The organism is Halomonas sp. ABH4_019, from assembly GCF_056159885.1.
In genome coordinates this window covers 115,344-170,011 of sequence record NZ_JBSWWC010000004.1, presented here as the reverse complement: position 1 = coordinate 170,011, position 54,668 = coordinate 115,344, and the positions used below count along the sequence as shown (strand labels likewise).

Genomic DNA, 54,668 nt, shown 5'->3' with positions numbered 1-54,668 from the left:
CTCGGAGGCCGTCAACTCGCGCCACTCGCCGGGCGCCAGGTCGGCGTCGAGGCACAGCGGCCCCACCGACTCGCGGTGCAGGGCCTCGACATGGTTGCCCAGCGCCGCAAACATGCGCCGCACCTGGTGATAGCGCCCCTCGAAGACGGTCAAGCGCGCATGATGAGCATCGAGCAACGACAGCTCCGCCGGCCGGGTCGGCGATTCGTCGCCCTCCAGCTGCAGGCCCTCGGCGACCGCCGCCACCGCCCGCTCGGCCTCGTCGCCCGCCAGCGGCCGCGCCAGCGTCGCGTGATAGACCTTGGCACAGCCCCGCCGCGGCGAGCTGACCCGATGGGACCACTGGCCATCGTCGCTGAGCAGCAGCAACCCGGTGGTCTCGACGTCGAGGCGTCCCACCGGCTGCAGCCGCTCGGCCTTGGGCAGCTCGACCAGGTCCACGGCGCGCGGATAGAGCCCGCGCCGCGCCGTGCACTCGACCCCGGTCGGCTTGTGCAGCATCACGTAGCGTAGCCCCACCAGCGACAGCGACTGGCCGAGCCAGGCGACTCGATCGTCGTCGCCGATGTGGCGGGCGCCCTTCTTCTCGGGCTCGCCGTTGACCTCGACCTCGCCGCGGGACAGCGCCCGCTTGGCCAGGCTGCGCGTCAGCTCGGTGCTCTCGGCAAGGAAACGATCCAACCGCATCAGGCACCCACCCCATCGGAGAGCGAGAAGTGGTCGGCATCGCGCCAGGCCGGAAACTTCTCGCGGAAGGCCTCGAGCTCGTCCAGCGACAGCGTGCCGGTCTTGACGAAGGGTGTATCCCGGGGCTCGTCGATCAAGGGCTCGCCCTTGGCGTCCACCAGCATCGAGTCGCCGGCATAGGCCAGGCCCTTGGCGTCCTCGCCGACCCGGTTGACGCCGATCACCGGGCACAGGTTCTCCACCGCCCGGGCCTGGAGCAGCACCCGCCACGGATGGCGACGCGGGGCCGGCCAGTTGGCCACGCACAGCAGGGCGTCATACTCGAAGTGCTCGCCCGTGGCGGGCTGCTGGCGCAGCCAGACCGGGAAGCGCAGGTCGTAGCAGACGCTGAGCAGCACCCGGAAGCCCTTGAGCTCGACGATCACTCGCTCGTGGCCCATGGCATAGCGCTCGTGCTCGCCGGCCATGCGAAACAGGTGGCGCTTGTCGTAGTGCACCAGGCTGCCGTCGGGGCGGGCCCAGATCAGGCGATTGACGTACTCGCCGTCCTCCACCACGGCCACGCTGCCGGTCACCACGCAGCCGCGAGTCGCCGCCTGGTCGCGCAGCCAGGCCACGGTGGCGCTCTCGGCCATGGGTTCGGCCATCTCGCGGGAATTCATGGTGAAGCCGGTGGCAAACATCTCGGGCAGCACGATCAGGTCGGTGTCGGCGCCATCGAGCCCGCCGAGGGCCGACTCCAGCATCCGGCAATTGGCCTCGGGATCTTCCCAGCGCAGGTCGGCCTGCACCAGGGTGGTTATCAGTTCGCTCATCGGAGACTCCATCGGGATCGGGCGACCCCTCAAGCCTAACCGACACGGCGACGACACGCAGCCATGGCGGCACCGGGCGATCGCCATCGGCGCTGCCATTCGGCGGGTTCCGGCGACGGCTCCCACGGCACCGGGCCGGCATCGCAGCCTCTCGACCCGGGCCATGGGCCTCGCGTCATGCTAGGCTGTGGCTTTCTTCGTTAGGACGTTAAGCATGAACCCGACGACCACCGATCCCCGGGCCACCCAGGGGGTAGGCTTCGGCCTCGCCGCCTACCTGATGTGGGGCTGTTTTCCGCTGTTCTTCGCCCTCTTCGAGGTGGTGCCGGCCTACGAGATCCTGGTGCATCGGGTGCTGTGGTCCTGCGTCTTCCTGGCCGGCGTGGTGACCCTGCTGCGCCGCTGGCGCCCGGTGACGGAGGCGCTTGCCCGGCCGCGCCGCTTGGGGCGCGTGCTCGCCTGCGCGGTGCTGATCGCCGCCAACTGGGGGCTCTACATCTATGCCGTCGAGTCCCACCGGGTGCTCCAGGCGAGCCTGGGCTATTTCCTGACGCCGCTGGTCAACGTCGCGCTCGGCATGCTGGTGCTGCGCGAGCGCATGAGCCGGCTGCAGGGGGTGGCGGTGGCGCTCGCCGGGGCCGCCATCGCCCTGCAGGTGGCGCTGCTCGGTGCCCTGCCGTGGATCAGCCTGGTACTGGCCCTGAGCTTCGGCACCTATGGGCTGCTGCGCAAGCAGGTGCCGCTGGACGGGCTCTCGGGGCTGTTCGTCGAGACGCTGCTGCTGATGCCGCTGGGGCTGCTGGCGCTGGCCGGCCTCCACCAGGCGGGCCTGTCGCATTTCCTGGGCGAGGCGCGCACCACCCTGCTGCTGGTGGCCAGCGGCGTGATCACCGCCCTGCCCCTGCTGGCCTTCGCCGGGGCCGCCCGGCGCCTGCGCCTGGCCACCCTGGGCTTTCTGATGTACTTGAACCCGAGCCTGCAGTTCCTGCTCGCCCTGTGGGTCTTCGACGAACCCCTGGCCCCCATACAACTGGCCACCTTCCTGCTGATCTGGGCGGGCCTGGCGCTCTACAGCTGGACATTGTGGCCACGGCGGGCGGCTTCACCGGTGCGCGACTGATGCCGGCCGGCCACGCCACTCGCCCTTCGCGGCACGGTGTCGCTTCGGTTAGGCTCCCGACATGAGCGTCGACTCCCCCTCATCGGACGCCCCGCTGCTGCTCGTGGGCGCCGGCCATGCGCACCTGCACCTGGTCGGCCAACGTCAACGGCTGCCCGCCGAGCGGGTGATCCTGCTCGACCCCGGCGGCTTCTGGTACTCCGGCATGGCCAGCGGCGTGCTGGGAGGCCAGCACCCGCCGCGGGCCGACCGCCTGGACCCCATGGCCCTGGCCCGGCGGCACGGCGTCGAGGGCATCCGCGGCCGGCTGGCGGGGCTGGACCTCGAGCGACGCGAGGCCCGGCTGGCGGACGGCCGTCGCCTGGTCGCCGCCGCCGTCTCACTGAACCTCGGCTCGTCGGTACACCTCCCCCCGCCCCATCCCGAGGGGCCCGCGCTGTGGCCGGTCAAGCCGATTCCTCGCCTGGTGGCGCTGCGCCGGCGCCTGGTACGCGAGTTCGCCGCCGGCCTGCGCCCACGGCTGCTGGTGGTCGGCGGCGGCGCCAGCGCCGTGGAGGCGGCCTGCCAGCTGCGCGAGCTGGCGGAGCGCCACGGCGCCGATCCCGAGATTCGCCTGCTGACCCGGTCGTCGGATATCCTGCCCGGCGCCCCGCGCGGCGCCGTGGCCTGGCTGCGGCGCCGGCTCGCCCGACGCCGCATCGCCATCGACACCGGGCTCGAACTGCGCGGCCACACCCGCGGCGGCGTGCTGCTGGCCTCGCCGACCCCGCCCTGGGGCGAGGACGGCTACCGCTTCCTGGCCGCGGAACATGTCGTCCATGCGACGGGATTGACGACGCCCGACATCATCGAGGAGCTCGGGCTGCCGACCCTGCCCGGGCGCGGCCTGGCGGTGACCGCGACCCTGCAGAGCCCCGCCGCGCCCTGGGTCTTCGCCGCCGGCGACTGCGCCGCCATGATCGACCATGAGCTGCCGCGTCTCGGCGTCTACGGCGTGCGCCAGGGGCCGGTGCTGCTCGACAACCTCGCCGCCTGGCTGCACGGGGGCGAGCCGCGCCCCTATCGTCCCCAGCCTCGGGCCCTGTCGATACTGGATCTCGGTGACGGCCAGGCGCTGGCCCTGCGCGGGCGCCACTGGTGGGGCGGGCGCCTGGCCTGGTGGTGGAAGCGCCGTCTGGACGAACGCTTCCTGGCAAGCTACCGCTAACGGCCGCGGCCGACGGGGCGGCTCCACCGGCCGCGGGGCTGTGTCGCGCCCGCCGATCGGTTAGGCTGGAGGCCCAGACCGACAGTCGCATGACCACCACGGGCACCGGATGCTCAAACGTTACCTACCGATCCTCGCCTGGCTTCCCCACTACAATCGCCGCCTGTGCGGCGCCGACCTGCTGGCCGGGGTGATCGTCACCATCATGGTCATTCCCCAGTCGCTGGCCTATGCCCTGCTGGCCGGGCTGCCTGCCGTGGTCGGCCTCTATGCCAGCATCCTGCCGCTCGCCGCCTATGCCCTGCTCGGCACCAGCCGCACCCTGGCGGTCGGCCCGGTGGCCATCGTCGCGCTGATGACCGGCGCCGCCTTGTCCGGCGTGGCGCCCCCCGGCAGCGCGGCCTACCTGGAGGCCGCGCTGGTGCTGTCGCTGCTCTCCGGCGCCATGCTCGCGCTGATGGGCCTGCTGCGCATGGGCTTCTTCGCCAACTTCCTGAGCCATCCGGTGATCGGCGGCTTCCTCTCCGCCTCGGGGCTGCTGATCGCTACCAGCCAGCTCTCGCACCTGCTGGGCGTCGAGGCCGGGGGCTACACGGCCCTTGCGCTGCTGGGCAGCCTCTCCCGTGAGCTGGCCTCCCTCCACTGGCCGACCCTGGCGGTGGGCGCCGGCAGCCTGGCCTTCCTGGTCGCGGTGCGCCTGCGGGGGCAGGCGGCGTTGCGGGCGCTGGGCGTGCCCCGCGGGCTGGCCGCCCTGATCGCCCGCGCCGGTCCGGTGTTCGCGGTCGTCGTCACCACCGCCTTGAGCGCCTGGCTCGGCCTGGCCGAGCGCGGCGTGGCGGTGGTCGGCGCCATTCCCGGAGGGCTGCCGCCGTTGACCCTGCCCGGTTTCGACGGCCCGCTGTGGCGCCAGCTGCTGGTGCCGGCGCTGCTGATCAGCGTGGTGGGCTTCGTGGAGTCGATCTCCATGGCCCAGATGCTCGCCGCCAAGCGTCGCGAGCGCCTCTCGCCCAACCAGGAACTGATCGGGCTGGGCGGGGCCAACCTGCTGGCGGCCGTCTCCGGCGGCATGCCGGTCACCGGCGGGCTGTCGCGCACCGTGATCAACTTCGAGGCCGGGGCCCGCACGCCCATGGCCGGGCTGTTCGCGGCGCTGGGCATCGCCCTGGTGACCGTGGCGCTGACGCCGCTGCTGGCCCACCTGCCGGTGGCGACCCTCGCGGCCACCATCACCGTGGCCATCCTGACCCTGGTCGACGTGCCGCTGATCCGCCGGACCTGGCGCTACTCGCGCAGCGACTTCTCGGCCATGGCACTGACCATGGCGCTGACCCTGGTCGAGGGCGTCGAGGCGGGCATCATCGGCGGCGTGCTGCTGTCGATCGTGCTGTTCCTGTACCGCACCAGCCGCCCCCACAGCGCGGTGGTCGGGCGCATTCCCGGCACCGAGCACTTCCGCAGCGTGACCCGCCACGACACCGAGACGGTCAGCCACCTGGCGCTGCTGCGCATCGACGAGAGCCTCTACTTCGCCAACGCCCGCTATCTGGAGGACACCCTCTATGCCCTGGTGGCGAGCCGCCCGGAGCTCGAGCACGTGGTGCTGATCTGCTCGGCGGTCAACCTCATCGATGCCTCGGCACTCGAGAGCCTGGACGCCATCAACGCCCGGCTCAAGGACTCCCGGGTCACCCTGCACCTGGCCGAGGTCAAGGGGCCGGTGATGGACCAGCTCAAGAAGAGCGCCCTGCTCGACGACCTGGCCGGGCGGGTCTTCCTCAGCACCTACGCGGCCTGGAGCGAGCTCAGCCGGCCGTCGGCATGAGCCGGATACGCCGAAGGCCGGCACGCGGCCGGCCTTCGGGTGTCGTCGCTACCGTCGATCGTCTCAGGGCATCATCACCCGGTCGATGACGTGGATCACGCCGTTGGCCTGGGCCACATCGACGAGGGTGATGTCGGCACTGTTGCCCTGGGCGTCCACCAGCATCAGGTTGTTGCCGTTGGGCATCACCGTCAGCCGCTCGCCCTGGACGGTCTCGAAGCTCGCCGCCTCGCCGCGCGCCATGACCGCCTCGTGCAGGTCCTCGCGGGTCAGGCGGCCGGGCACCACGTGATAGGTGAGCAGTGCCTGCAGCTGGTCGCGATTCTGCGGCTCGAGCAGCGTCTGGACGGTGCCGTCGGGCAGGCGGTCGAAGGCGGCATCCACCGGGGCGAAGACGGTGAAGGGCCCTTCCCCCTTCAGGGTGTCGACCAGCCCCGCGGCCTGGACGGCGGCCACCAGGGTCTCATGGTCCGCGGAGTTGACCGCGTTCTCGACGATGTTGCGCTCGGGCAGCATCGAGGCGCCGCCGACGGTGGTCGGACCATGGTCGGCCTGGGCCTGGCCGGCGGCCAGGGCGGCGCTGCACAGGATGCCGGCGAAGATGCGATTGAGGGTCTGCATGGCGATCTCTCCTTGTTTGGGTGGTGGCCTTCGTCGGGAAGGCTCACGCAGAGATACGTCGCCATGCGGGAAACGGATGCAGCCAGGGTGCGTTGATAACCGAGGCTTGTGTCGAGGCGCCGCGCACCAGACCATCGACGGGTCTACGAACCCGCCCAAGGATGCGGCATGAGTGATCCGTCACAATCCCTGGTCGACGACCTCGCCGGCTGCGCACGCGGCGAGCATCGCGCCCTGTCCCGCCTCTACCGCGCCACCAGTGCGCGTCTGTATGCGCAGCTGCTGCGTATCGTCAGGGAGGAGGCGGCCGCCCAGGACTGCCTGCAGCAGGTCTACCTGCGGGCCTGGCAGTCGGCCGACCGCTATGATCCCGCGCGCGCCCGGCCGATGACCTGGCTGTCCACCCTGGCCCGCAACGTCGGCATCGACTGGCTGCGCCGCCGTCGCCCCGAGGGGGACCAGACCGAGCTGGACGGCCTGGACGGCGGCCGGCGTCCCGAGGAGGCCAGCCAGGCCCTGCAGGACGCCCGGGCGCTGCACGATTGCCTGGCGATCCTCGGCCAGGATCAGCGCCATGCCATGGAGCTGGCCTACTTCCAGGGGCTGACCCACGGCGAGCTGGCCGAACGGGTCGCTCAGCCGCTGGGCACGGTGAAGAGCTGGATTCGACGCGGACTCGAGAGGTTGAAGTCATGCCTGACCAATGGGACCTGAGCCGCCCCGACGAACGCCATCTGGCGGCCGGGGAGTACGCCCTGGGCGTGATGTCCGCGAGCGAACGGGCGCGCTTCGAGGCGCTGCTGGCCGTCAGCCACGAGCTGCAACACGACCTCGCCGAGTGGCAGGAGCGCCTGCAGCTCTTCAACGAGCAGCTGGACCCGGTGACGCCCCCGGTCGCGGTGTGGCGAGCGATCGCCGAACGCACCGGCGCCACCCGCCGGCACTCGCTGGCGCTCTGGCGCGCCCTGGCCGGCGGCTTCGCCGTGCTGACGCTGGCGTTCGCCCTGCTGTGGGTCGTGCCCGCGGGCGCCCCCCCCGACGAGGCCGCGGTCTATGTGGTGCTCGACGAATCGCGCAACCCGGACTGGATCATCAGCGCCACCGAGGACGGCGCGCTGCGAGTCCGCGCCGTGCAGCCCCAGCGCGTGGGCGCCGACCAGACCGGGGAACTGTGGCTGATCGCCGACGGCACGCCGGTCTCGCTGGGCCTGCTCCCCGGACGCGGCACGCGACTGCTGAGCCCGGACCCCGCCCTGCGCGAACGCCTGATGACCGCCGAACTGGCGGTGAGCGTCGAGCCGGAGGGCGGGGCCCCGGAGGGCAAGCCCACCGGACCGATCATCGACCATGGCCGGCTGACCCCGGTGCGCGGAGCCACGCTGCGGTTCTGAGCGGGACCCGGGATAAAATATCCACGTTCGGCCGGGATGGCGAACACCACAGCAAGTGGCTACGATTCTCGAGACTGGCGATGATCGGGTATCATGATCGCCCATTCACGGGAACGGCTACACCATGGACAGCACGCCCAAGCAGAACCTCGGCATCAGCGCCTACAGCTGGCTCAAGCACGACATCATCCGCGGCGTCTTCCAGCCCGGCGAGAAGCTGCTGATGAGCCGCCTGAAGGAGCGCTATGACCTCGGCATCGGGCCGCTGCGCGAGGCACTGTCCCAGCTGGTCGCCGAACGCCTGGTGGTGGCCATCAGCCAGCGCGGCTATCGGGTCGCGCCGATGTCCCGGGAAGAGCTGGCCGACCTCTACGATGCCCGGGCCCAGCTGGAGGGGCTGGTGCTGGAGCTGGCCATCCAGCGCGGCGACGATGCCTGGGAGGCCGATATCCTGGCCAAGGCCCACACCCTGGCCAAGGTCATGGAGGTCCACTCCGCCGAGGAGATGCTCGACGTCTGGGACGCCCGTCACAAGGCCTTCCACACCGCCATCGCCACCGGCTGCAACTCGCCCCACCTGATGCAGCTGCGCCAACATCTGTTCGACCAGGTCGAGCGCTATCGCCACCTGTGGCTATGCGAGACGGTGTTCTCCGAACAGGCCCTGGAGAGCAAGCGCCGGGAACACGCCGCCCTGGTCGAGGCCATCCTGGCCCGTGATACCGAGCGCGCGCGCTCCATGATGCGCGACCACCTGATGACGCCGGTGCCGATCATCCTCGAGGTCATGCAGCGGCGCGGGCTGGCCTGACCGGCATCAGCGCGCCGACGCCCCCGAGCCAGCCTGGGCGGTCGAATCCGACACGCCGATGTCGCTCACCGTCATGGTCCTGTCACGCCCCGATGCGACACTCGAAGGCGTCATAGAGAGCCCAGAGAGGAGTGCTCGCCATGCCCATGCCCCATCTGCTGCGCCTGACCCGCGACCAGGAGCTCCGCCTCGACCGCCTGGCCGAGCGCTGCGGCCTGTCGCGCGCCGAACTGCTCGAGCGCCTGGTGGCCGAGGGCCTCGCCGGCCTCGAGACCGAACTGATGATCGAGGGCGCCGGCCTGCGCCGGGCCGAGCGCAGCATCGACCAGCTGCTGCGCGAGAGCGGGCTGGGGGCCTGAGATTCGAGGTTCGAGGTTCAGGAAAAGAGCTCGCGAAAGCGACGGTACTCGTCCAGGGCCCGCTCGGCCGACACCGCCGCCAGGCGCACCTCCCGGCCGGGAAGGCACTGAGCCAGCCGCGCGCAGGCCAGCGGCGTCAGGGCTCCCAGGCGGGGATAGCCGCCGATGGTCTGACGATCGTTGAGCAGCGCGATGGGCTGGCCGTCCGGCGGCACCTGCACCGCCCCCAGCCCCAGGCCCTCCGAGACCATGCTCGTCAGCCGGCAGTGTAGCCGAGGCCCCTCGAGCCGCACCCCCATGCGGTCGGCCCGATCGTCGACCGTCCAGGCCGCGTTGAAGGCCGCGAACAGGCTGGCGCCTTCGAAGTCGGCGATCTGGGCGCCGGGGATCAGCCCCAGCCGCGGTACCGCCTCGTAGTCCGGTTGCCGATCGACGGGCACTTCCGGCTCGCCGCCTCCCTGCCCCGCCCCCGGGGCGACCGCCAGGCGATCGTCCGCGGCCAGCGGCCGCCCGTGGCCGTCGTGACCGCCCAGGCCCTCGCGCGCCACGGCGCTGACGCTGCCCAGCACCGGCGCGGCGCGAAAGCCGCCGGCCACGGCCAGGTAGGCGCGCAGGCCACTCACCGGCTGGGCGAAGGCCAGGCGCTGGCCGGCGCGCATGGGGAAGCGCCGCCAGGGCACCAGGGGGGCATCGTCCAGGGTCGCGCCCAGGTCGGCACCGCACACCGCCAGGGTCAGGTCACGCTCGGCCTCGAGCGTCAGCCCGCCAAGGGTCACCTCAAGCGCCGCCGCGCCCCAGGCGTTGCCCGCCAGGCGATTGGCCCAGGCCCAGGCATGCAGGTCGGCAGGCCCGCCCTGGGTCACGCCCAGGCGTCGCACGCCGAAGCGGCCGGCATCCTGCAGCAGCGCCAGGGGGCCGGCGTGCACCACCCGCAGCCCGGTTATCGCGTCGCTCATGGGACCGCCTCCATGGGGCTGGTGTCACCGCCCAGCCGCGCGAACTCGTCCCGGCTAACCGCCACGAAACGCACCCGGTCGCCCAGCGCCAGCAGGCCAAACCCCTCGCGGTCTCGGTCGAAGAGTCGCGCCGAGGTGCGCCCGATCAGGTTCCAGCCGCCCGGCGAGACGGCCGGATAGGCCGCCGTCTGGCGCCCGGCGATGCCCACGCTGCCGGCCGGCACCTTCTTGCGCGGCGTCTCCAGACGCGGCGTCTCCAGACGCTCGTCGACGCTGCCCATAAAGGCGAACCCCGGCGCGAAGCCCAGCGCATAGACCCGGTAGGTGGTCTCGGCGTGACAGGCAACGGTATCGGCCACGTTCATCCCTGCCCGCTCGGCCAGGCGCTCCAGTTCCGGCCCTACCCGTGGGTCATACCAGGTCGGCAGCTCGCGCAACGGCGCCTCGCGGTCCGCGTCAGCGTCGGGCGTCAGGCTCGCCAATACGGCGGACAGGCGCTGCCGCGCCTCGGCGGGCGTCAGCGCGAGCGGATCGAAGACCACCAGCAGGGTGGTGTAGGACGGCACCAGATCGACCAGTGCCTCGCCGAAGGCCGCCTCGCAGTCGCGCACCAGGGCGGTCAACCAGGGCAGGTTGGCCTCGTCGATGGCCGCGAACACTCGCACCAGCCAGCCGTCCAGGCCGGCGGCCTCCAGGCGCGGCAGGGCCGGCTCCGCCATCAGGTAGCCTCCGGATCGTGCAGCGCCGCCCGGATCGCCTTGATGGCGGCGATCGACTCGGCATTGTCGCCGTGCACGCAGAGCGTATCGGCGCGCAGCACCAGCTCGCTGCCGTCCCGGGCGATCAGCGGCCGGCCGTGGGCGATACGCCGCGCCTGGTCGACGATCGTCTCGGGATCGTGATGCACCGCCCCCGGCTCGCGCCGCGAGACCAGCCGCCCCTCGGCGTCGTAGGCGCGATCGGCGAAGGCCTCGAACCACAGGGTGACGCCGTGCTCGGCGGCCAGCGCCTCGGCCTGCGAGGTGTCGCGGGTGGCCATGACCATCAGCGGAAGCGCGGGGTCGAAGGCGACCAGCGCCCGCATCACGCCGGCCAGAATCTCGGGGTCGCGCATCATGTCGTTGTAGAGGGCGCCGTGGGGCTTGATATAGCCGAGCGCCAGGCCCTCGGCGCGACACACCCCCGCCAGTGCCCCGACCTGGTAGAGCACCAGGTTCTCGATCTCTTCCGGGGTACAGGCCATGGAACGCCGGCCGAAGCCCGCCATGTCGGGATAGGCCGGATGCGCCCCCACGGTGACGCCGTGCTTGCGCGCCAGGCGCACCGTCTTGCGGATCACGTCCGGGTCGGAGGCATGGAACCCGCAGGCCACGTTGGCCAGGTCCACGTGCGGCATCACCTCGTGATCGAGGCCCATCACCCAGGGCCCGAAGCTTTCGCCCATATCGGCGTTGAGCAGCAGGGTCTTCATCGCCACCTCGACGGAAAAGGGTTCATCGGCCATAACCTATCAGGGTACCGGCGCCGAGGCATCTCCCACGGCACCGGCACAGCGTTGACTCATCCTCCCACCACCGACGCCGTATCCATGCCCTTACCCGCTATGCTCATGGCATCGGCATGTCATTCGACAATGCTTGCGGCCGGAACGTCGAGGGATCGTCGCCCCGGCCCTCCCACGCTGGCTCACCCAGGAGAGGATTCGCCCATGCCCCTGCGCCATGCCCTGCCCCGCCTGGCGACCGCCGTCGCCCTCGGCGTCGGCCTCGCTACCCAGGCCGCCACCGTCCAGGCCGCCACCGAGTGGGACATGCCCACCCCCTACGGCGACCGCACCTTCCATACCGTCAACATCCGCGAGTTCACCGATGACGTGCGCGAGGCCACCGACGGCGAACTGGATATCACCGTGCACGCCAATGGCTCGCTGATCGGTCACGCCGAGATCAAGAACTCCGTGCGCCGCGGCATCGTGCCGATCGGCGAGCTGATCATGTCGCGGTTGGCCAACGAGAATCCGATCTTCGAGGTCGACTCCGTGCCCTATCTGGCGGCCAGCTACGACGACGCCCGGCGCCTGTGGGACGCCTCGCGAGAGGTCATCGCCGAGGAGCTGTCCGCCCAGGGCCTGCGCCTGCTGTTCGCCGTGCCCTGGCCGCCCCAGGGCATCTATACCCAGCAGGCGATCGAGGCACCGGAGGACCTGCAGAACCTCAGCATGCGCGCCTACAACGCCGCCAGCGAACGGCTCGCCCAGCTGGCCGGGGCGGTGCCCACCCAGGTCGAGGTGCCGGACATCCCCACCGCCTTCAGCACCGGACGGGTGGACGCCATGATCACCTCGCCGGCCACCGGCGCCGATACCAAGGCCTGGGACTATCTGAGCCACTTCAACCACGCCCAGCTGTGGCTGCCCAAGAACATGGTGATCGTCAGCGAACGTGCCCTCTCGCGGCTCGACGACGCCACCCGGGAGGCGGTGATCGAAGCCGCCGACGCCGCCGAACAGCGCGGCTGGGAGATGAGCCGCCAGGAGACCGACGATGCGCTGGCGGTCCTGAAGGACAACGGCATCGAGGTGTCCACCCCGACGCCGGCGCTGGCCGCCAAGCTCGAGGAGATCGGCGCCACCATGACGGATGAATGGGCCGAGCGCGCCGGCGAACAGGGGGCGACCATCCTCGAGGCCTATCGCGCCGGCGAGGAATGACACATCGACCGTGGCGGCCCGCGAGCGCGTCGGGCCGCACCGCCCCTCCCGCGGGGCCCGGGCGTCGCGCCCGGGCCCACAAGGCAAGCGACAGGGAGCCGCCGCCATGACCTATCGCCTCAGGCCCCTCTATACGCTGGGCGGCTACCTGTCCGCCGCCTGCCTGGTGCTGATCTGCGCCCTGATCAGCGCCCAGATCGTCGGGCGTCTCATCGATGTCCTGGCCACCGCCCTGGGCGGCGAGCGGATCGGCCTGGCCATTCCGGGGCTGGCCGAGATCTCCGGCTTCCTGCTGGTCGGCGCCACCTTCCTGGGGCTGTCCTACACCTTCATCCATGGCGCCCACATCCGCGTCACCCTGCTGATCGGGCGCTTGCCGGGGCGATCCCGGGTCGTCGTCGAGGCGGCCTGCCTGAGCGTTGCCCTGGCGCTGTGCCTCTACCTGGCGTACTACCTCTTCCGGCTGCTGGCCGACAGCATCGCCTTCGGCGAGACCTCCTACGGCCTGCTGAGCATCCCGCTGTGGCTGCCGCAATCGGCCATGCTGGCCGGCATCGTGCTGTTCTGCCTGGCGCTGGGCGAGGCCTGGTGGCAGGCCCTGGTGGCCGCGGTACGCCATCCGGAGACCTTCACCCTCGACGACGACAGCCCGGACTGAGGCCTCGCCATGCTGATGCTGACCACCACTCTGTTCGTGACCCTGCTGGTGCTGCTGGGCAGCGGCGTCTGGGTCGCCTTCTCGCTGCTCGGCCTGGGCTGGTTGGCGCTCAGCCAGTTCACCACGATTCCCACCGGCGACGTCATGGCCTCCGACATCTGGGGCGCCAGCTACAGCTGGGAGCTGACCGCCCTGCCGATGTTCATCTGGATGGGCGAGATCCTGTTCCGCTCGCGGCTGGCCGACGACATGTTCACCGGGCTCTCGCCGTGGATGCAGCGTATCCCCGGCCGGCTGCTGCACACCAACGTGGTGGGCTGCGGGCTGTTCGCCGCGGTGTCGGGCTCCTCGGCGGCCACCTGCGCCACCATGGGCCGCATGACCATCCCCGAACTCACTCGCCGCGGCTATGACGAGCAGCTGGTGATCGGCACCCTGGCCGGCTCGGCCACCCTGGGCCTGCTGATCCCGCCCTCGATCATCCTGATCGTCTACGGCGTGGCCACCGATCAGTCGATCGCCCGACTGTTCATCGCCGGCATCTTTCCCGGGCTGCTGCTGATCGGCCTGTTCGCCGGCTACCTGATGCTGTGGGCCTGGCGGCATCCCGACCGCGTGCCGGCGGCCGATGCCCGGCTGTCCTGGGGCGAGCGCCTGCGCCGCTCGCGGCGGCTGATCCCGCTGCTGGCGCTGATCGTGGGCGTGATCGGCTCGATCTACGCCGGCCTGGCCTCGCCCACCGAGGCCGCGGCGGTGGGCGTGGTGCTGTCGCTGCTGCTGGCCAAGGTGCAAGGCAGCATGGACCGCGGGGTCTTTCGCGACGCCCTGCTCGGCGCGGTGCGCACCTCCTGCATGATCGCCTTCATCCTCGCCGGCGCCTCCTTTCTCACCGCCGCCATGGGCTTCACCGGGCTGCCCAGCGACCTGGCGGCCTGGATCGGCACCCTGGGGCTGTCGCCGGTGATGCTGCTGGGGGCGCTGACGCTGCTGTTCATCCTGCTGGGCTGCTTCCTGGACGGCATCTCGGTGGTGGTGCTCACCACCTCCATCCTACTGCCCATGGTGGAGGCCGCAGGCATCGACCTGATCTGGTTCGGCATCTTCCTGGTGATCGTGGTGGAGATGTCGCAGATCACCCCGCCGATCGGCTTCAACCTGTTCGTGCTGCAGGGCATGACCGGCCGCAACATCCTCAGCATCGCCTGGGCGGCGCTGCCGTTCTTCTTCCTGATGATGCTCGGGGTGCTGCTGATCGGCCTCTTCCCGGAGATCGTCACCTACCTGCCCGGCCTGATGGGCAATCGCTGACGGCGTGGCTCAAGCTTGCCGCCCCGCCTCGGCCTCCCGCCGGGCGGTGGCCAGGGCGGCCCGCGGGTCCCGGGGATAGAAGCGCTCCGGCTGGCGGGCCACATGGGCGAAGACCCGGGTATCCTTGTAGGGCATCTTCATGAACCCCGACACCCCGAGCCCCTCGATCAGCGCCACGGCGTCGAGGATGTCGTCGAGGCGGCGGCGGAATTCCTCCTCCCGTGACGGGTCGAGCAGCCGGTAGTGGCTGTGGATCTTGAGGTGCTCGGGCAGCGCCTCGAAGATGATCATGCCGGTGTGATGGATGTCGTTGAGCGCCTCGAGGGAGGTGATGATGGCCTCGGGCAGCACCAGGAACTCCTCGGGGTCCGGGCCGTCCTCGAAGTAGCTGTGCAGTCGCGAGCGGTCCTCCAGTTCCGGCACCGCGCTGACCTCGTACTCGAGCCGCATGTCCGGGGTGATCACGAAGGGGCGCTCCGGCCCCTCGCGCTCCAGGTGCAGGGTGTCGCGGGCGTTGAACAGGCAGCTCTTGAAGATGCCCCGGCGATGGATGGCCCGGGCCAGGGTCACCATGTTGTTGACCGCGGCGACGAAGGCCGGCTTGAGGCTCGGGTCGTGCAGGTTGAGCGAGGAGTCGAGATAGACACCGTCGGCCTCCCAGCGCACCGCCAGCCCGCCGACCACCGGATACTTGCCAAGCCGGCTCACCGCCGCCAGGAAGGCCTTCTCGGTCTCGCCCATGCCCTGCATGAAGTTCTTGTAGTAGCGATCGAGCTGGACATCGTTGACGTCGTTGAGGGTCTCGCGCACGCCCTCCTCGCGCAGGAAGGACTTGCGCGAGCTGTAGACCACGGTGTCGATCTCGCGATCGGCGGGCCGGGTCCACACCGGCACCAGCGGGGATTCCGGCGGGCTCGGCAGGTCGAGCATCACCAGCTTGCCGAGCCGCGGCATCTCGCGAATGAAATGATCGCCGGCCCTGAGGCGCACCCGAGGATCGGGATCGAGCATGCCGTCGAGCATGCGCGCGAACTCCCTGGGCAGGCCGAGCGAGGTGGCCGGCATGGCGCGGTGCCCGAAGCGGCACGACTGCGCCGAGGCCAGGGCGTAGAGGGTGCCCGCGGCGCCCTGCTCGTCGAAGCGCGGCGACGACAGGGCGCCATTGAGCTGGTCCTCGCCGATGAAATAGACGTCGCCCAGGCGGGCGTTGGTCTGCTGCAGGTTGTCCGACATCAGTTCCATGACGTTGGCGGCCACGAACTGCTGGTTGGCGTCGAGCTGGGCGAACACCGATGAGCCCCAGTCGATCAGCGCGATGGTCTCGTCACGCTCGTCGAACACCAGGTTGGAGGGCTTGATGTCGCCGTGCACCACGGGCCTGCCGGCGGGCCCGGACTCGCGGCGCAGCGCGCCCAGGATATCGGCCAGCTGGGCGGCGATGCGCACGATCAACCGCGGCGACAGCCGCCCCTCGCGCAGCGAGACCTCCTCCAGGTTGTCGCCGGGAGCGCGCTGCATGACCAGGATCGACTGGTTGCGCACCCGCTGGAAGACCACCAGGCCCGGCACTCGGGGATGGGCGACCTGCTCCAGCATGAAGGCCTCCTCCTCGAGGCGGTCCTGCAGGTGCTGGGGCAGGTTCACCCGGGTGAACTTGAAGACGTACTCCTCGCCGCTGGCGGTCAGCCCGGCGAACACGAAGCCGTAGGCGCCCTTGCCGATCAGCTCGATGCGCCGATAGCCCAGCTGCTCGAGCTGGGCCCGGCACAGCGCCACCCACTCCTTGAGCTTGCGCGCGTCGTGGTGGCTCAGCAGGTAGACCGACTGGTCTTCCGGGATATAGAACTGCTGCAGCGGCGCCTGTGTCATGTCGTCGTTCTGCCTTCAGCGGACGCATCTCGGCCCGGGGCGATGCCGCCGCGTGACCCGAGCATCGTGGCCGCGGCGGCAGCGGCTCAGGAGAGTTCCAGAAGCATGGTTTCCGGCGCTTCGAGATACTCCTTCCAGGCATTGCAGAAACGGGCGATGGTGCCGCCGTCCAGCAGCCGGTGGTCGCCGGCCCAGGTGACGGTCATGATCGCCCGCCGGCTGACCTCGCCTTGCGCGTCGAAGCGCGGCAGCCACTGACTCTTGCCGATGGCCACGATCGCCACCTCCGGGGCGTTGATGATCGGCGCGGCATAGGTGCCGCCCAGAGCCCCGATGTTGGAGATGCTGATGGTGCCGCCCTGCAGGTCGGCCTGGGACACCCGCCCCTCCCGGGCCTCGCCGGTGAGGCGCTGGATCTCGGCCGCCACCTCGAGCAGGCTGCGCCGCTCCACGCCCTTGACGTTGGGCACCATCAGGCCCGCCTTGCCGTCCACCGCCATGCCGATGTTGCAGCTCGGCAGGTAGTGAATCTCGTCGGCGGCGTCGTTGAGCCGGCTGTTGAGCAGCGGGAAGTCCTGGATCGCCAGCGCCATGGCCTTCATGAAGAACGGCATCAGGGTGAGCCGGGTGTCCCGGGCCTCGGCCCGGGGCTTCAGGCGCTCGCGCAGCGCCAGCAGCTCGGTGACGTCGATCTCCTCGCCGTACTGGAAATGCGGAATGGTCGAGGCCGAGGCCACCATCTGGCGCGCCATGGCGGCACGCACGCCGCGCAGCGGCTCGACGCGCACCTCGCCCGGCGAGGTATCGGCAGACGCCGCCTCGGGGCCCGGCTTGGCCGCCGGGGCGGTGGCAGCTGCGCCGCCGCCCTCGACGAAGGCCATCACGTCGCCCTTGAGCACCCGGCCGTCCTTGCCGGAGCCGGGGATCTCCTCCAGGCGCAGCTCGTGCTCGCGCACCAGGCGGCGCACCGCCGGGCTCGCCGGAATGCGACCGTGGCGCCCCCGGCCCGTGGCGCCCGGCGCCGGCCGCGAGGCGGCCGATGTCACCGCCGGCTCGACCCTCGGCGCCTCGCCTCGATCCGGGTGATCGGCGTTGGACGACGCGGCCTCCTCGCCCGCCTCGGGCACATAGGCGAACAGCGGGGCATGCACCTTGGCGATCTCGCCCTTGGCCACGTGCAGCCGGGAGACCCGCCCAGCTTCAGGGGCGGTGATCTCGACCATGGCCTTGTCGGTCATGACGTCGACCACCGGCTGATCCTCGTCGATCGCCTCGCCCTCGGCCACGCGCCACTCGACCACCTCGCACTCGACGATGCCCTCGCCGATATCCGGCAGGATAAAGTCCTTGGCCTGGCCTGTCGGAGCAGACGCTCCGCCTGGGCTCGACGGCGCGGCCTGGGCCTCCGGGGCGGCCGTCGCCGACGGCGCTTCGGCCGCGGATTCATCGGTCCCGCCGTCGGCCTCGTAGGCGAACAGCGGCGCATGCACCTTGGCGATCTCGCCCTTGGCCACGTGCAGCCGGGTGACCCGGCCGGCCTCCGGCGCGGTGATCTCGACCAGCGCCTTGTCGGTCATCACCTCGACCACCGGCTGGTCTTCCTCGATGGCGTCGCCCTCGGCGACCCGCCATTCCACGACTTCGCACTCCACGATACCCTCGCCGATATCGGGCAGCTTGAACTCGGTCATTTTCCTTCTCCCGTCCTGATATCGGTCGTCAAAAGTTCACGCTTTCGCGAATGGCCTCGAAGACCTTGAGGTGATCCGGCAAGTACTCCTTCTCCAGGGTCAGCGGGAAGGGCGTGTCCAGGCCGGTCACGCGCAGGATCGGCGATTCCAGGTACAGGAAGCAGCGCTGCTGGACGGTGGCGGCGATCTCGCCGGCGAACCCGCCGGTGAGCGGCGCCTCGTGGGTCACCACCAGCCGGCCGGTCTTGAGCACGGATTCCGCCACGGTGTCGGCATCCCAGGGCAGGATCGAGCGCAGGTCGATGACCTCGCAGGAGATGCCCTCCTTCTCGGCCAGCTCCACCGCCTTGTCGATGATCTCCATCTGGGCGCCCCAGCCCACCAGGGTGACGTCGGCGCCTTCCTTGGTGACCTCGGCCTCGCCCAGCGGCAGCTGGTAGTCCTCCTCGGGGACCTCGCCGGTGGAGGCGCGATACAGCCGCTTGGGCTCGAAGAACAGCACCGGGTCCGGGTCGCGGATCGAGGCCAGCAGCAGCCCCTTGGCCTCGTAGGGATTGCGCGGCACCACGATCTTGAGCCCCGGGGTGTGTGCGAAATAGGCCTCCGGCGACTGGGAGTGATAGTGGCCGCCGGAGATGCCGCCGCCGTAGGGCGCGCGGATGGTCAACCCGCCGACGTTGAACAGGTCCCCGGAGCGATAGCGGAACTTGGCGGTCTCGTTGACGATCTGGTCGAAGGCCGGAAAGATATAGTCGGCGAACTGGATCTCCGCCACCGGCACCGAACCCTGGGCGGCCAGGCCGTTGGCGAAGCCGACGATGCCCTGCTCCACCAGCGGGGTATTGAAGCAGCGAGCCTTGCCGTAGCGCTCCTGGAGATGGCTGGTGGCGCGGAAGACGCCGCCGAAGCCACCCACGTCCTCGCCGAAGCACAGCACCTTCTCGTCCTCGACCATGGCGATGTCCAGGGCGTTGTTGATCGCCTGCAGCATGTTCATGGTCGGCATCTCAGGACTCTCCCTCGTCGTTGGCGTCGGTGCGGCTCACCTCGGGGTCCAGGGAGCGCGCGCCCCTGGGGTAGGCATCCGGGTGGAGGCGGATATGCGCCTTGAGGGCGTCGAGCTGCTGCTGCAGGGCCGGGGTGACCTCGGCGTAGACATCGCTGACCAGGGTGTGAAGGGCCGGCGGCGGGCGCTTCTCGGCGCGCTTCATGGTGTCCAGCACCTCCCGGCGCAGCCGCTCCTGAAGCTCCTTCTCCTCGTCGTCGTCCCACCAGCCCTGGGCAGACATCCAGCGCTGCATGCGCAGGATGGGGTCCTTCTCCCGCCAGGCCTCTTCCTCCTTGCGCGAGCGGTAGCCGGAGGGATCGTCCGAGGACGAGTGCGCGGCCAGCCGGTAGGTCATGGCCTCGATCAGCACCGGCTTGTTGTGCTCGACGGCGATGCGGCGCGCCTCCTCGGTGGCGCGATGCACCGCCAGGATGTCGTTGCCGTCGACGCGGATCACGTGCATGCGATAGCCGAAGGCCCGCGGCGCCACGCCGTCGGCGGCAAACTGCTCGATGGCCGGGGTGGAGATGGCATAGCCGTTGTTGCGGCAGAAGAAGATCACCGGCACCTCGTGCACCGCGGCCATGTTCAGCGCGGCGTGGAAGTCCCCCTCCGAGGCCGCCCCCTCGCCGAAGAACACCAGGGTGCACAACCCCTCGCCCGCCAGCTTCTGGCCGTAGGCGTAGCCGGTGGCCTGGGGAATCTGGGTGGCCAGCGGCGAGGAGATGGTCATGTAGTGGAGCTTGCGCGAGCCGTAGTGGATCGGCATCTGGCGGCCCTTGCCGTAATCGAGCTCGTTGCCGAACAGCTGATTCATGAACTCGTCGAAGCTGAAGCCGCGGTAGACCAGGGCGCCCTGCTCGCGGTACTGGGCCATGATCATGTCGGCGTCGTCCAGCGCCGCTGTGGCGCCGATCACGGCGGCCTCCTCGCCGGTGCACTGCATGTAGAACGACAGCCGGCCCTGGCGCTGGGCCGCCATCATGCGCTCGTCAAGCACCCGGGTGGCGATCATCGCCCGGTAGATGGCCCGGGCCTTGTCGCGATCCAGCGTCGGCGCCTCGGCGCCCTCGTGGAGGGTGCCCTCCTGGGTGAGGGCCCGATAGGTGGGAATGCTGAACTCGTCCCCGGCCATGAATTCCGGCGCGTGGATGTCTCGCGTTGTGGTCATCGTCATGATCCTTACCCCTTTTGGGGGCAGTGTTGTCTCTATTCTTTCGGACCGCCAGGGGATTGCCCCGACGCCGATCAACGCACGGATTTGACGTTAACGTAAACTGCGATTGTTGGATAGTCCTCGATTGGTCGCAGAGGCACCCGACCATCCCGCCGACACTGCCCAGTGCCGGCGACGACTCACCAAGCAGGCTCAGGCCTCCGGCGCGGCCGGCTGCAGACGGGCGAACACGCTGTCCACGGTCAGCGCCAGCAGGCCGATCAGCAGGGCTCCCTGGAGCACGTAGGCGGTGTTGCCGTTGACGATGCCCGAGATGATCGGATCGCCCAGGTTGCTCGCCCCCACCGTGGCGCCGATCGCCGCGGTGGCGATATTGATGGTCACCGAGGTGCGGATGCCGGCCAGGATCACCGGCGCGGCGAGCGGCAGCTCCACCTGGCGCAGCAGCTGCCCGCCGGTCATGCCCATGCCGCGGGCCGCCTCGCGCACGCCGGGGTCGATGCCCTCGAGCCCCGCCAGGGTGTTGCGCACGATCGGCAGCAGGCCGTAGAGCAGCAGCGCCACGATGATCGGCAGGGTGCCGAAGCCCAGCACCGGCACCGCCAGCGCCAGCACCGCCACCGGCGGGAAGGTCTGGCCGATGGAGGCCAGCTGGGCGACCAGCGGCAGGAAGTCGCGCCCGGCGCGGCGGGTCACCGCCACCGCCGCCCCGACCCCGATCGCCACCGCGGCCAGGGCCGCCACCCCCACCACCAGCAGATGGCGGCCGAGCAGGGTCAGGAAATCGGCCCGGGCGTAGACGACGCTGCGGCTGTCGGGCTCCACCAGGCGAAACAGCGCCTCCAGGTGCGCCATGCCCAGGCAGGCGCCGAGCAGCAGCCCGGCCCACACCAGCGGCACCCGCCAGCGATGCTGCGTGCGCGCGACGCGCCGACCGGCCGCCTCAATCATGGGCCCGGGCCCCCACCAGCTTCCGCAGCGACAGCTCGCCGATCGGCATGTCCTCGTCGTCGACCACGGCCAGGCGCTCGGCGTGGCGCCACAGCATGATCGACAGCGCCTCGCGCAGCGAGGCGTGCTGCGAGATCCGCTCCCGGGGCAGCAGCCGCGGGCTGAGCGGCAGCATTCGCTCGCTGACCGGCAGCAGCGCCGCCTCCTTGAGGCCGCGATCCTCGCCGCCCAGCAGCGACTCGACGAAATCGTCGGCGGGCTCGCGCAGCAGCGCGAGGGGATGGCCCTGCTGGCGGATGCGCCCCTGGTCCATGACCACCAGCCGGTCGGCCAGCCGCAGCGCCTCGTCCATGTCGTGGGTGACGAAGACGATGGTCTTGTGCAGTCGCGCCTGCAGCGCGCGCAGCTCCTCCTGGAGCGTCTCCCGGGTGATCGGGTCCAGCGCCCCGAAGGGCTCGTCCATCAGCAGGATATCCGGGTCCGCGGCCAGGGCCCGGGCCACGCCGACCCGCTGGGCCTGGCCGCCCGACAACTGGCGCGGATACTTGCCGGCGAACTCGTCCATGGCGAGCCCGAGCATGGCCATCAGTTCCTCCACCCGCTCGCGGATCCTCGCCTGGGGCCATTTCAGCAGCCGCGGCACGAGCCCGATGTTGCGCTCCACCGTCCAGTGCGGAAACAGGCCGGTGCTCTGGATGGCATAGCCCATGCGCCGGCGCAGCGTCTCCTCGCGGAAGTCGCGGATCTGCTGGCCGTCGATATGGATCTCGCCGTCGCTATGCTCGATCAGCCGGTTGATCATGCGCAGGGTGGTCGATTTGCCGCACCCTGAGGTGCCCACCAGCACGCAGAGCTCGCCGCGTTCCACGCGCAGCGAGATGTCGTCCACCGCGGTCGTCGCGCCGAAGCGCCTGGTCACGTGGATGAGTTCGATCATGTCGCCCCTCCCGGGCGCAGCAGGTCGGTCAGGGCACCCAGCAGGGCATCGGCGACGAGCGCCATGACCAGGATCGGCAGGGCACCGAGCAGCACCAGGTCCATGGCGGCCTGCCCGAGCCCCTGAAAGATGAAGGTGCCCAGTCCGCCGGCGCCGATCAGCGCGGCGACGGCGGTCAGGCCGATGGCCTGCACCGCGGTGATGCGGATGCCCTCGAGGATCACCGGCAGCGCCAGCGCCAGGCGGACCTGGCGGAACACCTGGCCACGGCTCATGCCCATCCCCCGGGCGGCATCGATCACCCCGGGGTCCACCTCGTCGAGCGCCACGTAGGTGTTGCGCACCATGGGCAGCAGGCTGTAGCCGACCAGCGCCAGCAGCGCCGGCGCGGCGCCGATGCCGCTCACTCCCAGCGCCGCCAGCCACTCGACGTGGGCGGCCAGCCAGGCCAGCGGCGCCAGCAGCAGGCCGAACAGCGCCAGGCTGGGGATGGTCTGCAGGAAGTTGAGGACCGCGAAGCCCAGGGTACGCACCCGCTCCCAGCGCCGCATGACCAGCGCCAGGGCCACGCCGAGCACCAGGCTGATGCCGACGGAGGCGCCGACCAGCATCAGATGCTCGCCGACGGCGGCCACGAAACCGGCGCTGCGCCCCTCGAATTCCTGACGCAGCGCCAGCGGCGCCAGGCCGAAGGCCAACCAGCCGGCCAGGCTCGCCAGGGGAAGCAGCAGCAGCGACCAGCCCAGGGGACGGGCCAACGCCAGGCGCGTGCGCAGCTCGATGGTCGCCAGCAGCAGCAGGAAGAGCGCGCCCCAGACGCCGGCGCCGACGCCCATGCGGGCCTGGGGCAGCTCGGCATCGATCAGCCTGGCCGCCGCCAGCGCCAGCCAGGCCGGCAGCGCCGCCAGCATCGCCACGACCAGCCCCAGGGCCCAGCGCAAGCGCCGACGATCGGGGCGCCAGGCCAAGGCCAGCACGGCGAGCATCGGCAGCAGAGTGATCACCAGGCCCGGCCATCCGGCGACCTCCCAGGCGGCCTGGCCCTGCCCCGGCACGATGCGGTTGGGGGCCACGCTGACCGCGTCGAGCCCGAGCCAGGCGACAAGCGTCGCCAGCAGCAGGCTCGCGAGCACGACATTGGGGCGAGGCACGTCCCTGCTGTCTTCCTCTTTGTGCACCCCGCCACTCCTCACCCCATCGATCATTCGTCGAGCGTATCGAGGAAGTCGCCGGCCACCTCGGCCGGATCGAGGCCGTTGACGGCCACATCGCCGTTGAGGCGTTGCAGGGTATCGCGGTCCAGGGCCTCGAAGACCGGGGCCAGCAGGGACTCGATCTCGGGATGGGCCTCGAGGACGCTGGCACGCACTACCGGCGCCGGCTGGTAGACCGGCTGGACGCCCAGGGTATCGTCCATCACCACCAGGTCCAGGGCCTTGAGGCCGCCGTCGGTGCCATAGGTCATGGCGGCGTTGACGCCGCTGGTCTGCTGGGCGGCGGCGCGCATGGTGGCCGCGGTGTTGCCGCCGGAGAGCACCAGCAGCTCGTCCTCGGCAAGCTCGAAGCCGTAGGCGTCCTGGAAGGCCGGCAGGGCCTGGGGCGATTCGACGAACTCGGCGCTTGCCGCCAGCTTGAAGTCACCACCCTCGCCGAGATAGCGGGCCAGGTCCTCCAGGCTCGCCAGGTCGTGCTCGCGGGCCAGCTCGCCGCGCACGCTGATCGCCCAGGTGTTGTTGGCATCGGCGGGGGTCAGCCACACCAGATCGTTCTGTTCACGGTCCTTCTGCCGGACGGTGGCGAAGGCCTGGTCGGCGTCCTTCCACACCGGACTGTCGGCCATGTCGAAGAAGAAGGCGCCGTTGCCGGTGTACTCGGGGTAGAGATCGATTTCACCGGCGGTCAGGGCGCCGCGCACGATGCTGGTGCCGCCCAGTTGCAGGCGATTCTCGACCTCGATGCCGCCGCCCTCCAGCCGCTGAAGGATCAGTTGCCCCAGCACCGAGCCCTCGGTGTCGATCTTGGAGGCGACCACCACCGGTTGCCCCGTTTCCTGGGCCTGTGCCGTGGCCAGGGTCATCAGGGTACCGGCCGCGACGGCGGCGAGACGCGACAGTGCTGGCTTCATGGTTACCACCCACTTCCTTTATGAATGTATGCTGAGTATAAGGCCCGTACAGCTCGGCTGTCAGAACGGCATCTCAACGCCCGGAACCCGACCGCATGCCGCCATCCCATGACGACATCCTCGCCTTGCATCACCCCGTGGTGCGAGATCTGGCGTGGCTCCTGCAGACGCCGGACCTGCTCGCCCTGGCCCGACCCGGCCGCCCCGCTCCCGCCCGCCTTGGCCTGGGCAGCGACGATATCCTGACCGACTACCTGGCACGGCTGGACGCCGGGCCCGAGCGGCTGGAGCGGTTCGTCGATGCCACCCTGCGCGGCCGCATGGGTCACTATCATGAACGGCTGTGGCAGTTCCTCCTCGATACCGCGCCCGGCACCCGGCTGCTCGCCCACAACCTGCCGATCCTCCAGGACCGCCGCACCCTCGGCGAGCTCGACCTGCTCTACGCCGAGATCGCCGATCCCACGCCGGTGCACTTCGAGGTGGCCATCAAGTTTTACCTGGGCCTGCCCGAGGGGCCCGGCGACGAGGACGATCAGGCGCGCTGGATCGGGCCCGGCGGGCTGGACAGCCTGGCCCTCAAGCGCCATCACCTCGAGGGGCACCAGCTGCCGCTGGCCCACACACCGGCGGCGCGCCGCGCCCTGGCCGAACGCTTCGGCGAGCCCGTCGCCCGCCTCCACCAGCGCCTGGCGATGCCCGGAGTCCTCTTCTATCCCTGGCGGGGCGCGCTGCCCGCCCCGCGCCATGCCACCCCCGGGCACCGCCGCGGGCGCTGGCTGCACTGGCGGGACTGGCCGACCCTGCGCGACACCCTCCCCCACGCGACCCGCGGCGCCTGGCTGTGCAAGCCCCACTGGCTGGCCCTGCCCCATCCGGAGCGCCTGCCCCCACTCGAGGTGCTGGAACATCGCCTGCGGGCCCACTTCGCCAGCGGCGGCGCGCCGGTGCAGCTCGCCCTGCGGTGCGCGGACGAGGCGGCGGCCGGCTGGGAGCGGGTATTCGTGGTCGATGACCACTGGCCCCGCCAGGTTCCGCTGCCACCGGCGTGAACGCAAAGCGCCCGGCGCATGGCCGGGCAACGTCAGGCCCCTCGAGCAGGCCCCACCATCCCGACGCCGATATCACGATGGCAAGGGCGAACCGAGCGTCACGTCAGGCTTGGAGGCCTTCGAGCCGACGCGACAGCCACTCCCAGGCCTCAGGGGTCTGCTCGCCGATGAACACCAGGCGGCTGCCTCCCTGCCCCGGGGCGTCAAGCTCCTGGCTGGTCAGCCGTCCGGCGGCCCGCTGGAGCACCAGCCGCCGGCCGTCGTCAAGCCGAACCACGCCCTTGAAGCGCAGAATGTCCCGCGGCATGTCGTCGAGCAGCTCGCGCAACGGCCCCGTGGCCACCGCCCCCTCACATTCCCAGCTGAGACTCCTGAGCCCCAGCGCCTCGAGGGTGGTCGGCGCGCCGGTATGCGGCGAGAGGGGCGAGGCTTTCGCCCGCAGGGATGGCAGGAACACCGCCTCCGGCGGCAGAACCGCCTGAGTGGTGCGCAGATGGCGGCTGTCGGGCAGCAGCAAGGCGGCCTCCAGTGCCGCCACGCTCGCCTCCTCGACCAGATCCACCTTGTTGATCAGCACCAGGTCGGCATTGTCGATCTGGGACGCGACCAGGTGACGCAAGGCGGGCGAGAGGGTCTCGCGGTCCAGGGCGGCATCGACCAGGGTGATGACGCCCTCGAGGCGCGCCCGGGCCCGGATGCGAGGATAGCCCAGCACGTTGACGACTCGCTGCGGATCCGAGACCCCGCTGCACTCGATGAGCAGGTGATCCAGGCTGCCGGCGCGCTGGGTCAGCAGGCCGTCGATAGCCGCGGACAGCTCTCCCTGCAGGCTGCAGCACACGCAGCCGTTGCTCAGCGTGATCAGGTCGTCGCGGCGCTCGTCGATCAGCGCCTCATCGATGTTGAGCGCCCCGAAGTCGTTGACCATCACCCCCAGGCGACGTCCCCCCGCATGGCTCAGCAGGTGATTCACCAGGGTCGTCTTGCCGGCACCCAGGAAGCCCGCCACCACGGTCACACCAAGCTGTCGGGCGGGCTGCTCGGGTATCGATGAGGGATTCATCGCGCCTCCTGCGGGCTAGTCGAAGATGAGTTCGGGCAACCACAGCGCGATCTGCGGGAACATCACCAGCAGCACGATGCCCAGCACCTGCATGGCCAGGAACGGCAGTACCGAGCGATAGAGGTCCCCGGTCGTGACCTCGGGAGGCGCCACCGAACGCATGTAGAAGAGGTTGTAGCCGAACGGCGGCGTCAGGTAGGCGGTCTGCATGGCCAGCACGAACAGGGTCGCGAACCAGATCGGATCGAAGCCCAGCGCCTCGATGATCGGCACGTAGAGCGGCACCGTGATGAACAGGATCGCCGAGTCGTCCAGGAACATGCCCAGAATCAGGTAGCTGAGCAGGATCACCGTCAGCACCAGATAGGGACTCAACTCGGCCGCCATCACCTGGCCCACGATCGCCTGCCCGGCCCCCAGCGCGATGTAGATCTTGGAGAAGATCACCGCGCCGATCATGATCCACATCAGCATGCCCATGATCCGGGCCGTGCGGTACAGGGCGCCGCTGAGCATGCTCAGGTTGAGCTTGCCGTGCGCCAAGGCGCACAGCATGGCGCCGCTGGCGCCGAGCGCCGAGGCCTCGGTGGGCGACGCCACCCCGGTGACCATGGTGCCGAGCACCACCGCGATGAGCGAGCCCGGCAGCACCATGGCCTGCAGCGCCTTGAGCTTGTCGAGACCGCCGATACGCTCGGCGGCCTCGATGGGCGGCCCCAGGTGCGGCGACCGATAGCAGCGAATGCCGATGTAGACGATGTAGATGCCGGCCAGCATCAGGCCTGGCATGACACCGGCGGCGAACAGCTTGCCCACCGATTCCCGGGTCAGGAAGGCATAGAGGATCATCACCAGCGACGGCGGAATCAGGAACCCCAGGGCACCGCCGGCCATGATGGCCCCGGCGGAGAGCTGCTTGCTGTAGCCCCGCTTGAGCATGGCCGGCAGCGCGATCAGCCCCAGGCTCACCGTGGCGGCGCCGGTGATCCCGACCATGGCGGCGATCAGCGCGCAGATCACCACGGTGCCCATGCCCAGCCCGCCGCGAATGCCGCCCATGACCTTGTAGATCATCTCGAACAGATCGTCGGCGATGCCCGATCGCTCCAGGATCATGCCCATCAGGATGAAAAGCGGCAGCGCGACCAGGATGAACTCGTTCATCAGGCCGAACACCGACGGCATCATGATGCCCAGGCTATCCGGCCCCCAGATCCAGTAGCCGAAGCCCACGCCGACGCCCATCAGCGTCCAGGCCAGTGGGACGCCGAAGAACATCAGGGTCAGCATGGCCCCGAACATCAGCAGCGTCAGCAGGATCGGATCAATGCTTCCCATCGGAGTCCTCCCGGCGCTCGGTGACATGGCGAGCGGCGTCCTCGGACGCCACGGGGTGCCCCAGCAGGGTGCACAGGTGTCGGGCGGCGTTGGTCAGCATCTGCAGCATGATCAGCAGCACGGCCACCGGAATCATGACCTTGAACGGCCAGATGATCGGCGCCCAGGTGCTGCGGAAGGAGCGCTCCTGAATGGCCACCGACTGCATGGCGAACTCGAAGGCGCTGCGCAGCAGCAGCGCCAGCAGCAAGAGCACCAGCAGGTTGGTGACCATCGACAGCAGCGCCTGTTGGCGAGGCGACAGGCGCTGGGAGAAGATGTCGATGCGCACGTGGCCGTGCCATTTCTCGGTGTAGGCCCCAGCCAGGATGGCGTAGACGCCATAGGTCAGCGTCGAGGCCTCGTGCGCCCAGCTGGTCGGGGAACTCAGCAACTGGCGTGCCACCACCTCAAACACCAGCATGCCGACCAGGGCGAAGCCGAGCCAGGCGACGAGCCGCCCGAGCCACTCGCTCAGGCGGTCCTGCCAGCGGATCCAGGCATGAAGCCATTGCATGGCGCACTCCCGTTCAGTCGAGGCGACCCTTGTCGCGGGCCATCTGGCGGATCATCTCGATGGCCTCAGCGGCCGCCTCGGATTTCTCGGCCTCGGCGTCCCAGACGTCCTGCGCCGCCTCGGTCATCGCCAGGATGTCGTCCTCGGGCAGTTGGGTGATGTCGAAGCGATGGGCCGCCTCCTCGTTCCACTCGACGAACTTCTGGTGGCGATAGTCGGCCCACTCGGCGGTCACCTCGGTGAAGATCGCCTGGAGATCCTCGGGCATCTGCTCCCAGAAACGCTGATTGACCAGCACGTTGTCGACGAAGCCCGGATAGAGCATGTTCATCTCGGTATAGTGCGTCGCCACCTCATCGAGCTTGAGCACCGAATAGTCGTAGGGCCCGCCATAGATCAGGCCATCGATGGTGTTGGTGCTCAGGGCGATGTAGAACTCCTGGGGCGGGATATACACGGTGGGGATATCGAAGTGCTCGAGCACCGCGGCGACCGAGGGCGTGGCGCGAATCTTGAGCTCGCTCATGTCCGCCAGGCTCTCCACCGGCTCCTTGGTCAGCAGGTCGAACTTGCCGCCGAAGACCGGCACGGTGTAGTGGATGCCCTGCCGGGCGTAGTTCTCGGCCAGCAGCTCGCCGAGCCCCCGCTCGTGCCACAGTTCCTTGGCCTCCTCGAGGCTGGTCCAGGCCATGGGTATGCCGGACTCCAGCACCCCGGTGTCCATCTGGCCACCCCAATAGCCGCCATAGCCATAGATCGCCTGCAGGGTGCCGCTGCGCAGGGTGGTGAACATCTGGTCGTTGGGCACCAGCTCGCCACCGCGGAAGATCGACAGCTGGATCCGCCCATCGCTGGCCTCGGCCAGCATGTCCTGGTAGCGCTGGAAGATCTCGTCTTCCTCGGTGCCGGTATAGCGCTGCATGCGGATCTCGACCACCTCGCCGTCCTGGGCCAGCACGGCCACGGGAAAGGCCAGGGCACTGCCGGACAGCGCCAGGCTGGCCAGGCCGACCTTGAGGGTCTGGAGATGACGACGTTCGACGTTGTTGTTGTGCATTGCGATGTCTCCTGAGGAGGGATGCGTCATGTGGTCCGGCATGTCACTCGGCTCTATCGGTGGGTGCCGGAATCACCCAGTCACGCTCGCCGCGAGGCGTACTGACGTACTCGGGCCAGCGAAAATCGATCGGCGGGGCGTAGTCGCACAGCGGGGCCAGCCAGTCGTCGCCGCCGATGCCGCCAGCGGTGCGCGCCTCGAACTCCTCCCGGGCGGCCGCCAGGGCTCCCGGCTCCTGCAGCAGATCGAGCAGCGTCAGCCCTACCGTCTTGGCCGCGGTCTCGATCATCGGGTCGATGCACGGTGCCAGGCCGCCCAGGGCGTTCATCACCCAGGCCGGGTACCCGGCGCCGTCTTCGCGTGGCGCCAGCGCCGGACGGCCGATGTACAGGCGCACCGTCGGCGCATGCCAGCTGTATTCGGTGTAGTCGTCGGAGGTGAAGTGGGTCTGGGTGGGCGCCAGGATCCGGCGCAGCTCCCGCTCGGCCTCCCGCGGCGGCCGCAGCCTCTCGACGTCGGCGAGGAAAGGACGCGCCATGGGCGTCATGCCCAGGTTGGCCTGTATCTGGCGCGCCAGCTCGATGGCCTCTGGACCGAGACGCGGCGGGCCGACGCGCTCCAGGTTGCGATAGGTCAGCTCGGCCAGCGCGTGGTTCGCCAACCCGGGACGGGACTTGGCGACCCAGTGGCGCTCCACGCGGCAGTGCGACAGCCGGGCGACGCACTCGGCGATATGATCGAGCCCGCGCACCACGTGCTCCGCCTGCTCCACCGTGGCCACGCGAATGAAATACTGGATCTGGGCCATCTGGGCCGGAAGGTTGTCGGCGGTGGCCTGGCCGGCATTGAGGATCGCCTCGTTCATCGACCAGTTGAGGCCACTGGCCAGCACGTGTTCTCGCAGCGCCTTGGCATTGACGTACATCTGGGTGACGGCATCGTTGGCCCCCGGCGCCCGGGCGCTGGCGTGCGAGGCCGCGATGGGCGAGCTGTGGTCGCCGGTCAGCCAGGTCTCGGGGCTGTCGCAGGTGAAGGTGTAGATGACACCGTAGGCGGCACCGCAATGGGTGTCCCAGCGCGTCGTGTTGCACAGCGGCAGCATGTAGAAGGGATGGAAGCTGATGGCCGCGTCCAGGCCGTCATAGTAGCCCCGGGCCGCATGGATCGGCTTGGAGCCGCGCACCTTCTCGGCCGGCTCGCCGAAGAACTTCAGGGTACCGGGAAGGCCCTGCTCCTTCATCAGCGCCTGCATGGCCAGGAAACCGCCCAGCGAGCCGATGCCCAGCGCGGCATGGGGGTCGGTGTGGCCGCCGGCCCAGGGGCTCAGCCCGTCGCGGGGACGCTGGACCACGTCGGCCGCCTGGCAGTTGCCGGGTACGGCATCATATTCGGCGTAGCCGCCAAGCGTCGGCCCTTCCCCGTTGGACCAGGTCGCACAGAAGGCGGTCGGCATGCCGCCGGAGCCCTCCTCGACCTCGAAGCCATATTCGCGCAGCAGGTCGACGTAGAAGCGTGCCGAGCGGTATTCCCGCCAGGCGGTCTCGGCATAGTGCCAGATGGTCTGGTTCCACTCGGACAGGCGGGGCATCAGCGCCTCGACGCCGCGGACGAGCGCATCGCGTTGGGTCTGCGTGGTCATGTGGGCTCCTCGAAGGAGTGTTATTGCTTTGCAACCCACTATAAATCAAACTCAACTCATCAAAAGTCAAAAATAATCATCTGATTGGTCAAAATGACTCAACAAAAAGCCCATCACCTCCCCTCGCTGCAGGCCTTGCGCGCCTTCGAGGCCCTCGCGCGGCTCGGCAGCCTGACCGACGCGGCGGACTACCTCAGCCTCACCCGCAGCGCCATAAGCCACCAGTTGAGGCTGCTGGAAACCCAGTTGAACCTGCGCCTCTACGAGCGTCGCGGCCGCGGCGTGACCCTGACGCCCGCCGGCCAGCTCTACGCCGGCGAGGTGCGCGACGTGCTGCAGCACCTCGAGCGCATCCACGCCAACCTGCCGGACCAGGAATACAACGGCCATCTGCACGTGTGCATGCCCCCGGGGTTCGCCGCCAGCGTGGTCAGCCGCCACATCAACGACTTCTACCGCAACTACCCCACCATTCGCCTGCACCTGAGCACCAATCGCGAAAACGAGACCATTCACCAGCCCAACTTCGACCTGTTCGTGGTGTTCGGGGACGGCGCCTATACCGACCATCACGTCGAGATGCTCGCCCAGCCGATGTACCAGCCGGTGTGCAGCCCGACCCTGCTGAACGAGCTCGACATCGCCCAGCCGAGGGACCTGGAACGCGCCACCCTGCTGCACCTTCACGACGCCCATGACTGGCAACTGTGGATGGCGGGCTGCGGCGGCAAGCACCCGATCAAGGTCGACTCGGGGCTGTACTTCTCGAACATCCTGCTGGTACTGCAGGCCGCGCTATCCGGTCAGGGCGTGGCGATCGGCGACGACGTGGTATGCGGCGACAGCCTGCGCCACGGCCAGCTCGTGCGGACGTTTGGCGAGCGCATTCCCAGCGATCGCGCCTATTACCTGGTCACGCCCCAGAGCCGCCTGGACGATCCCAATGCCCAGGCGTTCAGCGACTGGTTGAAGAAGTTACTGGAGCGGCTGCGCGGCACCGCAGCCGGCTAAGCCCGCCGACACGCCAAGAACGCTCACCTCTGACGCAAGAAATTACCACCTCCCGGCCCTTTTCCCTGGCTTATGGTGAATTCGGCACAACAATGGAGGTAACCCGGATGTTCGACCCTTGGCGCTCCAGCCACGCTCCCCGACCGTCACATGCCGACATCGTGCTGCTGGACGGCACCATCTACACGCTCGACCCGGCAAGCCCCTGGGCCGATGCGCTGGCCATGGCGGATGGCCGGCTGTGCGCCGTCGGGGATGCCGACACCGTGAAGGCATGGATCGGCCCCGCCACCCGGGTCATCTCGCTGGGCGGGCGCTTCGTGATGCCCGGCCTGCACGACATGCACACCCATCCCGACCTCGGCCTGGCCGCCAAGTACGACGACTCGCTGAACATCGGGCTCGAGGACCCCACTCCGGACCAGGTCGAGCAGGCCATTCTCGACTACGCCGCTCGCCATCCCGGCGACGGCTGGATTCATGGCGCCTACTTCGTGCGCTACACCTTTCGCCAGGCCGGCCTGACGCCCGGACGCGCCTGGCTCGACAGGGTCATGCCCGACCGCCCTGTGGCCATCCTCGATCGGATGTGGGGCACCATGATGGTCAACAGCAAGGCCCTGGCCATGGCCGGCATCGACCGAAACACCCCCGACCCACGTAACGGCTACATGGAGCGCGACCCGCTCACCGGCGTGCCCACCGGGCTGATGATCGACGGCGCCTACGCCATGATTCACGCCGCCATGCCGCCGACCCCGGTGGCCGTGCTGCGCCGCGCCTACGAGGAAGGGTTGCACTTCCAGACCAGCCGCGGGGTCACGGCGACCAAGTACGTGCATGTCTGCGAACAGCGCCTGGACGCCCTCAAGCAACTCGACGACACCGGACGGCTGAGCCTGCGCGTGGAGGCGGCGATCAGCTGGCAGGACGACATCTTCCCGGTCAAGCGGCGCTGGGAGCTGCTCGGCGGCGAACGCCACTACTACGCCAGCAGCCGACTCAATGCCAACGCCGTGAAGTTCCATTTCGACGGCACCGTGGAGCCCCGCTCGTCCTTCCTGCTCACGCCCTGGGAAAGCGGCGAGGAATGGCGCGGCAAGATCAACCTGACGCCCGAACACCTGCGCGACATGCTGATCGACATGGACCGCCGCGGCATCCGGGTGATCGCCCACTGCACCGGCGACGGCGCCTCCGACCTGTTCCTCGACGCCGTGGCCGCCACGCGACGCGCCAACGGCCCAGGCGGCGTGCGCCACCAGTGCGCCCACAGCACCATCCTGCACGATGCCAACCTGGCCCGCTTCGCCGAGCTGGACGTGATCGCCGAGTTTTCCCCGGCGGCCTGGTACCCCTCGCCCTTCACCTCGGGGGCCCGGGCCGGGTATGGCCAGGAGCGCCTGTCCCGGGCCTATAACCTGCGCGGCGTGCTGGATGCCGCGGGCGTCGCGGTGTTCGGCACCGATTTCCCGGTGGCCTCCATCGATCCCTGGCTGGCCCTGGAGACCTTGGTCACGCGACAGAACCCCTGGGAGCCCGGCGACGAGCGCTTCGGCACGCCCATCGGCCTGGAGGAAGCGCTGCGCGTGGCGACCCTCAACGGGGCCTACGCCATGGGGCTGGAAGACGAGACCGGCTCCCTCGAGGTCGGCAAGTCGGCCGACCTGATCGTACTCGACGAGGACCCGTTCTCCCGCGAGGTCCGCGGCAACCTGCATCGCACCGAGGTCGAGATGAGCTTTCTCCAGGGGCAGCCGGTCTACGATCGCCAGGGCGAGCTGGCCGCCGCCGGCCTCGACGCGACCTGGCAGGGCCGGCCCGCCGAGCCGTAAGTGGAAGTCGTCATCGGCGCGGCGGGGCGGCTCGTCCTCCGTCGCTCAGACGGGCCGGCCGATCGACAAATAGCGGTTGTGCACGGCCGATGTCATTCTCCCCCGGGATCCTGGGCATCATGACTTTTTGTAACTAAAATTTACAAACGGCGTTTCTAAACTATGCTGTCAAATAGGGGCATGGCCGGGCCGGCTACGGGCCGATCCGCTCTCCCCGATGACAGGCGACGGCGAGTCGCTTCCCTTGGTTCCATGCCGTTCGGAGGGATGCCACATGAACCAAGTATTGCGGTTGACCCACACTCCCGTTGAGCAGCGCCCCCTTCCCGAGGCGAGACCGATACGCCGCGCCGAGCGCTTCGCGTCGCGCGCCCGAACCCGCCCCCGGCCCGTTGGGGTCAACGTGGGCTGCCTGGCCCATCTGCCCCGGGAAGACCTCGGCCTCGTGGACCTGGCCAACGCCGAACGCCGGCTCGATTTCTACTCCCGCTGGCACGGGCTGAAGGAGCCCCGCCTGCAAATCTGGAAAGCGCCCTGAGCGAGCGTCTCGCCCGGATGGCCGAAGGAGGAAGGTCCCCATGAACGTCGTCGCTACGCTCGCCCCTGGCTGGCAGCATGTCCATGCCGACTGGTGGCAGGACAACCGGGGCAATGACATCCATCGCGTCGATATCGATGGCGATGCCCTCTACCACTGCCACCTCGCCGGTTCGTCGCTGCCCTGGAACGCGGTGGCGAGAAGCCTGGACGAGGCCATGGCCATCGTCGAAGAAGGGTCGGCGGTACCGATACCCTATTGAGCCCCCGCACGGCGCCCAGGCCAGCCTAAGGCCTCTGGCCTGCGACCCCGACGCAAAACGCCCGGCGATGCCGGGCGTTTTGGATGACCGAGCCTCACGGCCCGGGGCGGCGCGCAAGGCGGCCCCGGAACCGCGGCCGACTCAGCCGCCGGGCGCCTCGAACACCCAACTGGTGCCCTCGCGGCTGTCCTTGAGCACGATGCCGAGTGCCGCCAGCTCGTCGCGGATGCCGTCGGCGGCGGCGAAGTCGCGGGCCTTCTTGGCCTCGGCACGCTCGGCGATCCTGGCCTCGATCTCGGCCTCGGACAGCGGCAGCTCACCGCCACCGGCGCCCTTGAGGAAATCCGTCGGCGACTGCTGCAGCAGGCCGAGCACGCCGCCCAGGCGCCTGAGCTCGGCCGCCAGGGCCGGCGCCTGGTCGGGGCTCTCCTTCTTGGCGCGATTGAGTTCCCGGGCCAGGTCGAACAACACCGACACCGCCTCGGCGGTGTTGAAGTCGTCGTCCATGGCCGCGGTGAAGCGCTCGTCGAAGCGCCCGTCGACCTCGCCTTCCCGCACCTCGACGCCGTCCAGGGCCAGCCCGTCCAGAGCCAGCCCCTCGAGGGCATTGTAGAAGCGCTCCAGCGACTTGCGGGCATCGGCCAGCGACTCCGGCGCGTAGTTGATCGGGCTGCGGTAGTGGCTCGACACTAGCAGGTAACGCACCACCTCGGCGTCGTGATGCTCGAGCACGTCGCGGATGGTGAAGAAGTTGCCCAGTGACTTGGACATCTTCTCCTGATTCACCCGCACCGCCCCGGCATGCATCCAGGTGTTGACGTAGGGCTTGCCGGTGGCGGCCTCGCTCTGGGCGATCTCGTTCTCGTGGTGCGGGAAGGTCAGGTCCGGCCCGCCGCCATGAATGTCGAAGGTCTCGCCCAGGCAGCAGGTGGACATCGCCGAGCACTCGATGTGCCAGCCGGGTCGACCCTCGCCCCAGGGCGAGAGCCAGTTGACCTCGCCGGGCTTGGCGGCCTTCCATAGCACGAAGTCGAGGGGGTCTTCCTTGTGCTCGTCCACGTCGACCCGCGCACCGGAGCGCATGTCGTCGAGGTCGCGGTTGTTGAGCTTGCCGTAGCCCTCGAACTTGCGCACCCGGTAGTAGACATCGCCGTTGTCCGCCGCATAGGCGTAGCCCTTGGCGATCAGCGTCTCGATCATGCGCACGATGTCGTCGAGGTGCTGGGTGGCCCGGGGCTCGGCGTCGGGGCGCAGCACGCCGAGGCGCCCCTCGTCCTCGTGCATGGCATCGATCATGCGGTCGGTGAGCGACTCGATGGTCTCGCCGTTCTCCTCGGCGCGCCTGAGGATCTTGTCGTCGATGTCGGTGATGTTGCGCACGTAGCTGACGTCATAGCCGCGCGCCCGCAGGTAGCGGGTGATGACGTCGAAGGCCACCATCACCCGGGCATGGCCCAGGTGGCAGAAGTCGTAGACGGTCATGCCGCAGACGTACATGCGGACCTTGCCCGGCTCGATGGGGGTGAAGGTTTCCTTGCGGCGCGTCAGGGTGTTGTAGATCTGCATGTCAGCCCTTCTTCTTGGCCTTGGCCCAGCCGTCCTTGAGTCCCACGGTGCGGTTGAATACCAGCTTGCCGTCGCGGCAGGCGTGGCGGTCGGCGCAGAAGTAGCCGACCCGCTCGAACTGGAAGCGATCCTCGGGCCCCGCCTCGGCGAGGCTCGGCTCGCCCATCGCCTGCACCACGGTCAACGACTCGGGGTTCAGGTGCTCGAGGAAGTCGGCGTCCTTGTCCTTGTCGGGCTGCTCGACGGTGAACAGGTTGTCGTAGAGGCGCACTTCCATGGGCACCGCGTCGGCGGCGCTGACCCAGTGGAGCACGCCCTTGACCTTGCGACCCTCGGGGTTCTTGCCCAGGGTGTCGAAGTCCACCGAGCAGCGCAGCTCCGCGATCTCGCCGGCCGCGTCCTTGATCACTTCGTCGCAGCGGATGACGTAGGAGTTGCGCAACCGCACCTCCTTGCCCGGCGCCAGCCGGAAGAACTTCTTGGGCGGCTCTTCCATGAAGTCGTCGCGGTCGATGTAGATTTCCCGACCGAAGGGAATCCGGCGCACGCCCATGTCCTCGCGGGCCGGGTGCCCGGGGACCTCGTAGCTCTCCTCGAGGTCCTCGGAGACGTTGGTCAGCACCACCTTGAGCGGCTTGAGCACGCACATGGCACGCGGCGCGTTGTCCTCGAGGTCGGAGCGGATCGCATGGTAGAGCATGGCGATGTCGACCAGCCCGCCGTCGGCGCGAGTCACCCCGATCATCTCGCAGAACTTGCGCACCGAGGCCGGTGTATAGCCGCGGCGGCGCATCCCGGAAATGGTCGGCAGGCGCGGATCGTCCCAGCCGTCGACGATGTTCTCGTCCACCAGCAGCTTGAGCTTGCGCTTGGAGGTCAGGGTGTAGTTGAGGTTGAGCCTCGCGAACTCGATCTGGCGGGGCCTCGCCGGCACCGGGAGGTTGTCCAGGAACCACTCGTAGAGCGGCCGGTGATCCTCGAACTCCAGGGTGCACACGGAGTGGGTCACGCCTTCCAGGGCATCGGACTGGCCGTGGGTGAAGTCGTAGGACGGATAGATCTTCCACTTGTCGCCGGTCTGGTGGTGCGAGGCGTGGCGAATCCGGTAGAGGATCGGGTCACGCAGGTTGATGTTGGGCGCCGCCATGTCGATCTTGGCGCGCAGCACCTTCTCGCCCTCGGCGAACTCGCCGCCACGCATGCGCTCCAGCAGGTCGAGGTTCTCCTCGACGCCGCGCTCGCGGTAGGGGCTCGGCTTGCCGGCCTCGGTCAGGGTACCGCGGTACTCGCGCATTTCCTCCGGGGAAAGGTCGTCGACATAGGCCTTGCCCTCACGCACCAGGTGCTGGGCCCACTCGTAGAGGGTATCGAAGTAGTCCGAAGCGAAGCGCACCGCCCCCGCCCATTCATAGCCCAGCCAGCTGACGTCTTCCTTGATGGCGTCGATATAGGCCTGCTCTTCCTTCGCCGGATTGGTGTCGTCGAAGCGCAGATGACAGTCGCCACCGAACTGCTCGGCGAGCCCGAAATTCAGACAGATCGACTTGGCATGGCCGATGTGCAGGAAGCCATTGGGCTCCGGCGGGAAGCGGGTGACGATCTTCCCCTGTCGGCCGGCCTCGATCTCCTCGCGGATCTGGTTGCGAATGAAGTTCGGCGCGCTGGTGGTCTCGCTGGTCATGTTGATTGGGCAACCTCTGGTTGAACGCGGGCCTGTCGCCGCGACGCCGCGGGCCTGGCCACGGCTTCGCGCATCGACGCAAAACGGCTATTATAGCGCCACCTGCCCATGGGGCGCCAAGGCATCCCGTGTGACTCCAGGGCTATCGCAACGGATATAGCACCGGGAACCGGGGACAGGTCGCAGAGGGGGTTTCGCAAGGAGCGCCCAAGGAGGGGTTCATGGCGCCCCTCGTAGACCTGCCGCCGGACCACCCCCGGATAATGCGATTATTCACGATAGTCCGACCCGTGACTCGACAGGACAATATGATGATCATCTTGCAGACCAATTTCGGCGATATCCATGTCGCCCTGAACCACGACAAGGCCCCCAAGACCGCCGCCAATTTCGAGCAGTACGTGCGCGACGGCTTCTACGACGACACCCTGTTCCATCGCGTCATCGACGGCTTCATGGTCCAGGGCGGCGGCTTCGACCTCGACTTCGAGCAGAAGCCCACCCGCGAGCCCATCGACAACGAAGCCGACAACGGCCTGACCAACACCCGCGGCACCCTGGCCATGGCGCGCACCCAGGATCCGCACTCGGCCACCGCCCAGTTCTTCATCAACGTGGCCGACAACGACTTCCTCAACCATCGCGGCAAGAACCTGCAGGGCTGGGGCTACTGCGTATTCGGCGAGGTCGTCGAGGGCATGGACGTGGTCGAGCGCATCAAGGGCGTGGCCACCACCCGCCGCGGCATGCACGCCGACGTGCCGGCCGAGGACGTGGTCCTCCAGCGTGCCTACGTCAAGGACGCGTCCGAGGCCTGACGCCTCGCTCCCTCGCTTCACGCCCCCGCCACGCCATGGACGGGGGCGTTTTCCTTTATCCGCTGCCCGCGAGAGATGCCATGTCGACCCTGCTGATCTCCGATCTTCACCTGCATCCCGGCGCCCCGGCCATCACCGAGGGCTTCCTGAACTGGCTGGAGACCCGCGCGTCGGGCGCCGAGGCGCTCTACATCCTCGGCGACCTCTTCGAGGCCTGGATCGGCGATGACCTGCTGGACCTCGGCGCCGCCGACCCCACCGGCACCGCCACGCTCGCCGCGCGCATTGCCGAGGCCCTGAAGCAACGCGCCGAGGCCGGCACCGCGATCTACCTGATGCACGGCAACCGCGACTTCCTGCTCGGGGAGCGCTTCGCCGAGGCCGCCGGCGCGACCCTGCTGCCCGATCCCTGCGTCGTCACCCTCGGCGACGAGCGCGTGCTGCTGATGCACGGCGACAGCCTGTGCACCCGGGACGAGGCCTACATGGCCTTCCGCACCAAGGCCCGCGATCCGCAGTGGCAGGCACAGATCCTGGCCATGCCGATTCCCGAGCGCATCGCGCTGGCCAGGCAGCTGCGCGACCAGTCCGGTGAGGCCAACTCCAACAAGGCCGAGGACATCATGGACGTGACGCCGGAGGAAGTGATCGAGGCCCTGCGCGGACACGGCGTGACCACCCTGATCCATGGCCACACCCACCGTCCCGCCGTCCACGACGTCGATCTCGACGGCGCCACGGCGCGCCGCTACGTGCTGGGCGACTGGCAGCCGGACCGGGGCTGGGAAATCGAGGTCGCCCCGGGCCAGCCGCCGGAGCTGCGCGACTTCCCGCTGCAAGGCTGACGAGCCCGGGAGCGGCGCCTGGGCGATGGCCGGGGGCGAGGAGCGGGATAAGCGCAGGGACAAGCGCCGGCGCCTCCACCCTGGCCCCATCGGCCCCGGTGGCCGGCCTACCCGGAACCGGCGGAGCTGAGATGGCAAGCGACGGCGTCAGGCGCCTCCGGGTTGAGAGCCGCCGGATCGTCGCGCCCCGGGTACCAGGGCACCCGCCCCTCGAGCACGCCGGTCTCCTCGATGATCCGCGCCACCGTGGCCTCCTGCCGGTAGGCCATGATGTGGGCGCCGCTCACCCCCTCGATCTCGCGGACCTCGGCGAGGATGTCGCAGCACAGCCGCTCCCCCTCGGCCCGCTGGTCCCGGGCCCCTTCCAGCCGGCGAATCACCGCATCGGGAATATGCACGCCCGGGACGCGATCGCGCACCCAGCGGGCGCTGCGCGCCGAGGCAAGCGGCCCCATCCCCACCAGCACGAAGGCCCGGTCGGGCCCCTCCAGCACGCCCAGATCGGCGACCTCGGCCATGAAATCGCGCAGGCGCGGCACGTCGAAGCAGTACTGGGTCTGGATGAAGCGCGCCCCGGCGGCGACCTTCTTGGCCAGCCGCTTCGCGCGCCAGTCGACCGGTGGCACGAAGGGATTCTCGGCGGCGCCGAGGAAGATCCGCGGCGGCGCGGTGATGGTGCGCCCGCTCTCGAAGCGACCCTCGTCGCGCATGCGCCGCGCCAGGCCCAGCAGCGACATCGAGTCCAAGTCGAACACCGGGCGCGCCTCGGGGTGGTCGCCGGCCTGAACGCCGTCGCCGGTCAGGCACAGGAGGTTGCAGGCCCCCATGGCCGCGGCCCCCAGGATGTCGCCCTGCATGGCGATGCGGTTGCGGTCGCGACAGGACATCTGCAGGATCGTGGCATAGCCGACCCGTGTCAGCAGCGAACAGACGCCGACGCTGGACATGTGGCAGTTGGCGCCGGAGCCGTCGGTGGCGTTGATGGCGTCCACATAGCCATCGAAGATCGCCGCCCGCCGCAGCACCTCAGCCGGGTCGGCGGAGTCCGGCGGATCGATCTCGGTGGTCAGCGCGAAGCGACCGGCGCGCAGCACCCGCTCCAGGCGCCCAGGGGACACATGCCCGGGCAGGATCGGCAGCGAATAGCCGGGGACCGGCTCGTCGTCGAACTTCATGCGCCCGCCTCGCGATCCAGGCCGTGCTCGCCCTGCACCACCTTGAGCCAGGAGGAGGCACCCTGGTCGGCATCGTCCACGGGCAATTGCACCACCTGGATGCGATCACCGTGCTTCATCCGCCGGCTGCCCTCCCAGGCCTCCACCCACACGCAGCGCATCGACGGCTTGACCTCGCAGCCGCCGTCGGCGCGCACCCCGCCGCAGGGCCCGTTGCGCAGGCGCTTGGGGCAGTTCATCGGGCAGGCCATGCCGGTGGAGCTCAGTACGCAGTGCCCGCACATCCGGCAGTCGAAGAGGAAGCCCTTGACCCAACGCTCGAGGGCGGCCACCGGCCGCTCGAGGCGCTCGGGGCCGAGACGCGCCACCAGCGGCGCAAGCGCACGCAGCACCGGCTCGAAACCGTCGTAAAGCCACTCGAAGGCCCGGGCATGGCGTACCACCCAGCGACGCACAGCATACATGGGGTCGACCTCGCCGTTGCGCTCCCTCCCCCGCATCCGGGGACTTGCCATCAGGCTATGCAGCCATGCCGTTCACCACTTCCATCAGGGCGACAGCCGCATAGCGCAGGGCGACCGTCGCCCGCGTGACATCCGGCGTCGCGACGGGAACACCGGCATGCCTCCCATGCCCTAGACTCGGCAGGCAGGACCCAGCCGGTCCCGAATGCCTTCACCAGGACAGGATATCCCATGGCGACGTTGATCGACGGCAAGGCGCGGGCCAGCGCACTGCGCGACACCCTGGCCGGCGAGGTCAGGGGATTCGAGGAGGCCCGCGGCATCGCGCCCGGGCTCGCCGTGGTGCTGGTCGGGGAAGACCCGGCCAGCCAGGTCTATGTGCGACGCAAGGGGCAGCATGCCCGAGAAATCGGCCTGCGCTCCCGGGAGCACGTCCTGCCGGCGGCGACGCCCCAGCCCGAGCTGCTGGAACTGATCGCCGACCTCAATACCGATCCCGAGGTACACGGCATCCTGGTCCAGCTGCCGCTGCCGGCGCACATCGATCCCGAGGCAGTGATCCACGCCATCGACCCGGCCAAGGACGTGGACGGCTTTCATCCCCTCAACGTGGGCGCCCTGGCGGCGGGCGGCACGGGCCTCGTGCCCTGCACGCCGCTGGGCTGCGTGAGCCTGCTGGTCTCGCACCTCGGCGAGCTGGCCGGTCGGCATGCGGTGATCCTGGGCCGCTCGCGGATCGTCGGCCGCCCGCTGGCCAGCCTGCTGCTGCGTGAGGACTGCACCGTCACCGTCGCTCACTCACGCACGCCGGAGCCCGCCAAGGTCTGCCGGCAGGGCGACATCCTGGTGGCCGCCGTCGGCCAGCCCGGCCTGGTCCAGGGCGACTGGGTCAAGGCCGGGGCGACCGTGATCGACGTGGGCATCACCCGCCTGGGCGACGGCGACGCACGGCGGCTGGTGGGGGACGTGGACGCCGCCAGCGTCTCGCGAGTGGCCGGGGCGCTCACCCCGGTGCCGGGCGGCGTGGGCCCGATGACCATCGCCTGCCTGCTGCACAACACCCTGGTCGCCGCCTGTCGTCAGGTCGGGCTGGCCGAGCCGCGGCTGGCTGCCGCCACGCCGATGGCGGCACAGCCGCTGCATCACCCTCACGCCTGAGCGCCGCGGGCGCACGCCCGCCTCAGACGCGGCAGGCGGACAGCCGCGCCGCCAGTGCCTCGGCCTCGGGTAATGCCGACGGCGAGCCAATCACCTCCAGGCGCGAGTCGCGTCGCCACTCGCTGGCGCTCGGTGGCTCGCCCCCGGAGACGCGGTTGACGGCGATCCAGCCATCGTCGACATGGAACACTCCCTTCACCCGCAGCGCGCCCGGCAGCGCCTCCAGGCAGCGCAGCAGCGCCCGACGCTCGAAGACCTCGTCGGGATGCCAGCGCCATCCCAGGCTGACATGGCCGAGCGACTCGCCACGCTCGTGCACCGGCGCACCCGGGGTCGGCGCCCGGGCATCGAGATCCAGCCAGGGGCCGGGCCGATCCGCCAGCGCCCGATGGGCCGACGGGCGAGCCAGCGGCTCCGCCGCCCGATGCGCCCCGCCCTCCAGCAACCGCTCGAGGGAAAGCCGCCCGTGGGGCGCCTCTGCGACCCAGGGCGCACCGGGCAGCAGCGCGTCCAGCCAATCGCGGGCCGCGCCGAGGCGCTCCGGCGTGACCCGATCGGTCATGGTCAGGGCGATCCCGTCGGCCAGCGCCAGCTGGTCGCGGAAGGTGGCATGATCCCGCACGCGGGGATCGTCGAGGCGACGAGGGTCGAGGACCGTCACCACCTCGCGAAGGCTCAACACCCCGGCGAAGGCCTCGCCCTCCAGCAGCTCGATCAATCCCGCGGGATGCCCGAGCCCGGACGGTTCGATGATCACCCGGTCGGGGCGCTGGCGGCGTAGAAGCTCGACCAGGGCCGCACGCAGCACCGTGGCCAGCTGGCAGCACAGACAACCGCCCGGCAACGCCCGGACCGCCACGTCGTCACGCCCGGCGAACAGCGCCTGATCGATGCCGATACGACCGAACTCGTTGACCAGCACCGCCCAGCGCTCGCCTGGCGGCTTGTGGTCGATCAGGTGGCGGATCAGCGTGCTCTTGCCGCTGCCCAGGAAGCCGGTGATCGGGTGGACGGGGATATCGGTCAGCGGAGTAGGCATGGGGGACTCGTGAGTGTGGAGAGTGAAGGGGCCAAGCTGCAAGCTGCAAGCTGCAAGCTGCAAGCTGCAAGCTGCAAGCTGCAAGCTGCAAGCTGCAAGCTGCAAGCTGCAAGCTGCAAGCTGCAAGCTGCAAGTCAGCAGCATGGCTCCTACCTGGCAAAAGGTAACCCCGAAGGTCGAGAGGCCTTCGGGGTTCCTTGTCGCTTGCGCCTTGTAGCTGCCGAAAGGCGCGTCAGGGCCGCTCGATCTCGGCCTGTTCGCGCAGGTGCGCCTGCAGGCCGTTGACCGCGGCCTGGGCGCGCAGCTGCTGGGCCATGCGCGCCACGAAGGACTCGCTCTGCTCGTCGGGCTCACCGGCGGTCACCGATTCCAGTCCGATCAGCACCACCCGCTCGCCGTCGTCGGCCCGGCCAAAGACGGTCTCGTCACCGTCCGGGTGACGCAGGCGGAAGGCCGCCTCGATCACCGGCGGGCTGAGCGCGCTGTCACCCTGGCGGCTGAGGGAGTCGGTACGCTGCCAGTCGAGGCCCAGCGACTCGCCGTCGCGCAGCGCCGCCAGCATCTCGTCGGCGCGGGCCTGGAGGGCCTGACGGGTCTTCTCGGCCTCCACGGCGGCGGCGACGTCCTCGCGGACGTCGTCCAGCGGCAGCGTAGTGGCCTCGCGATGGTCCAGCACGCGCAACACCAGGCGGCGATCCTCGCCGAGTTCGATGACCTCGCTGTTGAAGCCTTCCTCCAGCACGTCGGGGCTGAAGGCCTGGCGCATCACGCCGGGCTCGGCCAGCACGCCCTCGGCCTGGTCGCGGGCGACCCAGTCGCTCTCCTGGCGCTCGAGGCCCAGGCTCTCGGCGACGCTTTCCAGGTCTTCGGCGGCGAAGCTCTCGTCGATCAGGCGCTGGGCCTGGTCGTTGAAATCGTCGCGCACCCGCTCCATGGCCACCTGACGCGCCAGGCGCTCGCGGGCCTCGTCGAAGGGCGGACGATCCAGCTCGGTGACCCGGATAAGGTGCAGGCCGTTATCGGTCTCGACGATGTCCGACACCTGGCCCTCGTCGAGGGCGAAGGCCGCCTCCTCGAAGGCCTCGCCGAAGAAGCCGCGGCCGATCACGCCCAGGTCGCCGCCCTCGTCGCTGGTGGAGGTGTCGTCGGAGAACTCGTCGGCCAGCTCGGCGAAGGCCTCGCCGTCGGCCAGCCGCGACTTGACCTCCTCCAGGCGCGCTTCGGCCTCCTGGCGGCTGCGCTCGTCACCGAAGGTCACCATGATGTGCGACACGCGGCGATCGGCATCGCTGGCCTCGGCCTGCCAGGCCTGGCGCAGCGCGGACTCGCCGACCTCGACCCCATCCGCCATGTCCTGGCGATCGAGCATCACGTAGGCCAGCCGCACCTGTTCGGGACGCTGATAGTCCTCGGCGTGGTCATCGTAATAGGCCTGGAGGTCGGCATCGCTGACCTGGGCGGGCTGCGCCAGGTCGGCGGGGGTCAAGGCGTAGTGGCGGAAGCTGCGGGTCTGGCGCTGCAGCTCGGCGAGCCGCTCCTGCTCGCTGGCCAGGCTGAACTCGCTGGCGGCCAGCCCCTGCTGGACCTGGCGGCGCTTCATGTCCCGACGCAGCTGGTCGCGGAACGCCAGCGGCGTGAAGCCGGCGCTGGCCAGGCGGTTCGTGAACAGTTCGCGATCGAAACGCCCCTCGGCGTCCTGGAACTCCGGCAGGGTCACGATCAGCTGATCGATCTGGGCTTCGGACAGGTGCAGCCCGCCTTCCTCGGCGTACTGGGTCAGCAGGCGGTCGGTGATCAGCGCATCGAGCATCTGGGCGCGCAGCTGGCGCTCCTGCTCGGGGGGCACCTGGCCGCTGCGGATGGCCCGCTGCACCTCAAGCTCGAGCTGCTGACGCGTGATCGGCTCGCCGTTGACGCTGGCGACCTCCTCGCCGTCGCTGCCCAGCAGCCCCACCAGGGACTCCACGCCGAACAGCGCCATGGTCACCACCACGGCACCGACCAGGATCTTGGCGCCCCAACTGGTGGAGCGGTCACGAATACTTTGCAGCATGCAGGCCTCTGTGGATCTTGTGGATCGGGACGCGCCACATTATACGCATCCGGACTGGCCACGCGACGGGCACGGCTCGAGCGGTCCCGCCGGGGCCCCGAAACAAAACAGGCGCACCGCGACAGCGGTGCGCCTGTGGGGAAACGTCAGCGAGGACGGCGGATACGCCTCCTCAGTTGACGGAATCCTTGAGCGCCTTGCCGGCCTTGAAGCTCGGAACCTTGGCGGCGCTGATCTGGATCGGCTCACCGGTCTGCGGGTTGCGACCGGTGCGGGCCGCACGCTCCTTGACGGTGAAGGTGCCGAAACCCACCAGGGAAACGCTGTCGCCCTTCTTCAGGCTGTCCGCCACGGCATCGACCATGGCATCCAGCGCGCGGGAAGCGGCCGCCTTGGGAATATCGGCAGACGCGGCAATGGCTTCGATCAGCTCGGACTTGTTCACACTTCACCCCTTGACTGTTACGTAAATTGGCTCTAATCGGCGAGACTTACGGCTGACTGACGCGATCACAGCATGGCGGTAATTTATAGCAATGCGATGAAACGCCTGTCAAGCAACCATCCCTGACAATCCCCATCATACCGGGGTTTTGCCCCCGATATCATGGGAAAAAAGTCGTCAGTGCGTACTGATCATCGAGTGAGAAGATGCCTTGTCTTCCGCTCGAGATTCACCTTCCTGGCTCCCGAGCTTTTCACTCAGGGCCACCTCAAGAACTTCGTCGATCCAGCGCACCGGCCGGATGTCGAGCGCATCCTTGATGTTGTCCGGAACCTCCTTCAAGTCGCGGCGGTTCTCTTCCGGAATGAGAACCGTCTTTATACCACCGCGCCTGGCGGCCAGCAATTTCTCCTTGAGGCCGCCGATCGGCAGCACCTCACCGCGCAGGTTGACCTCCCCGGTCATCGCCACGTCGCAGCGCACCGGACGACCAGTGTAGGCGGAGATCATGGCGGTGACCATGGCGATGCCGGCACTCGGGCCGTCCTTGGGCGTGGCGCCCTCGGGCACGTGGATATGCAGGTCTTCCTTCTCGAAGCGCTCGGGATCGATGCCGAAGGAAGTCGCCCGCGCCCGCACCACGGTCTGTGCCGCGCTCACCGACTCCTTCATCACGTCGCCCAGCGAGCCGGTCTTGTTGATGCGCCCCTTGCCGGGAGTCACCACCGACTCGATGTTGAGCAGCTCGCCGCCCACCGAGGTCCAGGCCAGGCCGGTGACGCGTCCCACCTGGTCCTGCTGGTCGGCCAGGCCGTAGCTGTAACGGCGCACCCCGGCGTAGCGCTCGATGTCGGCGGCCGCCAGGGAGACCGGGGCCTGGGCGCCCTCCTTGCCCTCCTGCTCGAGGCGCTCGCGCAGCACCTTGCGGCAGACCTTGGCGATCTGGCGCTCGAGTTCACGCACCCCGGCCTCGCGGCTGTAGTAGCGGATCAGCTCCAGCAGGGCCTCGTCGGCGAAGCTCAGCTCGTCTTCCTTGAAGCCGTTGGCCTTGAGCTGCTTGGGCACCAGGTAGCGCTTGGCGATGGCCAGCTTCTCGTCCTCGGTGTAGCCGGGCAGCCGGATCACCTCCATGCGGTCGAGCAGCGGCCCGGGAATGTTCATCGAGTTGGCGGTGCAGATGAACAGCGTCTCGGACAGGTCGTAGTCGAGCTCCAGGTAGTGGTCGCTGAACTTGTCGTTCTGCTCCGGGTCGAGCACCTCGAGCAGCGCCGAGGCCGGGTCGCCACGATGATCCATGCCGATCTTGTCGACCTCGTCGAGCAGGAACAGCGGGTTCTTGACCCCGGCCTTGCTCATGCGCTGGACCATCTTGCCGGGCAGCGAGCCGATGTAGGTACGACGGTGGCCGCGGATCTCGGACTCGTCGCGCACCCCGCCGAGCGCCAGGCGCACGTACTTGCGATTGGTGGCCCGGGCGATGGACTGCCCCAGCGAGGTCTTGCCGACCCCGGGCGGCCCCACCAGGCACAGCACCGGCCCCTTGAGCTTCTTGACCCGCTTGTGCACGGCCAGGTACTCGAGGATGCGCTCCTTGACCTCCTCGAGCCCGTAGTGATCCTCGTCCAGCACCTTCTGGGCGTGCACCAGGTCGTGGCGGACCCGGGTGCGCTTCTTCCAGGGCACCGAGATCAGCCAGTCCAGGTAGGAGCGCACTACCGTGGCCTCGGCGGAGGACGGCGCCATCATGCGCAGCTTGCCGAGCTCCTGCTTGGCCTTGTCGGCGGCCTCCTTGGGCATCCCCGAGGTCTCGATGGCCTGCTCGTACTTGTCGGCCTCGTTGGGCGCGTTCTCGAGCTCGCCCATCTCCTTCTGGATGGCCTTCATCTGCTCGTTCAGGTAGTACTCGCGCTGGGACTTCTCCATCTGGTCCTTGACCCGCGAGCGGATGCGCTTCTCCACCTGGAGCAGATCGATCTCGGACTCGATCAGCGCCATCAGGTGCTCGATACGATCGCGCACCCGATCCATCTCCAGCAGCTGCTGCTTGTCGTCGATCTTCAGCGACAGGTGCGCGCAGATGGTATCCACCAGCCGGCTGGGGTCCTCGATGCCGGACAGCGAATTGAGCACCTCGTTGGGCACCTTCTTCGACATCTTCACGTACTGCTCGAACTGGTTGAGCAGCACCCGCACCAGGGCATCCTGCTCGCGCTCGGTGAGCGGCTCGCTCTCGCGCAGCACGACCTCGGCCCGGCTGTAACCGTCATCGACGGCCAGGATGTCGCGAATATCGGCCCGGGACTCGCCCTCGATCAGCACCTTGACGGTGCCATCGGGCAGCTTGAGCAGCTGCATGATCTCGGCCACGGTGCCGATGGCGAACAGGTCCTCGTTGTCGGGATCGTCCTTGCTGGCCTCGCGTTGCGCCACCAGCAGCACGCGCTTGTCGGCCTCCATGGCGGCTTCCAGCGCCTGGATGGACTTCTCGCGGCCGACGAACAGCGGAATGACCATCTGCGGGTAGACGACCACGTCCCGCAGCGGCAAAAGGGGCAGACTCAGGGTCTGTTCGGCGTTCTGCTGCATCGCAGACGTTCCTCAAACGATCGGTTGGATACCTGGGGAGTGGGGGCGGCGGCCCGCCATTGCAAGGCCGCAGGGGCGACACGGCAAAGAAAAGGGCCGCCTGGGCGGCCCTTTGCGCGTGCGACTCCCCGCTCGGTCGCCTCGGCGGGGCGAGACGGACGGGGCGACGACCTCAGCCGTCGGTGCCGTCGACCCGCGGCTGCTCCTGCTGGGAGTAGATCAGCAGCGGCTCGCTCTCGCCGGCGATCACCGAGGCGTCGATCACCACCTTGGTGACCCCTTCCAGGGACGGGATCTCGTACATGGTGTCGAGCAGTACCGACTCAAGGATCGAGCGCAGGCCACGCGCCCCGGTCTTGCGGGCCATGGCCTTGCCGGCCACCGCGCGCAGCGCGTCCTCGCGGAAGTCCAGCTCCACGCCCTCCATCTCGAACAGCCGACCGTACTGCTTGATCAGCGAGTTCTTGGGCTCGGTGAGGATCTGGATCAGCGCGTCCTCGGTGAGCTCGGTGAGGGTCGCGATCACCGGCAGGCGACCGACGAACTCCGGGATCAGGCCGAACTTCACCAGGTCCTCGGGCTCCACGTCCAGCAGCAGGTCGCCGACGCCCTTGGTCTCGTCCTTGCTCTTGACCTCGGCGTTGAAGCCGATGCCGCCCTTCTCGGCGCGGTCGCGGATCACCTTGTCCAGGCCGGCGAAGGCGCCGCCGACGATGAACAGCATGTTGGTGGTATCGACCTGCACGAACTCCTGCTGCGGATGCTTGCGGCCACCCTGGGGCGGCACCGAGGCGGTGGTGCCCTCGATCAGCTTGAGCAGGGCCTGCTGCACGCCCTCCCCGGAGACGTCCCGGGTGATGGACGGGTTGTCCGACTTGCGCGAGATCTTGTCGATCTCGTCGATGTAGACGATGCCGCGCTGGGCCTTGTCCACGTCGTAGTCGCACTTCTGCAGCAGCTTCTGGATGATGTTCTCGACATCCTCGCCGACGTAGCCCGCCTCGGTGAGCGTGGTGGCGTCGGCGATGGTGAACGGCACGTTGAGCAATCGCGCCAGCGTCTCGGCCAGCAGCGTCTTGCCGCTACCGGTCGGGCCGATCAGCAGGATGTTGGACTTGCCCAGCTCCACGTCGTCCTTGGTGCCGTGGCGAAGCCGCTTGTAGTGGTTGTAGACCGCCACCGACAGCACCATCTTGGCGCGGTCCTGGCCGATCACGTAGTCGTCGAGGGTGTGACGAATCTCGCGGGGGGCGGGCAGACGCTCCTCGTCGCTCTCGGCATCGGCATCGAGCACCTCCTCGCGAATGATGTCGTTGCACAGATCGACACACTCATCGCAGATATAGACGGACGGGCCGGCAATCAGCTTGCGCACTTCGTTCTGGTTCTTGCCGCAGAACGAGCAGTACAGCAGCTTGCCGCCTTCGTCCTTGCCTTTGCCGTCGGCCATTCGCGTACCTCTCTCGCAGCGGCGGCCCGCGGGCCGCCGGGAATCAATCAGAGCGTGGTTGATTTCACGCTATCAGGATGTCGGCCGCTTATCCAGCACGGCGTCGATCAGGCCATACTCCGCCGCCTGCGCGCCGTTCATGAAGTTGTCGCGGTCGGTATCCTTGGCAATGGTCTCGATGTCCTGGCCGGTGTGATGGGCCAGGATCTGGTTGAGCCGCTCGCGGATACCGAGGATCTCGCGGGTGTGGATCTCGATATCGGAGGCCTGCCCCTGGTAGCCGCCCAACGGCTGGTGGATCATCATCCGCGAGTTGGGCAGGCAGTAGCGCTTGCCCGCCGCACCGCCGGCCAGCAGCAGCGCGCCCATGCTCGCCGCCTGGCCGATACACACGGTGGAGACATCGGGCTTGATGAACTGCATGGTGTCGTAGACCGACATGCCCGCGGTCACCGAGCCGCCCGGCGAATTGATATAAAGGTGGATGTCCTTGTCCGGGTTCTCGGACTCAAGGAACAGCAGCTGGGCCACCAGCAGGTTGGCCATGTAGTCTTCCACCGGCCCCACCAGGAAGATCACGCGTTCCTTGAGCAGGCGGGAGTAGATGTCGTAGGCCCGCTCGCCGCGTGCGCTCTGTTCGACCACCATCGGCACCAGGCCGCCGGCGGATTGGATATCGAACTCGTTGCTCATGGGTGATGTCCTTGCATCCGATGTATGGAAGCGACGCCTGACATCCCGCCCGGCGAGCGGGCGGGAGGGCCGGGAGTGACCGTCAGGCCTTGGCTTCGTCCTCGGCCTCGTCGGCGTCTTCCTCGGCTTCGCCACCCTGCTGCTGGGCGGCGGCCAGGGCGTCCTGGTAGCTCATCTCGACGTCCTTGACGGTCGCCTGGCCAAGCAGCACCTCGACGGCCTTCTCTTCCAGAATGGCCGACTTGACCTGGTTCTTCATCTCGTCGTTGCTCAGGTAGTACTCGACCACCTGCTCCGGCTCCTGGTACTGCTGGGCCAGTTCTTCGACCTTGGCCTTGATCTCGTCGTCGGAGGCGTCGAGCTCGTTGACCTTGATCACCTCGGCCAGCAGCAGGCCGATCTGCACGCGGCTCTTGGCCTGCTCGGCGAACAGCTCGTTGGGCAGCTGGCTGACGTCGAAGTCCTCGCCGAGGCCGAACTGCTGGGCGGCCTGACGCTTGAGACCGTCGGTCTCCTGCTGGACCAGGGCCTGCGGCACCGGGATGTCGTTGGCCTTCTTGAGCGCCTCGAGCACCTGCTGCTTGACGCGGTTCTCGACGGCCTGCTCGGCCTCGCGGCTCATGTTCTTGGTGATCTCGTCACGGAACTTGGCCAGGTCGCCGTCCTCGACGCCGAACTTCTCGACGAAGGCCGCATCGACCTCGGGCAGGGCCTGGGCCTTGATGGCATTGACCTTGACCTTGAAGGTCGCTTCCTGACCGGCCAGCTGCTCGGCCTGGTAGTCCTCGGGGAAGGTGACCTTGAGCTCCTTGTCCTCACCGGCCTTGGCACCGATCAGCTGCTCTTCGAAGCCGGGAATGAAGCTGCCGGAACCGATCACCAGGTCGTGACCCTCGGCGCTGCCGCCCTCGAAGGGCTCGTCGCCCAGGTAGCCCTGGAAGTCGATGTTGACCTGATCGCCATCCTCGGCGGCCCGCTCGACCTCTTCCCAGGCGGCGTTCTGCTTGCGCAGGGTCTCGATCATCTCGTCGATGTCGGCGTCGACCACCTGAACCACCGGGCGCTCGACCTCGGTGCCCTCGATGGCGGCCAGCTCGACCTCCGGGTACACCTCGAGGGTGGCGGTGAATTCCAGGTCCTTGCCGCTCTCGTTGACCTCGGCCTCGATCTGCGGGTAGCCGGCCGGATTGAGGTTCTCGTCGGTGATGGCCTTCACGTAGCGCTCGCGCATCACCTCGCCGACCACCTCGTCGCGCACGCCGCGGCCGTAGCGCTGACGAATCACCGACATCGGCACCTTGCCCTGGCGGAAGCCGTCCAGGCGCACGTTCTTGGCGGCATCCTTGAGGCGGGCGGCGACGGCCTCGTCGATTTCGGCGGCCGGCACCTGCACCTTGATGCGGCGTTCAATCTGGGAGGTCGTATCGACGGAAACTTGCATGAAATGTCCTCTACCGACTGGGGCGTGTTCTGTGTGAAAAGCGTGAAACGTTCAAAGGCGAGAATTCTATGAATCCCGCCGGGCAGTGGCAAGCGCCATGGCCCTACATATGGGGATGCGACACCGATTAGACAAGGGCCGGACGTCGATTCTCCGCAAATCGGCCTGACGGCACCCGCGAACACGCCGGCATCCCGCCACGCACGAGGCGTTACAGACGATCGATCGACAAAGCAAAAGGAGAGTTGATGCGAAAAAGCACTTAAGAAGGGAGGCAATGGGGTGGATGATGGGGATCGAACCCACGACCACCGGAGCCACAATCCGGGGCTCTACCACTGAGCTACATCCACCACTGCCTGGGGTGATATCGAAATGGGGTGGATGATGGGGATCGAACCCACGACCACCGGAGCCACAATCCGGGGCTCTACCACTGAGCTACATCCACCACTTCGATCATGCTCGACCGGGCCGAGCCAGCCGCGACGCCATACAGCATGGCGCGCCCAGCAGGACTCGAACCTGCAACCTACGGCTTAGAAGGCCGTTGCTCTATCCGGTTGAGCTATGGGCGCATTCTACGTTCCCGAGCGCCTGTCCGCAAGCCATCGACTGAAATTCTTTCAACTCAATCAACAGCTTGTGGTCGGGGTGGAGGGATTTGAACCCCCGACATCCTGCTCCCAAAGCAGGCGCGCTACCAGACTGCGCTACACCCCGCCGGCTCTTGCACGGCCCTGACGCCGCCGCAGGGGCCTCGTCAAGCGCTGCGTATTCTACGTATCTCTCCGCCGCCGTCAAGCCACAACGCCCGAAGGTCAATCGCTTATCCTACTCCCCCTATCCGGCTTGCACCTCCTCCCTTGTCCCTTGCACCTCACCCCTAGCCCCTTGCACCTCCCCTCACTTTGCCTTCACGCCGGGTCATGCGAAAATCGCCCCTCTTTCACCATCCGACCACCAGAGGGAAACTCGATGACCGCCCAACTGATCGATGGCAAGTCCATTGCCGCCCGAGTCCGCCAGCAGGTCGCACGTCAGGTGCAGGCACGCCGGGAAGCCGGCGGACGGGTGCCGGGGCTGGCCGTCGTGCTGGTGGGCGAGGATCCGGCCTCCGCCGTCTACGTGCGCAACAAGCATCGCGCCTGCGAGGAAGCCGGCATCCAGTCGATCAAGCACCAGCTGCCCGCCGAGACCGGCCAGGCCGAGCTCGAGGCGCTGGTCGACCGCCTCAACGCCGACCCGGCCATCGACGGCATCCTGGTCCAGCTTCCGCTCCCCGACCACCTCGATCCGCGCCCGATCCTCGAGCGCATCCTCCCCCACAAGGATGTCGACGGCTTCCACCCCTACAACCTCGGCCGCCTGGCCCAGCGCCTGCCGCTGCTGCGCCCGTGCACGCCCAAGGGCATCATCACCCTGCTGCAGGACACCGGCCTGCCGCTGCGCGGCCTGGACGCCACCGTGGTCGGGGCCTCCAACATCGTCGGCCGCCCCATGGCCCTCGAGCTGATGCTGGCCGGCTGCACCACCACGGTCTGCCACCGCTTCACGCGCAACCTCGAGGAGCACGTGCGTCGCGCCGAGCTGCTGGTGGTCGCCGTGGGCATGCCGGGCCTGGTCAAGGGGGAATGGGTGCGCGACGACGCCATCGTCATCGACGTGGGCATCAATCGCCAGGACGACGGCCGCCTGATCGGCGACGTGGAGTTCGAGCCCGCCGCCGCCCGCGCCAGCCACATCACGCCGGTGCCCGGCGGAGTCGGCCCCATGACCGTCGCCTCGCTGCTCGAGAACACCCTGCTCGCCGCCGAGATGCATGACGGAATGGCGTGAGGAGCTGGCTCGAGTGTCGAGACCGAGGAGCATAAGCGCGAGGGTGTAGGGGATGCTGGCCGCCACTCCGTGCACCCTTCGTCGCACTCCGGTAGAATGCGCCCCTGACTTTCCACCGACTCGCGAGGTCCGTCGATGAGCGACAAGATGAACGTCGAAAGCTTCAACCTGGATCACACCAAGGTGAAGGCTCCCTATGTCCGTCTGGCCGACATCAAGACCGGCGAGCATGGCGATCGTATCCACAAGTACGACCTGCGCATCTGCCAGCCCAACCAGGACCATATGGAGATGCCCGCGCTGCACTCCCTCGAGCACCTGATGGCCGAGCTGTCGCGCAACCACTCCGACAAGGTCGTGGACATCAGCCCCATGGGCTGCCAGACCGGCTTCTACGTGGCGATGATCAACCACGATGACTACCAGGGCGTGCTCGACCTGCTGGAGGGCACCCTCAACGACGTGCTGAACGCCACCGAAGTGCCGGCCTGCAACGAGATGCAGTGCGGTTGGGCCGCCAGCCACAGCCTGGAGGGCGCCCAGGCGATCGCCCGCAGGATCCTGGCCAAACGCGACGAGTGGACCCAGGTCTTCGCGGAAGAAGGCTGATTCTCTGCTGCGCTGAACCATGAGTTAACTCAAGCCATTACTCCTCACCTTCCCTCGCGGAGAACGGATAGATGAAACGCATCGGCATCATCGGCGCCATGGCCCAGGAAGTCGCCCGACTGGCGGACCTGCTCGAGGATCGCGAGACCCGCACCCACGTCGGCTCCACCTTCCATCAGGGGCGTCTGCATG

51 protein-coding genes and 4 tRNA genes (2 of these 55 cut by a window edge) are annotated in these 54,668 nt (G+C 68.8%); 21 read left to right on the top strand and 34 right to left on the bottom strand.

All coding sequences use genetic code 11. The features are described 5' to 3' along the window. Positions 1 to 687 carry the 5' portion of a pseudouridine synthase gene (locus ACXAFN_RS16480; protein WP_474990450.1) on the bottom strand. 15 nt of this gene lie to the left of the window's left edge, so only the first 687 of its 702 coding nucleotides appear in the window; its start codon is at positions 685 to 687; the stop codon falls past the left edge of the window. Beyond that, positions 687 to 1,502, bottom strand: coding sequence for an amidohydrolase (locus ACXAFN_RS16475; protein WP_474990448.1), 816 nt, complete (start codon positions 1,500 to 1,502; stop codon positions 687 to 689). Before ACXAFN_RS16475 ends, ACXAFN_RS16480 begins: the two co-directional genes overlap by 1 nt. A 214-nt stretch (positions 1,503 to 1,716) precedes the next feature. On the opposite strand from ACXAFN_RS16475, the gene rarD reads away from it, so the two are divergent. The 3 genes from rarD (at position 1,717) to ACXAFN_RS16460 (ending at position 5,651) form a co-directional block, all read left to right on the top strand. Continuing rightward, positions 1,717 to 2,622, top strand: a complete 906-nt coding sequence (gene rarD, locus ACXAFN_RS16470; RefSeq protein WP_474990446.1) for an EamA family transporter RarD — start codon at positions 1,717 to 1,719, stop codon at positions 2,620 to 2,622. Positions 2,623 to 2,683: 61 nt separating this feature from the next. Then, positions 2,684 to 3,829, top strand: coding sequence for an NAD(P)/FAD-dependent oxidoreductase (locus ACXAFN_RS16465; RefSeq protein WP_474990444.1), 1,146 nt, complete (start codon positions 2,684 to 2,686; stop codon positions 3,827 to 3,829). 109 nt (positions 3,830 to 3,938) lie between these two features. Further along, on the top strand, positions 3,939 to 5,651 hold the full coding sequence (locus tag ACXAFN_RS16460) for a SulP family inorganic anion transporter (protein WP_474990442.1): 1,713 nt from the start codon (positions 3,939 to 3,941) through the stop codon (positions 5,649 to 5,651). Between the two features lie 63 nt (positions 5,652 to 5,714). On the opposite strand, the gene ACXAFN_RS16455 is transcribed toward ACXAFN_RS16460, so the two are convergent. Continuing rightward, a complete protein-coding gene (locus tag ACXAFN_RS16455; protein WP_474990440.1) occupies positions 5,715 to 6,272 on the bottom strand; it encodes a fasciclin domain-containing protein in 558 nt (185 codons plus the stop codon). 168 nt (positions 6,273 to 6,440) lie between these two features. Between ACXAFN_RS16455 and ACXAFN_RS16450 the strand changes: the two genes are divergently transcribed. From ACXAFN_RS16450 to ACXAFN_RS16435, 4 genes are all read left to right on the top strand, one after another. After that, positions 6,441 to 6,986, top strand: a complete 546-nt coding sequence (locus tag ACXAFN_RS16450; protein WP_474990438.1) for a sigma-70 family RNA polymerase sigma factor — start codon at positions 6,441 to 6,443, stop codon at positions 6,984 to 6,986. Further along, positions 6,965 to 7,663, top strand: a complete 699-nt coding sequence (locus ACXAFN_RS16445) for an anti-sigma factor (RefSeq protein WP_474990436.1) — start codon at positions 6,965 to 6,967, stop codon at positions 7,661 to 7,663. The genes ACXAFN_RS16450 and ACXAFN_RS16445 overlap by 22 nt, the downstream gene beginning before the upstream one ends. Before the next feature lie 124 nt (positions 7,664 to 7,787). After that, positions 7,788 to 8,474 (top strand): DNA-binding transcriptional regulator CsiR, encoded by a 687-nt coding sequence (csiR, locus tag ACXAFN_RS16440; RefSeq protein WP_474990434.1) that lies wholly within the window; start codon positions 7,788 to 7,790, stop codon positions 8,472 to 8,474. Positions 8,475 to 8,614: 140 nt separating this feature from the next. Then, positions 8,615 to 8,833, top strand: a complete 219-nt coding sequence (locus tag ACXAFN_RS16435) for a hypothetical protein (protein WP_474990432.1) — start codon at positions 8,615 to 8,617, stop codon at positions 8,831 to 8,833. A gap of 17 nt (positions 8,834 to 8,850) precedes the next feature. Here ACXAFN_RS16435 and ACXAFN_RS16430 read toward each other — a convergent pair whose 3' ends face one another. From ACXAFN_RS16430 to ACXAFN_RS16420, 3 genes are read right to left on the bottom strand one after another with little or no spacing between them, the layout of a single operon-like run. Continuing rightward, positions 8,851 to 9,789, bottom strand: a complete 939-nt coding sequence (locus tag ACXAFN_RS16430) for a 5-oxoprolinase subunit C family protein (RefSeq protein WP_474990430.1) — start codon at positions 9,787 to 9,789, stop codon at positions 8,851 to 8,853. Continuing rightward, positions 9,786 to 10,508, bottom strand: coding sequence for a 5-oxoprolinase subunit PxpB (pxpB, locus tag ACXAFN_RS16425; RefSeq protein WP_474990428.1), 723 nt, complete (start codon positions 10,506 to 10,508; stop codon positions 9,786 to 9,788). The genes ACXAFN_RS16430 and pxpB overlap by 4 nt, the downstream gene beginning before the upstream one ends. Then, positions 10,508 to 11,260 carry a 5-oxoprolinase subunit PxpA gene (locus ACXAFN_RS16420; RefSeq protein WP_474991053.1) on the bottom strand — a complete coding sequence of 251 codons (753 nt, stop codon included), beginning with the start codon at positions 11,258 to 11,260 and terminating at the stop codon, positions 10,508 to 10,510. The genes pxpB and ACXAFN_RS16420 overlap by 1 nt, the downstream gene beginning before the upstream one ends. Before the next feature lie 237 nt (positions 11,261 to 11,497). Here ACXAFN_RS16420 and ACXAFN_RS16415 point away from each other — a divergent pair, with 237 nt between their 5' ends. The 3 genes from ACXAFN_RS16415 (at position 11,498) to ACXAFN_RS16405 (ending at position 14,465) form a co-directional block, all read left to right on the top strand. Continuing rightward, entirely contained in the window at positions 11,498 to 12,499 is a 1,002-nt protein-coding gene (locus ACXAFN_RS16415) for a TRAP transporter substrate-binding protein (RefSeq protein ID WP_474990426.1), read from the top strand. 106 nt (positions 12,500 to 12,605) lie between these two features. Beyond that, on the top strand, positions 12,606 to 13,157 hold the full coding sequence (locus tag ACXAFN_RS16410; protein WP_474990424.1) for a TRAP transporter small permease: 552 nt from the start codon (positions 12,606 to 12,608) through the stop codon (positions 13,155 to 13,157). Between the two features lie 9 nt (positions 13,158 to 13,166). Beyond that, positions 13,167 to 14,465 carry a TRAP transporter large permease gene (locus tag ACXAFN_RS16405; protein WP_474990422.1) on the top strand — a complete coding sequence of 433 codons (1,299 nt, stop codon included), beginning with the start codon at positions 13,167 to 13,169 and terminating at the stop codon, positions 14,463 to 14,465. Positions 14,466 to 14,474: 9 nt separating this feature from the next. Here ACXAFN_RS16405 and ACXAFN_RS16400 read toward each other — a convergent pair whose 3' ends face one another. From ACXAFN_RS16400 to osmF, 8 genes are all read right to left on the bottom strand, one after another. Next, positions 14,475 to 16,334 carry a protein kinase domain-containing protein gene (locus ACXAFN_RS16400; protein ID WP_474990420.1) on the bottom strand — a complete coding sequence of 620 codons (1,860 nt, stop codon included), beginning with the start codon at positions 16,332 to 16,334 and terminating at the stop codon, positions 14,475 to 14,477. An 86-nt stretch (positions 16,335 to 16,420) separates the two neighbouring features. After that, positions 16,421 to 18,025, bottom strand: coding sequence for a dihydrolipoyllysine-residue acetyltransferase (locus ACXAFN_RS16395; protein ID WP_474990418.1), 1,605 nt, complete (start codon positions 18,023 to 18,025; stop codon positions 16,421 to 16,423). A gap of 28 nt (positions 18,026 to 18,053) precedes the next feature. Next, positions 18,054 to 19,031 (bottom strand): alpha-ketoacid dehydrogenase subunit beta, encoded by a 978-nt coding sequence (locus ACXAFN_RS16390; protein ID WP_474990416.1) that lies wholly within the window; start codon positions 19,029 to 19,031, stop codon positions 18,054 to 18,056. 1 nt (position 19,032) lies between these two features. Further along, entirely contained in the window at positions 19,033 to 20,250 is a 1,218-nt protein-coding gene (locus ACXAFN_RS16385; RefSeq protein WP_474990414.1) for a thiamine pyrophosphate-dependent dehydrogenase E1 component subunit alpha, read from the bottom strand. Between the two features lie 192 nt (positions 20,251 to 20,442). Further along, positions 20,443 to 21,201, bottom strand: a complete 759-nt coding sequence (locus tag ACXAFN_RS16380) for an ABC transporter permease (RefSeq protein WP_474990412.1) — start codon at positions 21,199 to 21,201, stop codon at positions 20,443 to 20,445. Continuing rightward, positions 21,194 to 22,138, bottom strand: a complete 945-nt coding sequence (locus tag ACXAFN_RS16375; protein ID WP_474990410.1) for an ABC transporter ATP-binding protein — start codon at positions 22,136 to 22,138, stop codon at positions 21,194 to 21,196. Before ACXAFN_RS16375 ends, ACXAFN_RS16380 begins: the two co-directional genes overlap by 8 nt. Continuing rightward, positions 22,135 to 23,343: an ABC transporter permease gene (locus tag ACXAFN_RS16370; protein ID WP_474990408.1), complete on the bottom strand. Its 1,209-nt coding sequence runs from the start codon at positions 23,341 to 23,343 to the stop codon at positions 22,135 to 22,137. Before ACXAFN_RS16370 ends, ACXAFN_RS16375 begins: the two co-directional genes overlap by 4 nt. After that, complete coding sequence (gene osmF, locus ACXAFN_RS16365) at positions 23,340 to 24,263, bottom strand: glycine betaine ABC transporter substrate-binding protein OsmF (protein ID WP_474990406.1); 924 nt, start codon at positions 24,261 to 24,263, stop codon at positions 23,340 to 23,342. Before osmF ends, ACXAFN_RS16370 begins: the two co-directional genes overlap by 4 nt. A 95-nt stretch (positions 24,264 to 24,358) precedes the next feature. Here osmF and ACXAFN_RS16360 point away from each other — a divergent pair, with 95 nt between their 5' ends. Next, the gene (locus ACXAFN_RS16360) at positions 24,359 to 25,315 is read left to right on the top strand and encodes a DUF1853 family protein (RefSeq protein ID WP_474990404.1); all 957 of its coding nucleotides are present in this window, start codon (positions 24,359 to 24,361) and stop codon (positions 25,313 to 25,315) included. A gap of 103 nt (positions 25,316 to 25,418) precedes the next feature. Here ACXAFN_RS16360 and ACXAFN_RS16355 read toward each other — a convergent pair whose 3' ends face one another. The 5 genes from ACXAFN_RS16355 to ACXAFN_RS16335 are packed head-to-tail and all read right to left on the bottom strand — an operon-like array spanning position 25,419 to position 30,968. Next, positions 25,419 to 26,378: a CobW family GTP-binding protein gene (locus ACXAFN_RS16355; RefSeq protein ID WP_474990402.1), complete on the bottom strand. Its 960-nt coding sequence runs from the start codon at positions 26,376 to 26,378 to the stop codon at positions 25,419 to 25,421. Between the two features lie 15 nt (positions 26,379 to 26,393). Next, positions 26,394 to 27,716 carry a TRAP transporter large permease gene (locus tag ACXAFN_RS16350; protein ID WP_474990400.1) on the bottom strand — a complete coding sequence of 441 codons (1,323 nt, stop codon included), beginning with the start codon at positions 27,714 to 27,716 and terminating at the stop codon, positions 26,394 to 26,396. Then, entirely contained in the window at positions 27,703 to 28,272 is a 570-nt protein-coding gene (locus ACXAFN_RS16345; RefSeq protein WP_474990398.1) for a TRAP transporter small permease subunit, read from the bottom strand. The genes ACXAFN_RS16350 and ACXAFN_RS16345 overlap by 14 nt, the downstream gene beginning before the upstream one ends. Before the next feature lie 13 nt (positions 28,273 to 28,285). Then, the gene (dctP, locus tag ACXAFN_RS16340; protein ID WP_474990396.1) at positions 28,286 to 29,329 is read right to left on the bottom strand and encodes a TRAP transporter substrate-binding protein DctP; all 1,044 of its coding nucleotides are present in this window, start codon (positions 29,327 to 29,329) and stop codon (positions 28,286 to 28,288) included. 43 nt (positions 29,330 to 29,372) lie between these two features. Next, positions 29,373 to 30,968: a zinc-binding metallopeptidase family protein gene (locus tag ACXAFN_RS16335; RefSeq protein ID WP_474990394.1), complete on the bottom strand. Its 1,596-nt coding sequence runs from the start codon at positions 30,966 to 30,968 to the stop codon at positions 29,373 to 29,375. A 93-nt stretch (positions 30,969 to 31,061) separates the two neighbouring features. On the opposite strand from ACXAFN_RS16335, the gene ACXAFN_RS16330 reads away from it, so the two are divergent. From ACXAFN_RS16330 to ACXAFN_RS16315, 4 genes are all read left to right on the top strand, one after another. Then, positions 31,062 to 31,979 (top strand): LysR substrate-binding domain-containing protein, encoded by a 918-nt coding sequence (locus ACXAFN_RS16330; RefSeq protein WP_474990392.1) that lies wholly within the window; start codon positions 31,062 to 31,064, stop codon positions 31,977 to 31,979. A 107-nt stretch (positions 31,980 to 32,086) separates the two neighbouring features. Continuing rightward, on the top strand, positions 32,087 to 33,814 hold the full coding sequence (locus tag ACXAFN_RS16325) for an amidohydrolase (RefSeq protein WP_474990390.1): 1,728 nt from the start codon (positions 32,087 to 32,089) through the stop codon (positions 33,812 to 33,814). A 274-nt stretch (positions 33,815 to 34,088) separates the two neighbouring features. Beyond that, complete coding sequence (locus tag ACXAFN_RS16320; protein WP_474990388.1) at positions 34,089 to 34,352, top strand: hypothetical protein; 264 nt, start codon at positions 34,089 to 34,091, stop codon at positions 34,350 to 34,352. 40 nt (positions 34,353 to 34,392) lie between these two features. Then, complete coding sequence (locus tag ACXAFN_RS16315; protein ID WP_474990386.1) at positions 34,393 to 34,614, top strand: hypothetical protein; 222 nt, start codon at positions 34,393 to 34,395, stop codon at positions 34,612 to 34,614. A gap of 141 nt (positions 34,615 to 34,755) precedes the next feature. On the opposite strand, the gene cysS is transcribed toward ACXAFN_RS16315, so the two are convergent. Next, on the bottom strand, positions 34,756 to 36,180 hold the full coding sequence (cysS, locus tag ACXAFN_RS16310) for a cysteine--tRNA ligase (RefSeq protein ID WP_474990384.1): 1,425 nt from the start codon (positions 36,178 to 36,180) through the stop codon (positions 34,756 to 34,758). Between the two features lies 1 nt (position 36,181). After that, entirely contained in the window at positions 36,182 to 37,861 is a 1,680-nt protein-coding gene (locus tag ACXAFN_RS16305) for a glutamine--tRNA ligase/YqeY domain fusion protein (RefSeq protein ID WP_474990382.1), read from the bottom strand. A 311-nt stretch (positions 37,862 to 38,172) separates the two neighbouring features. Between ACXAFN_RS16305 and ACXAFN_RS16300 the strand changes: the two genes are divergently transcribed. Both ACXAFN_RS16300 and ACXAFN_RS16295 read left to right on the top strand, forming a co-directional pair. After that, a complete protein-coding gene (locus ACXAFN_RS16300; RefSeq protein WP_474990380.1) occupies positions 38,173 to 38,679 on the top strand; it encodes a peptidylprolyl isomerase in 507 nt (168 codons plus the stop codon). 80 nt (positions 38,680 to 38,759) lie between these two features. After that, a complete protein-coding gene (locus ACXAFN_RS16295) occupies positions 38,760 to 39,524 on the top strand; it encodes a UDP-2,3-diacylglucosamine diphosphatase (protein WP_474990378.1) in 765 nt (254 codons plus the stop codon). A 107-nt stretch (positions 39,525 to 39,631) separates the two neighbouring features. On the opposite strand, the gene ACXAFN_RS16290 is transcribed toward ACXAFN_RS16295, so the two are convergent. Both ACXAFN_RS16290 and ACXAFN_RS16285 read right to left on the bottom strand, forming a co-directional pair. Further along, positions 39,632 to 40,699: a methylenetetrahydrofolate reductase gene (locus ACXAFN_RS16290; protein WP_474990376.1), complete on the bottom strand. Its 1,068-nt coding sequence runs from the start codon at positions 40,697 to 40,699 to the stop codon at positions 39,632 to 39,634. After that, complete coding sequence (locus tag ACXAFN_RS16285; protein WP_474990374.1) at positions 40,696 to 41,163, bottom strand: methylenetetrahydrofolate reductase C-terminal domain-containing protein; 468 nt, start codon at positions 41,161 to 41,163, stop codon at positions 40,696 to 40,698. The genes ACXAFN_RS16290 and ACXAFN_RS16285 overlap by 4 nt, the downstream gene beginning before the upstream one ends. Positions 41,164 to 41,394: 231 nt before the next feature. Here ACXAFN_RS16285 and ACXAFN_RS16280 point away from each other — a divergent pair, with 231 nt between their 5' ends. Next, positions 41,395 to 42,321 (top strand): bifunctional 5,10-methylenetetrahydrofolate dehydrogenase/5,10-methenyltetrahydrofolate cyclohydrolase, encoded by a 927-nt coding sequence (locus tag ACXAFN_RS16280; RefSeq protein WP_474990372.1) that lies wholly within the window; start codon positions 41,395 to 41,397, stop codon positions 42,319 to 42,321. Positions 42,322 to 42,343: 22 nt separating this feature from the next. Here the strand turns inward: ACXAFN_RS16280 and ACXAFN_RS16275 are convergent, their stop codons facing one another. The 11 genes from ACXAFN_RS16275 to ACXAFN_RS16225 form a co-directional block, all read right to left on the bottom strand. Beyond that, the gene (locus ACXAFN_RS16275; protein ID WP_474990370.1) at positions 42,344 to 43,360 is read right to left on the bottom strand and encodes a CobW family GTP-binding protein; all 1,017 of its coding nucleotides are present in this window, start codon (positions 43,358 to 43,360) and stop codon (positions 42,344 to 42,346) included. A gap of 232 nt (positions 43,361 to 43,592) precedes the next feature. Further along, complete coding sequence (locus tag ACXAFN_RS16270; RefSeq protein ID WP_474990368.1) at positions 43,593 to 45,413, bottom strand: SurA N-terminal domain-containing protein; 1,821 nt, start codon at positions 45,411 to 45,413, stop codon at positions 43,593 to 43,595. A 172-nt stretch (positions 45,414 to 45,585) separates the two neighbouring features. Next, positions 45,586 to 45,858, bottom strand: a complete 273-nt coding sequence (locus tag ACXAFN_RS16265; RefSeq protein WP_013332105.1) for an HU family DNA-binding protein — start codon at positions 45,856 to 45,858, stop codon at positions 45,586 to 45,588. A 177-nt stretch (positions 45,859 to 46,035) separates the two neighbouring features. Further along, the gene (lon, locus tag ACXAFN_RS16260) at positions 46,036 to 48,444 is read right to left on the bottom strand and encodes an endopeptidase La (RefSeq protein ID WP_474990366.1); all 2,409 of its coding nucleotides are present in this window, start codon (positions 48,442 to 48,444) and stop codon (positions 46,036 to 46,038) included. Between the two features lie 172 nt (positions 48,445 to 48,616). Then, positions 48,617 to 49,894 (bottom strand): ATP-dependent Clp protease ATP-binding subunit ClpX, encoded by a 1,278-nt coding sequence (gene clpX / locus ACXAFN_RS16255; RefSeq protein WP_183387195.1) that lies wholly within the window; start codon positions 49,892 to 49,894, stop codon positions 48,617 to 48,619. A gap of 72 nt (positions 49,895 to 49,966) precedes the next feature. After that, a complete protein-coding gene (gene clpP / locus ACXAFN_RS16250) occupies positions 49,967 to 50,587 on the bottom strand; it encodes an ATP-dependent Clp endopeptidase proteolytic subunit ClpP (RefSeq protein WP_183387194.1) in 621 nt (206 codons plus the stop codon). A gap of 82 nt (positions 50,588 to 50,669) precedes the next feature. Beyond that, complete coding sequence (gene tig, locus ACXAFN_RS16245) at positions 50,670 to 52,028, bottom strand: trigger factor (protein WP_474990364.1); 1,359 nt, start codon at positions 52,026 to 52,028, stop codon at positions 50,670 to 50,672. A 278-nt stretch (positions 52,029 to 52,306) separates the two neighbouring features. Continuing rightward, positions 52,307 to 52,381: transfer RNA gene (locus ACXAFN_RS16240), tRNA-His, on the bottom strand. A gap of 23 nt (positions 52,382 to 52,404) precedes the next feature. After that, positions 52,405 to 52,479 (bottom strand) — tRNA-His (locus ACXAFN_RS16235). Positions 52,480 to 52,529: 50 nt separating this feature from the next. Next, a tRNA-Arg gene (locus ACXAFN_RS16230) sits at positions 52,530 to 52,606 on the bottom strand. A 68-nt stretch (positions 52,607 to 52,674) separates the two neighbouring features. Further along, positions 52,675 to 52,751 (bottom strand) — tRNA-Pro (locus tag ACXAFN_RS16225). Positions 52,752 to 53,006: 255 nt separating this feature from the next. Here ACXAFN_RS16225 and folD point away from each other — a divergent pair. The 3 genes from folD to mtnN form a co-directional block, all read left to right on the top strand. Next, the gene (folD, locus tag ACXAFN_RS16220; protein ID WP_474990362.1) at positions 53,007 to 53,867 is read left to right on the top strand and encodes a bifunctional methylenetetrahydrofolate dehydrogenase/methenyltetrahydrofolate cyclohydrolase FolD; all 861 of its coding nucleotides are present in this window, start codon (positions 53,007 to 53,009) and stop codon (positions 53,865 to 53,867) included. Positions 53,868 to 54,002: 135 nt separating this feature from the next. Continuing rightward, the gene (locus ACXAFN_RS16215; RefSeq protein ID WP_474990360.1) at positions 54,003 to 54,476 is read left to right on the top strand and encodes an S-ribosylhomocysteine lyase; all 474 of its coding nucleotides are present in this window, start codon (positions 54,003 to 54,005) and stop codon (positions 54,474 to 54,476) included. Between the two features lie 71 nt (positions 54,477 to 54,547). Further along, a protein-coding gene (mtnN, locus tag ACXAFN_RS16210; RefSeq protein ID WP_474990358.1) for a 5'-methylthioadenosine/S-adenosylhomocysteine nucleosidase crosses the window boundary here: on the top strand, positions 54,548 to 54,668 show its beginning. The gene runs 608 nt beyond the window's last position; 121 of the gene's 729 nt are visible here — the first part of the coding sequence; it begins with the start codon at positions 54,548 to 54,550; the stop codon falls past the right edge of the window.

What these genes read in the sequence shown, in the direction of transcription:
- ACXAFN_RS16355 (WP_474990402.1), bottom strand. Translation starts at nt 26,378, where the DNA reads ATGAATCCCTCATCGATACCCGAGCAGCCCGCCCGACAGCTTGGTGTG.
- ACXAFN_RS16465 (WP_474990444.1), top strand. Translation starts at nt 2,684, where the DNA reads ATGAGCGTCGACTCCCCCTCATCGGACGCCCCGCTGCTGCTCGTGGGC.
- ACXAFN_RS16435 (WP_474990432.1), top strand. Translation starts at nt 8,615, where the DNA reads ATGCCCATGCCCCATCTGCTGCGCCTGACCCGCGACCAGGAGCTCCGC.
- ACXAFN_RS16415 (WP_474990426.1), top strand. Translation starts at nt 11,498, where the DNA reads ATGCCCCTGCGCCATGCCCTGCCCCGCCTGGCGACCGCCGTCGCCCTC.
- ACXAFN_RS16345 (WP_474990398.1), bottom strand. Translation starts at nt 28,272, where the DNA reads ATGCAATGGCTTCATGCCTGGATCCGCTGGCAGGACCGCCTGAGCGAG.
- ACXAFN_RS16370 (WP_474990408.1), bottom strand. Translation starts at nt 23,343, where the DNA reads ATGATCGATGGGGTGAGGAGTGGCGGGGTGCACAAAGAGGAAGACAGC.
- ACXAFN_RS16410 (WP_474990424.1), top strand. Translation starts at nt 12,606, where the DNA reads ATGACCTATCGCCTCAGGCCCCTCTATACGCTGGGCGGCTACCTGTCC.
- ACXAFN_RS16320 (WP_474990388.1), top strand. Translation starts at nt 34,089, where the DNA reads ATGAACCAAGTATTGCGGTTGACCCACACTCCCGTTGAGCAGCGCCCC.
- ACXAFN_RS16375 (WP_474990410.1), bottom strand. Translation starts at nt 22,138, where the DNA reads ATGATCGAACTCATCCACGTGACCAGGCGCTTCGGCGCGACGACCGCG.
- csiR (WP_474990434.1), top strand. Translation starts at nt 7,788, where the DNA reads ATGGACAGCACGCCCAAGCAGAACCTCGGCATCAGCGCCTACAGCTGG.
- ACXAFN_RS16420 (WP_474991053.1), bottom strand. Translation starts at nt 11,260, where the DNA reads ATGAAGACCCTGCTGCTCAACGCCGATATGGGCGAAAGCTTCGGGCCC.
- osmF (WP_474990406.1), bottom strand. Translation starts at nt 24,263, where the DNA reads ATGAAGCCAGCACTGTCGCGTCTCGCCGCCGTCGCGGCCGGTACCCTG.
- ACXAFN_RS16335 (WP_474990394.1), bottom strand. Translation starts at nt 30,968, where the DNA reads ATGACCACGCAGACCCAACGCGATGCGCTCGTCCGCGGCGTCGAGGCG.
- pxpB (WP_474990428.1), bottom strand. Translation starts at nt 10,508, where the DNA reads ATGGCGGAGCCGGCCCTGCCGCGCCTGGAGGCCGCCGGCCTGGACGGC.
- tig (WP_474990364.1), bottom strand. Translation starts at nt 52,028, where the DNA reads ATGCAAGTTTCCGTCGATACGACCTCCCAGATTGAACGCCGCATCAAG.
- ACXAFN_RS16475 (WP_474990448.1), bottom strand. Translation starts at nt 1,502, where the DNA reads ATGAGCGAACTGATAACCACCCTGGTGCAGGCCGACCTGCGCTGGGAA.
- folD (WP_474990362.1), top strand. Translation starts at nt 53,007, where the DNA reads ATGACCGCCCAACTGATCGATGGCAAGTCCATTGCCGCCCGAGTCCGC.
- ACXAFN_RS16275 (WP_474990370.1), bottom strand. Translation starts at nt 43,360, where the DNA reads ATGCCTACTCCGCTGACCGATATCCCCGTCCACCCGATCACCGGCTTC.
- ACXAFN_RS16215 (WP_474990360.1), top strand. Translation starts at nt 54,003, where the DNA reads ATGAGCGACAAGATGAACGTCGAAAGCTTCAACCTGGATCACACCAAG.
- ACXAFN_RS16295 (WP_474990378.1), top strand. Translation starts at nt 38,760, where the DNA reads ATGTCGACCCTGCTGATCTCCGATCTTCACCTGCATCCCGGCGCCCCG.
- ACXAFN_RS16385 (WP_474990414.1), bottom strand. Translation starts at nt 20,250, where the DNA reads ATGACGATGACCACAACGCGAGACATCCACGCGCCGGAATTCATGGCC.
- ACXAFN_RS16360 (WP_474990404.1), top strand. Translation starts at nt 24,359, where the DNA reads ATGCCGCCATCCCATGACGACATCCTCGCCTTGCATCACCCCGTGGTG.
- ACXAFN_RS16270 (WP_474990368.1), bottom strand. Translation starts at nt 45,413, where the DNA reads ATGCTGCAAAGTATTCGTGACCGCTCCACCAGTTGGGGCGCCAAGATC.
- ACXAFN_RS16280 (WP_474990372.1), top strand. Translation starts at nt 41,395, where the DNA reads ATGGCGACGTTGATCGACGGCAAGGCGCGGGCCAGCGCACTGCGCGAC.
- cysS (WP_474990384.1), bottom strand. Translation starts at nt 36,180, where the DNA reads ATGCAGATCTACAACACCCTGACGCGCCGCAAGGAAACCTTCACCCCC.
- ACXAFN_RS16395 (WP_474990418.1), bottom strand. Translation starts at nt 18,025, where the DNA reads ATGACCGAGTTCAAGCTGCCCGATATCGGCGAGGGTATCGTGGAGTGC.
- ACXAFN_RS16445 (WP_474990436.1), top strand. Translation starts at nt 6,965, where the DNA reads ATGCCTGACCAATGGGACCTGAGCCGCCCCGACGAACGCCATCTGGCG.
- ACXAFN_RS16460 (WP_474990442.1), top strand. Translation starts at nt 3,939, where the DNA reads ATGCTCAAACGTTACCTACCGATCCTCGCCTGGCTTCCCCACTACAAT.
- ACXAFN_RS16390 (WP_474990416.1), bottom strand. Translation starts at nt 19,031, where the DNA reads ATGCCGACCATGAACATGCTGCAGGCGATCAACAACGCCCTGGACATC.
- lon (WP_474990366.1), bottom strand. Translation starts at nt 48,444, where the DNA reads ATGCAGCAGAACGCCGAACAGACCCTGAGTCTGCCCCTTTTGCCGCTG.
- ACXAFN_RS16350 (WP_474990400.1), bottom strand. Translation starts at nt 27,716, where the DNA reads ATGGGAAGCATTGATCCGATCCTGCTGACGCTGCTGATGTTCGGGGCC.
- ACXAFN_RS16305 (WP_474990382.1), bottom strand. Translation starts at nt 37,861, where the DNA reads ATGACCAGCGAGACCACCAGCGCGCCGAACTTCATTCGCAACCAGATC.
- rarD (WP_474990446.1), top strand. Translation starts at nt 1,717, where the DNA reads ATGAACCCGACGACCACCGATCCCCGGGCCACCCAGGGGGTAGGCTTC.
- clpP (WP_183387194.1), bottom strand. Translation starts at nt 50,587, where the DNA reads ATGAGCAACGAGTTCGATATCCAATCCGCCGGCGGCCTGGTGCCGATG.
- ACXAFN_RS16325 (WP_474990390.1), top strand. Translation starts at nt 32,087, where the DNA reads ATGTTCGACCCTTGGCGCTCCAGCCACGCTCCCCGACCGTCACATGCC.
- clpX (WP_183387195.1), bottom strand. Translation starts at nt 49,894, where the DNA reads ATGGCCGACGGCAAAGGCAAGGACGAAGGCGGCAAGCTGCTGTACTGC.
- ACXAFN_RS16315 (WP_474990386.1), top strand. Translation starts at nt 34,393, where the DNA reads ATGAACGTCGTCGCTACGCTCGCCCCTGGCTGGCAGCATGTCCATGCC.
- dctP (WP_474990396.1), bottom strand. Translation starts at nt 29,329, where the DNA reads ATGCACAACAACAACGTCGAACGTCGTCATCTCCAGACCCTCAAGGTC.
- ACXAFN_RS16450 (WP_474990438.1), top strand. Translation starts at nt 6,441, where the DNA reads ATGAGTGATCCGTCACAATCCCTGGTCGACGACCTCGCCGGCTGCGCA.
- ACXAFN_RS16405 (WP_474990422.1), top strand. Translation starts at nt 13,167, where the DNA reads ATGCTGATGCTGACCACCACTCTGTTCGTGACCCTGCTGGTGCTGCTG.
- ACXAFN_RS16455 (WP_474990440.1), bottom strand. Translation starts at nt 6,272, where the DNA reads ATGCAGACCCTCAATCGCATCTTCGCCGGCATCCTGTGCAGCGCCGCC.
- ACXAFN_RS16300 (WP_474990380.1), top strand. Translation starts at nt 38,173, where the DNA reads ATGATCATCTTGCAGACCAATTTCGGCGATATCCATGTCGCCCTGAAC.
- ACXAFN_RS16380 (WP_474990412.1), bottom strand. Translation starts at nt 21,201, where the DNA reads ATGATTGAGGCGGCCGGTCGGCGCGTCGCGCGCACGCAGCATCGCTGG.
- ACXAFN_RS16400 (WP_474990420.1), bottom strand. Translation starts at nt 16,334, where the DNA reads ATGACACAGGCGCCGCTGCAGCAGTTCTATATCCCGGAAGACCAGTCG.
- ACXAFN_RS16285 (WP_474990374.1), bottom strand. Translation starts at nt 41,163, where the DNA reads ATGTATGCTGTGCGTCGCTGGGTGGTACGCCATGCCCGGGCCTTCGAG.
- ACXAFN_RS16430 (WP_474990430.1), bottom strand. Translation starts at nt 9,789, where the DNA reads ATGAGCGACGCGATAACCGGGCTGCGGGTGGTGCACGCCGGCCCCCTG.
- ACXAFN_RS16290 (WP_474990376.1), bottom strand. Translation starts at nt 40,699, where the DNA reads ATGAAGTTCGACGACGAGCCGGTCCCCGGCTATTCGCTGCCGATCCTG.
- ACXAFN_RS16330 (WP_474990392.1), top strand. Translation starts at nt 31,062, where the DNA reads ATGACTCAACAAAAAGCCCATCACCTCCCCTCGCTGCAGGCCTTGCGC.